Origin of the sequence: Flavobacterium cheniae, from assembly GCF_004363695.1 — a bacterium.
Classification (GTDB): domain Bacteria; phylum Bacteroidota; class Bacteroidia; order Flavobacteriales; family Flavobacteriaceae; genus Flavobacterium; species Flavobacterium cheniae.
Window position 1 is genome coordinate 1 of sequence record NZ_SNZC01000006.1, and the last position, 57671, is coordinate 57671.

Genomic DNA, 57671 nt, shown 5'->3' on the forward strand with positions numbered 1-57671 from the left:
CGTGTCATTCTTTTTTTGTCCGCCTCTCATTCGATTAGCGGGTGCAAAAGTACAACTCTTTTTTAATCTGGCAAGCTTTTTTGAAAAAATTTTTTGTTTATTTTTTCCTGACCACTTACCCAATATTTTTAAGAACTTATACTTCCCAATTCTTTCGTTTCGGGTCGGCAAAGATACTACCTTTACTTTTTATTATCCAAATCTTTTTTCAACTTTTTTTAAAGTTTTTTTGATTTGTTTAATTCTCAGTTTGTGTGTGAACTTCTGCTCTAATGCGGGTGCAAAAGTAGGAATCTTTTTTGTTCTCACAAGCCTTTTATAATCTTTTTTTGTTCTTTTTTTTGATACTTTTCTTAACTCTCTGATAACAAGGATTTAATATTAAAAGTTTTTTTTAGAGGTTTGTCGCAAGGAACACAATGGTGGCGCAATGGTCGCGAAGGGGATTGTTAAACATATAAGTCATATAAGCATTTTGATACTTATATATAATGGTGAAAAGTTCATAAAAGGAAGATATATTCCCCTTTACCTCTCTTTCTTCTAAGTGTTTGTTTAACATATAAGCCATATAAGTGGTTTGCTACTTATATATAGTGTGGTGAAAGTTCATAAAAGCAGTTAGCATGTTATGGGCTTAACTACGTTAAGCGGTAGCCTGCTGCGCAGGAGATTTAGCTTCGCTGAACTGACGTTTCTATTCTGCGGAATGACAAGTTCAAAATCAAGGGCAAATTCAAAGGCAAATCATTGCTCGCTTTGCGAGCCAGTGGAATAGTTATCTGGAATGCAAAACGTCTTGGCTAGCCCCGATGGGAGTGGAAATCCTTTTTCTTTTTTGTTGCCTTCGAGTACCTCAGGCAACAAAAAAGAAAAAGATTGTAGCGGACAGCGGGACTGAGAGTCTTTATGGAATGCCAAACGTCTGCTTCAAATCTTTTTTAACATTATACCTTATATATATTGTATGGATTTTATTAAAGGTTTATATTTGCAGCTTATAAATTTTAAAAAATGATAAAAGTTACTTTACCCGACGGGTCGGTTAAGGAGATGGCTCAAGGAGTTACTCCAATGGATGTTGCGAAAAGCATTAGTGAAGGTTTGGCTAGAAATGTAATTTCTGCTTCCTATAATGGTACCACTATTGAAACGACGACGACCTTAACGACGGACGGTACACTTATATTATATACTTGGAATGACAAAGAGGGTAAGAAAGCTTTTTGGCATTCGACTTCGCACGTGATGGCGCAAACATTGGAAGAAATGTTTCCTGGTATCAAATTAACACTTGGCCCTGCGATTGACAATGGTTTCTATTACGATGTGGATTTTGGTGATAAAAGAATTACAGATGCCGACTTCAAAAAGATTGAAGACCGTGTATTAGAAATTTCGAGAGAGAAACATGAATTTAAAATGCGTCCGGTTTCAAAAGCGGAAGCATTGGAAGTTTATAAAAATAATGAGTATAAAACAGAGTTGATTTCGAACTTAGAAGACGGAACGATTACTTTTTGCGATCATTCGAACTTCTTTGATTTGTGTCGTGGTGGTCATATTCCGAATACGGGAATTATCAAAGCGATGAAAATTTTATCGGTTGCGGGTGCTTACTGGAGAGGTGATGAGAAAAACAAACAGTTAACTCGTGTTTACGGAATTTCGTTCCCTAAACAAAAAGACTTAACGGATTACCTTGAATTATTAGAAGAAGCAAAACGTCGCGACCATAGAAAATTAGGAAAAGAATTGGATTTATTCCATTTTTCTCCTAAAGTAGGTCAAGGTTTACCGTTATGGTTGCCAAAAGGAGCAGCTTTGCGCGATAGATTAGAGCAATTCTTGAAAAAAGCACAGAAAAAAGCTGGTTACGAGCAAGTAGTTACGCCTCATATTGGAATGAAAGACTTGTATGTGACTTCTGGACACTATGCTAAATATGGTGCAGATAGTTTTCAACCGATTCACACACCAGCTGAAGGTGAAGAGTTCTTGTTAAAACCAATGAACTGTCCACACCACTGTGAAATTTACAATGCAAGACCTTGGTCGTACAAAGATTTACCAAAGCGTTATGCTGAATTTGGAACGGTTTATCGTTATGAGCAATCGGGTGAATTACATGGATTGACTCGTGTTAGAGGATTTACTCAAGATGATGCGCATATTTTCTGTACACCAGACCAATTAGATGCTGAGTTCAAAAATGTAATCGACTTGGTATTGTACGTTTTTGGTTCGTTAGGATTTGAAAACTTTACAGCTCAGGTATCGGTTCGTGATTTAGATAATCCGGATAAATATATAGGTAGCGTTGAAAACTGGGAAAAAGCAGAAAATGCAATTATCAGTGCAGCGAAAGATAAAGGATTGAATTATGTGATTGAAGCTGGTGAAGCAGCTTTCTATGGTCCGAAATTGGATTTCATGGTAAAGGATGCCTTAGGCAGAAGTTGGCAATTAGGAACTATTCAGGTAGATTACAATTTACCTGAGCGTTTTGAATTGTCTTATAAAGGTGCGGATGACAAGTTACATCGCCCTGTTATGATTCACCGAGCGCCTTTTGGTTCGATGGAACGTTTTATTGCTATTTTATTGGAACACACAGCAGGAAATTTCCCAATTTGGTTGATGCCTGAACAAGCTATAATCTTGTCTTTGAGTGAGAAATATGAAAATTATGCGAAAAAAGTTTTAGATTTGCTAGAAAATCACGAAATTCGCGCCCTAATTGACAACCGAAATGAAACAATCGGGAAGAAAATTAGAGAAGCGGAGATGAACAAATATCCGTTTATGCTGATTGTTGGCGAGGAAGAAGAGAAAAACGGAACGATTTCTGTGAGACAACGCGGACAAGAAGGAAAAGGAAATATATCGGTTACTATTGAGCAATTTGCTGCAATGATAAACGAAGAAATAAACAAAACATTAAAACAATTTTAAGTTTAACTAAAATCTTAAAGCCATAGCAATTAGAAACAACAGAGGTTTTCAACCTCGCGAAGAGAAAAAAGCAGCACACCGCATCAACAATTTGATTCGTGTTCCTGAAGTACGTTTAGTAGGCGAAAATATTGAGCCTGGAGTTTACAAAATAGCGGAAGCCCTTCGCTTAGCTGAAGAGCAGGAAGTTGATTTGGTAGAGATTTCTCCAAATGCTGAACCACCGGTTTGTAAGTTGATGGATTATGGTAAATTTTTGTACCAACAAAAGAAGAGAGATAAAGAACTTAAAGCTAAGTCAACTCAAATCGTTGTAAAGGAGATTCGTTTTGGACCTCAAACAGATGAGCATGATTATGAATTTAAGAAAAAGAATGCCCTTAAGTTTTTACAAGATGGTGCTAAATTAAAAGCATTTGTATTCTTTAAAGGACGTTCGATTATCTACAAAGAGCAAGGACAAATTTTGTTATTACGTTTGGCTCAAGAATTGGAAGAGTTTGGAAAAGTAGAAGCTATGCCAGTTTTAGAAGGAAAACGTATGATTATGTACATTGCTCCGAAGAAAAAAGGAAAATAAGAGATTGCCCAGCAAACTCTTTTGAAAAATAATAAGTAAGATAGATTATAAATACAGGAAGAAAATGCCTAAAATGAAAACGAAATCTAGTGCTAAGAAACGATTCAAAGTTACTGGTTCTGGAAAGATCAAAAGAAAACACGCTTTTAAAAGTCACATTTTGACTAAAAAATCTAAAAAGCGTAAATTAGCTTTAACTCACTCTGCTTTGGTTCACAAAACAGACGAGAGAAGCATTAAACAACAATTAAATTTAATTTAATAAGTTGTTGGTTAAAACAATTTAGTAACCCTGGAGTGGGCTGAACAAAGTACGAAGTATGAAAATACAAAGTACGAAGTTTATAAGTGTTGAGAAACCGCCTTACTGCAAAAAACATTTAAAATTATGCCAAGAGCAACAAATTCAGTAGCTACAAAAGCTAGAAAAAAAAGAGTATTAAAACAAGCCAAAGGTTTCTTTGGAAGACGTAAAAACGTTTGGACTGTAGCTAAAAACGCGGTAGAAAAAGCAATGTGCTATGCTTACCGTGATAGAAAACAAAACAAAAGAAATTTCCGTGCTTTATGGATTACGCGTATCAATGCTGGTGCACGTTTACATGGTATGAGTTATTCTCAATTTATGGGGAAAGCAAAAGCTAACAATATCGAATTGAACCGTAAAGTTCTTGCTGATTTAGCTATGAATCACCCAGCTGCTTTCACAGCTATCGTTAACAAAATTAAATAATTACGTCTAACTCAGTTTATCTTACTTATATATTAAACCCCGATTTTATCGGGGTTTTTTATTTTTAAAAATACGTCAGATGCCTTATTCTTAAACACAAACAGATAAATTAATTTTGATAAACTAACTTTTACAATTATGAAAACATTTATCAAAATTCTATTTGTTCTAATCTTGGCAAATACACAACATTCATTTTCACAATCATTTCCTATTAATATTGCTGACAATGTTTCAGAATGGGGCGCACCAATAAATTGCGAGTTCAATGGCTACAAAATGACGGTTAGAGTAAAATTAAACAAACACATGGGAACTACTTGTTTCTATGATGTAGAATTCACTAACAACTCAGGCAAGAATTTTAATGGCTTCGCAGGAATTAACCGACCAGATGACAATACTGTTTACAGACACAATGCGGTACAATTAAAATTAAAACCAGGAGAATCGGTAACCTATTTGAATGTGGAAAAGAGAGAATGCAAATTAAGCCTTTCTAAAAAAAGAGACCAAGTAAAAATTTGCAGGGATTGCAATCCTTATATAGCATTTATACTTGATTAATAAATAAGAAACCCCGATTTTCATCGGGGTTTCTTATTTGGTATCATCTAGTTTATTCAAATAGAAATTCTATATCAAGAAAATAATCATCTGAATTATTAGGATTGAAATATAAATATAATTCATTTTTTAAAGCAAGTTTCATTCTCAAAATCTGAGGATCCATATCTATTATTATTTCTTGTTCAAAACAATGTCCACGATGAAGTTTTTTTAAATAAATGTGATTATTGTTTACATCTACATATTCATTTCTTGAATTTGTTCCAGAACCAACTTCAATTTCTTGATTCCAAGACCGAGTTTTAATTTCAAGCTCATCATACATTACAACTACTTTTTCACCATTTTTTATCAAATTATCTCTCACAGATTTACTCTTTGAATCAATTTTATTTGATTGAAACTTAATCCAAAAATTTAGAATTACAATTAAACAAATGAACAACATGGAGATAATAAATCCCCAAGAAACACCTATTAAGTGAATTAAATTTGATGTCATTTTTGCTATTTATAATAAAATACTGTCTTTTATTTGGTATCCTTTTAATTGTGGGCACGGAATTACATTCCGTGCTAGCAGGTAATCCGTTGTTAACAACCGTATTTATTTTTTTAAAATTTCTATTAGTGTAATTCCATATTGATTCACATAATATTCATTTCCTCCACCGATTCTCAAATCTCCTGTTCGTGTTTGTGATAACAATCCTGAATTAAATAATTGATTTTGAATTTCATAATCAACTTTTTGACCTGAATTAAGTTGAATTAACTTATCAATATCTGGTAAAAATACTTTTTCTATTGATTGAGAAAGTCTTAGGAATGTTTCGTAATCAATTTCTCCATTTAAAAAGAAACTGAATATTTTTCCTATTATTTTTGGTTTTTCTAAGTCATCAATCTTATTGATTATTAAGAGAATAGCCTCGCCAACATTTTTCTGATACTTTTCTGAGTTTTCAATCTTAAGTAATAATTTTTCTCGTTGCGATTGGTGAACGTCTTTTATATTAACAAGAAATGAAAGGATTTTTTTTAGAAAAAGATAATCATTTATTGCAAAACCAATTTTACCAACTCCAACAATTGAATTTACAATTGGTATATCTTTTAATATCCCATCTTTAAGAACAGAATCCGTGAAGACTTCAGCATAATCAATTGTCAACTCCGATAAGTTGGATGTTTTAATCGTTTCAGTGATTGATTTTTCAATCTCGCTCATTTGTTTGCTGTTTGAAAATATGGTTGTTAACTTGTATATAACACCAAATATATACAATTTTTAATAATAATTATTAGCCATTAATAACCTTCCTAAATATTATCCCTCAAAATTCAATACCTTTACACTTTAAAAATAATACTTTGAATACAACCAAAACCATCACCGGCTTTCATCCAAAAAACAAGCACCACGGCAATTACGATTTTAAAACTTTAATACAATCCAATCCAGATTTGGCACCATTTGTTGCGATAAATGAATATGGAACAGAAACGATTGATTTTGCGAATCCTGATGCGGTGAAAATGTTGAATAAAGCGTTGCTGTTGCATTATTATGGTTTGAAAAATTGGGATATTCCAAAAGGTTTTCTTTGTCCGCCTATTCCAGGACGAGCAGAGTATATTCACCAAGTTGCCGATATTCTAGAAGATACGTACGGAACGATTCAAACCAAGCATAAAATTCGCATTTTAGATGTTGGTATTGGAGCGAATTGCATTTATCCAATTATTGGTGTATCTGAATATGATTGGCGTTTTGTGGGTAGCGAAATTGACAAACAAGCTTTTGAAGCAGCTCAGGAAAATATCAACTCCAATCAGAAATTAAAAGAAAACGTTACGCTGCGATTACAAACATCCAAACGTAATATCTTTAAAAACATCATTCTTCCAGAAGATAAATTTGATATGACGATTTGTAATCCGCCATTTCATAGTTCAAAGGAAGAAGCAAATAAAGGCACGATTCGAAAAAATAAAAACTTAGGCATTGAAGATTCTAAAAAACCAACCTTAAACTTTGGTGGCGTAAATAACGAATTATGGTGCGAAGGTGGCGAACTAACGTTCATCAGCAATATGATTTATGAAAGCGTGCATTTTAAATTGCAGTGCAAATGGTTTTCTTCTTTAGTTTCTAAAAAAGATAACTTGAAACCCTTGCTTTCGCATCTTAAAAAAGTAAAAGCTACCTACCAAATTACAGAAATGAAACACGGAAACAAAGTGAGTAGAATTTTGTTTTGGACGTTTAAGGAGGAGAAGAAAGAGTAAAGAAGAAAGAGTAAAGAAATAGAAAACCCGAAAGTACTGCTTTCGGGTTTTGTGTTTATATATGATAAAGAAATATTTCTATTCAAAAACTTCCTCATTTTCTCCATCAAAACTAGCAAAAACCATACTTGGATGCGAATCTTGATGAAAGATGTTTCCTTGTTTATCGATTCCGATGGCACCTGCGAAACCATCGTATGGTTTTAATTCAGCAAAGGTTTTTTCGAATGCTTTTTCTATTGAAAATCCGTCGGTAACGCGGGTTACAATTTTAGCTGCTGTGGCGTTACTTACGATGTCCTCACCTACTCCTGTTAAACTAACTCCACAAAATTCGTTGGCATAATTACCAGCTACGGTTGCCGAATCTGATATTCTTCCTGGAATTTCAAATCCTTTTCCACCGGTTGAAGTGGCAACAGCTATTTTTCCGTTATTGTCTAAAGCTACACAACCTACGGTTCCCGTTCCTAATGAGGCTAATTTCGCTTCATATTCGGCTCTTCTTTGTGTAATTTCGGTTGAAAATGGTTCAAATCCGTGTTTTCTGGCAAAATTTGTGGCACCGCTTCCGCCTAAGATTCGGTCATCAACTTGCATTAAAACTTGTGCGACTTGGATTGGGTTTTTTACTTCTTCGATATTGATAACACCGCTCATTTTCTGCGATTCGCCATCCATTAAAGAAGCACTCATTCTGATTTTTCCATCGGATTGAATTTGGGAACCAATTCCTGCATTGAACAATTCATCGTCTTCCAATTGCGAAACCGCATACACCACCGTTTCTAAAGCCGAATGATTTTGCAAATACGCATACGAATCTTTCACAATACGTAAAAGCGCTTGTTGTTTGGCTATTTTTGTTTCTATATTGGTTGATGATTCTGAGAAAAATCCGCCGTGAATTATAATTTTTGACATAATAGTAAATTAAAAAGGAACACAGATTAAAGAAATTTTTAAATTAATATCATTTCCATAATCTGTGTTCCAAAAATATTTTAAAATTTAAACATATTGCGAAGAATGAATACTCATTTTGTGTGTATTCAAATCGAACTTATCGTATTGACTCATTACGTGTGTCACCAAGTGATTGATTGATATTGGCTGACCTAATTCCACCTGAGTTAAATTGGTGTCTTTTACTTCTCTCCCATCCACTAAAATTACTAATCCAGAACCGATGGCTTCCATTTGGCGACCATGAGTAATTAATAATCCCGTGTCTTCTCCTAAGCCTATCCCTAATACTTTTGGGTTTCCTACCACCGCTTGAAACAAACGACCGATTCTTCCTCTTTGTACAAAATGCGTATCAATAACTACATCATCAATTAATCCTAAACCAGAGGTAATTTTTACTTCACCTTTCAGCAAAGCTTCCGAACTACTTCCTTGGTAAATCATATTATTTGAAGCTGCAGCAGCTCCAGCAGAAGTTCCTGCGTATATGAATTCAGAATTTCTATATTTGTCAATTAACATGTCGTCAAAAGGCGTTCCTCCTAAAATAGAAGTCAAACGCAATTGATCGCCACCTGTAAACATTACCACATCAGCAGCTTTTAACCTTTCTAGGATTTCAGGATCGTTGGCTTGTTCTCTTTTCTCAATGTACAAAACATCTACATTGTGAGCGCCTAAATAACTGAAGGCTTTTACGTATTCTGGGCCAATTTCTCTCGGAATTTTTGAAGCAGTCGTAATAACTTCTATGCGAGATTCCTCTTTATTTTTTGATTCTTTAATGATTCTTTTTAAGATTCCTGTTTCGAAAAAATTCAAATTCTTTGAAGCATCTTTATCCAAATTGGTTTCTGTAAAACTTCCTTTATCTACAGCACCACCAATGATTATTAATTTTCCTTGTATTTCCATGCCGTAAAAATAACTATTTCTTAATACTACACAAATCAAATTGAGATAAAGAAATGAAACTTTTTACTGATTTTTGAAGAAAACTAAAAGATTACCCGTAATTTCTTACCAAATCAAAAACGAAGTACAACAAAAGCTAAAATTTGATAATTTTATTCAAAAAGTATCGCACTATAATATTATTTTTCTATTTTTAACAAAATCATTATCCATTTAAAATACAACTTTCAATTTTTATGAAAATATTAAAAATACAAGCCCTTAGAGGTCCGAACATTTGGAGCGTTCAAAGAAAAAAATTAATTCAAATGCGATTAGATTTGGAAGAAATGGAACAATTTCCTACCAATAAAATCGAAGGATTTAGAGAGCGAATTGAAGCCATGTTCCCAACTATGATTGAACATCGTTGTTCTGAAGGTTGTAGAGGTGGTTTCTTTTCACGTGTTGAAAGAGGCACATGGATGGGACATGTAATTGAACATATTGCCTTAGAAATCCAAACCTTAGCCGGAATGGAAACAGGTTTTGGAAGAACCAGAGAAACTAAAACACCAGGTGTTTACAATGTGGTTTTTAGTTATACCGAAGAAAACGTAGGTTTATTTGCAGCTGAAAGTGCAGTTGCTATTGCTGAATCATTAATTGCAGGAACTGAATATGATGTGGAAGCGGATATTCAAAAAATGCGTGAAATTAGGGAACGTGTTCGCCTTGGTCCTTCAACTGGAAGTATTGTAGAAGAAGCCGTTGCAAGAGATATTCCTTGGATTCGTTTAGGAACTAATTCACTAGTACAATTAGGTTACGGTGTAAATCAAATGCGTTTTCAGGCTACTATTACTTGTAAAACGAGTAACATTGCTGTAGATATTGCTTGTAATAAGGAAGAAACTAAGCGAATGTTAGAGTTGGCTTCGATTCCTGTGGCAAGTGGTGGTATTTGTGTTGATGAAGAAGATTTAGAAAATGTAATTAAGAAAATTGGTTACCCAATTGTAATCAAACCTTTAGATGGAAATCACGGAAAAGGCGCTTCCATTAATGTAAAAAAATGGGAAGATGCCGTTGCCGGATTAGCTTACGCGAAAAATTATAGCCGAAGAGTTATCGTAGAAAAATTCATTACCGGTTTTGATTTCCGTGTGTTGATTATTGATAATAAATTGGTAGCTGCTGCTAAAAGAGAACCAGCTCACGTAAAAGGAGATGGAACACATACGATTCAACAATTAATTGAAGAAACCAATAAAGATCCAAGACGTGGTTACGGACATGAAAATGTGCTTACCCAAATAGACGTTGATAGAGATACAACCGATTTATTAGAAAAATTAGGCTATACATTAGAAACCGTTCCTAGAAAAGACGAAGTGGTTTATTTAAAATCAACTGCAAACTTGAGTACTGGTGGAACTTCAGTCGATGTAACCGATATGATGCACCCAGAAAATATTTTCCTTTGTGAGCGAATTTCGCGTGTTATTGGACTAGATGTTTGCGGTGTAGACATTATGGCTGAAAACTTAACCGAACCATTAAAAATAAATGGTGGTTGCATTTTAGAAGTAAATGCAGCACCAGGATTTAGAATGCACTTAGCACCATCGGAAGGATTACCAAGAAACGTGGCTGCACCAGTAATTGATATGTTGTATCCACCAGGAAAACCAAGTCGTATTCCAATTATTGCAGTAACTGGAACCAATGGAAAAACAACTACTACCCGATTAATTGCTCATATTGTAAAAAATAACGGTTTTAAAGTTGGTTTTACTACTTCTGACGGAATTTATGTGCAAAATCACATGATGGAAAAAGGAGATACCACTGGACCTATTTCGGCAGAATATATTTTGAAAGACCCAACGGTGGAGTTTGCTGTTTTAGAAACGGCTCGCGGTGGAATTTTAAGAGCCGGTTTAGGTTTTAGTCGTTGTGATATTGGTATAATCACTAACATTCAAGAAGATCATCTAGGATTGAATGATATTGATACTCTAGACGATTTGGCAAGAGTAAAAGCTACTGTAGTTAAAAGTATCAAGAAAGATGGCTGGGCTATTTTAAATGCTGAAGACGAATATTGCATGAAAATTGCAAAAGATTTAAGTTGCAATATTGCTTATTTTAGTATGGATGAAAATTCGGCTGTTGCAAAACAATTAGCTAAAGAAGGCAAAATTGTTGCGGTTTATGAAAACGGTTTCATCACCATCAAAAAAGGCGAATGGAAAATTAGAGTAGAAAGAGCTACTCATGTTCCGTTGACGTTAGGTGGAAAAGCAAAATTCATGATTGCAAATGTTTTAGCAGCTACTTTAGCTGCATATTTACAAGGATTCAAAACTGAAGACATTAGCTTATCATTACAAACATTTATTCCAAGTGCAGCTCAAACGCCAGGAAGAATGAATATTTTCGAGTTCAAGAAATTCAAAGTATTGATTGATTTTGCTCACAATCCTGCTGGTTATCGCGGTGTGGAAGAATATTTATCTTCTGTAGAAGCTACTAAAAAAATCGGAATTATTGCTGGTGTTGGCGACCGAAGAGACGAAGATATTAAAGAATGTGCTACTATTGCCGCTCGAATGTTTGATCATATTATCATTCGTCAAGAAAAACACTTGCGAGGAAGAACAGAAGAAGAAATAAATAATCTTATTATGGAAGGAATTGCCGCAAGTGGCAAAACCGTTACACATGAAATCATTACAAAAGAAGTTGAAGCTTTAAAACACGCTATTAGTAGTGCTGAAGACGGAAGTTTTATAACCGCTTTAAGTGATGTTATTACAAATGCTATTGAAGTTGTTCAAGACTATTTAGACAAAGAAAACGAAGAAGCTTAGTAAAAGTTAATTCTTAAATATAAATCCCAAATTCCGCAAAGGTCTTTGGGATTTTTTATACTTTTATGTCAATAAAAACTACAACATGCAAAACTTACAAAACTTAATTAGCCAGTTAGAATCTAAAATTTCACAATTTGAAACTACAAATCTTGCGGTTTCTGGCGGAAGTGTAGGTTGGCATATAGAACATAGTTTGAAAACGATTGACCAAATTGTTACAGCTTGTAAAAATTCGAATCCTTCAGATTATCAATGGCATTTCAATTTTAAACGCTTTTTAATTTTAACAGTTGCTAAAAAAATTCCGAGAGGAAAAGCAAAAGCTCCAAAAATTGTTAGACCTGAAGGTGAAATTAATGGTGATACTCTAGCTGTAAGTGTGACAAAAGTGAGAGAAAATTTGATTGGATGGAAAGCTTTGGATAAGAATGCGAATTTCCCACATCCGTTTTTTGGAATTTTAAATAAGAAAGAGACGGAAAGATTCTTAATATTACACACGAAACATCATTTGATCATTATCAAAGATATTTTGAAATCATGAATTTATAATGCATAGGATGTTTAGTATCAGAACAATCAATACTAACCAAATTACTATTTTATAGTTATACATTTTCATCTTTTTCAACTAGCTGATTTTTAGATATATAAAATTAATTCTTAATCCTATAGTTTTAAAAATATTGGTACGAAATGCAATATTTTGTATACGAATAACAAAAAAGCTACTATAAAGTAGCTTTTTTATTAAAATTTAATTCTTTAGGAATTATTAATTTCTATTACAGATTACGTTTTCAACTTCTTTTTCCTTGCCGCTGGAAACAACACATTATTCAAAATCAAGCGATAACCCGGCGAATTGGGATGTAAATCTAAAACTGTGGGAGCATCGCCTACTCTATGTTGATAATCTTCTGGGTCGTGACCTCCGTAAAACGTGAACATTCCTTTACCTTTAGTTCCGTGAATGTAACGTGCTTCACCGTTGATTTTACATTCGCCCATGATTAATACATTCGATTTAACTTTAATTGCATCAAAGGCTGTAGTTTGCCCCATGAAACCTTTTACTAATTGTGTGTGATTTTGACACAACATTGTAGGAATTGGATCCCATTTTGCCGAATATTCCATCAAAGTAAAATAGTCTTTATCCATAGAAAAAGCACCTTTTCCGTGTTCTTCAGTAGTATCAATATCCGAAAACTCATATACCATTGGATTACGTTCTAACTTATAATCTTTAAAAGCAAAAGTACTAGTGTAATCAATTCGAGTTTGATAATTAGCTTCCGAATCATCTCCATCAAACATAGGTTCGCAAATATCAACACCTTCTGCGGAAAGCGCAATATCAAAGCTATCAGTAGCCGAACACATCGCAAACATGAATCCACCACCAATTACAAAATCTCTGATTTTTTTAGCTACCGCTAATTTCTCTTCCGAAACTTTATTGTAACCTAACTTTTTAGCCAAAGCTTCTGCTTCTGCTTTTTGTTGGATGTACCACGGCGTACTTCTGTAATTTCCAAAAAACTTTCCGTATTGACCTGTAAAATCTTCGTGATGTAAATGCAACCAATCGTATAACAATAGTTGGTCAGACAAAACTTCTTCATCATAAACTTCGGTAAACGGAATTTCGGCATACGTTAAGACCATGGTTACAGCATCGTCCCAAGGTTGTTTGCCTTTTGGAGTATACACCGCAATTTTAGGAGCTTTTTCTAATACAACCGTTTCCATATTTTGAGATGGAGAACTAATATCTTCCAAAATGGCATTAGTTGCCGCATCAGATAATACTTCAAAAGTTACGCCTCGAATTTGACATTCTTTTCTGATTTCGGGAGCATCAGGCAGTAGAAAAGAACCGCCTCTGTAATTTAATAACCAACTTACTTTGTAACTTTTATCTAAAGCCCAATAGGTAATTCCGTATGCTTTTAAATGATTTTGTTGTCCTTCGGCTTCCATTGGTAATAATACAAAGGACGCTCTACTTGAAAAAGAGCAAAGAAAAAAGAATATAATATATAAGCTAATCGCTTTAGATTTCATGGTTTGCTATTATAATTGGACTAATTTATAACATTTCTAACAAAAATCATTTATTGAAATGTTAAAGTCGCACCCCCGTAAAAATACCTGGTTACCCCCGTAAAAATACCTGGTTTGAAAATCAGGTATTTTTACTCTTACACAGGAATATTTTTTGCTTTAGTTTTGACTTATATCAAAATAATAAAAAAGATGAACACAAACAGTAGTAATTTATCGTTAATAAACTCGAAAGAAATGAAATTGTTAAAAAGAATCGGATATATTGTACTTGTAGTAACTATCCTAGTATATTTTATTTTAGTTTTTCAGTTCTGTAGAAATTATTAATTTCCGCTAATTTATTAAACGATTTAAGACTCAATATCATTATTAGAGTCTTCCAAATTTATGATTTTATTTTGTATGGCAAATATGACTAATCCTGCCATATTTTTTGAGTTTGTTTTTAGTAACAAATTGTTCCTATGACCATCTACGGTTCTCGTACTCAAACTTAACATTTCTCCAATTTCTGCCGAACTGTATTGCTTACAGATTAATTCTAATACTTCTTTTTCTCTTTCTGTTAAAAAATCTTCATCTAAAACAGTTCTTGAAGTTGTATTTGAAATCATGTTTTGATGAATTACTTCCATCACAATTTCGTTGTAATAAAATCCTTTTTGAGCTACTTCGTTAACGGTTTTAATCATATCAACGGGAGACGCATTTTTTACTAAATAAGATGCCGCTCCCACATTAATCATATTTGCGATAAACGATTTAGTATTGTAACTTGTTAAAGCTATGATTCTAATAGCTGGGAAATCTTTGTGAATTAATTTAGTTGCTTCCACTCCGTTTAATAATGGCATTTTTAAATCCATCATTATAATATCGGGAAGTTCTGTAGAAGTTTTTAAATGTTCCACTAATTCACTTCCGTTTGAAGCTTCGAAAATAATTTCAATATTAGGTTCGCGTTGAAGTAAGAAATAGATTCCTTTTCGGAATAATTCTTCATCATCAGCTAATATTATTTTAATCTTTTGTTCCATTAATTGAAATTAAATACCATTTTTACACCTTCATTTGGTTTTGAAGTAAAACTAAAATTGCCTCCTAAAAAGTTAATTCTACTTTCTATATTCATCATTCCCAAACCTTTTTGATTTTCCTCTCTCGAACTATCAAAACCTAATCCGTTATCGATATAAGTACAGGTTTTTCTGCCTTCGAAAGTAGTAAATTGTATTGAAACTTCTGTGGCTTTTCCGTGTCGAAGCGAATTATTTAACAATTCTTGAAGGATACGAAATATATGTAAATGTTTTTCAATAGGATAGCTTTCAAAATCAATACTGTTTTCATACAAAACTTTAACAGTTTTGGTACTATTAAACTCTTCTACAAGTTCTTCAATTCCGGCATGAAGCCCAAACTTTTCTAAAACTGGTGGTAATAAATCGTGTGCAATGCGTCGGGAATTCTCTAATGCTTTTTGAGTTAACTCAATGATATTGTTGGTGATTTCTAGTTGCTCGGTTTCGTTTAGATTTGGAGTTTTTAATAAATGACTATTCAGTGAAACTACATTAAGTTTCGAACTAATATCATCATGCAAATCTTGAGCAATGCGTTTGCGTTCTTCTTCTTGGGTTATTAAAACCGAATTCAACAACTCTTTTTGGTGTTCAATTTCTAAGTTCTTCTTATCGACTTCTATTTGAACGATTTTCTTTCTTGAAAAATAGAAAAACATAATCAGTACCAAAAACATGGATATGAAAGCAAGCAATATAAAAAATACCACTTGGATTATTTCGTTATTTTCTAAATTAATTGCGTTCATCTTTGTTAAAATAAATTAATTTCCATTGATAAAAGAAAAATGCAAATTTTATGTATTGAAGTGTAATGTTTATATTAATCATCAAATCATTTATATAATCCTCAATTTCAAAAACAACAAGTAATCTATAGAATAAGAAAATAAAAGTACTTGTAAATAAATAAAATAACAAGCCTAAATTACTATAATAAAAATCAGATTTTTCTCCAAGATTATTATATAGATGCATACTTGAATAAATAATCAAAGGCATTGTAGTTAAATATGTTTCAAAAAGATTATATTCAAAAAACAAACTTGGATTAATAAGATATCTCGATAATAAAAATAATGGAAGTACAATTAATCCTACATAAACCGTAAATAATTGTGCTCTTGTTTTTAATAATAAGGAAAAGAAATAACTCAAAATTACAAATTGAAACAATTCATAAAAATGATGCATAAAAACATTATAAATTCTAAACCATCTGTACAATTTTGAACTAATAAAATCAATTACTAGAACACCAATTATATATATTGTAAAAATCCTATAGACTTTCCCGTTTCTGAAAAAGCCTATAAGATAAAGTAAGCATAATATTGCTGATGTTATATGTAAGTAACCTGAAGGTTTCAAATTTTAAGGTGTATTCAATGGACTAGATGGATCACAAGATGGCGGACATGGCTGAGTTGTATCATAAATTAAGTGATTATCATCTATTAAATCTTTACCATCTGCGTCTACTCCTACAAACATTAATTTTTGTGTTCCTTTTGTGTCGACACCCATATAAGCTCTAACATCAACAACACCATCTATTGCTAGTAATTCTCTTAGTGCTCCACCAGGGACTAAATGACCTTTTGCTAAATCTTTTGGAGGATTAGTTCTCCATGATGTTGCCCATTCTTTGGCTTCATCGAGAGTAATTGTAAAATCTGACATATTTTGAGGTTTTTTTATAATTGAATTATAAATGTAGTAAAAAAATTAATAAAAAAAACAGGCAAATTGCCTGTTTTTAACATTTTATCTATTTTTTTTAAAATGGAACATCCGAATCATCGTCAAACGAATTCATGGTGCTACCAAATGCTTCGTTAGGTGTTGGTAAATTTGGCGTAATAAAAGGATTGGTTTCATCCAAATTCATTTTAGAAGGCAATTCATCAAATGGCGAACTAAAATCGTCTAAGTTTTCGAACTTTCCTAAGTTTCCTACGAACTTTAATCGGATTTCATCTAAACCACCATTTCTGTGTTTTGCTACGATAAATTCGGCCTGACCTTGTGTTGGCGTGCGTTCTTCATCATCCCATTCATCAATTTTATAATATTCTGGACGATAAATAAATGATACGATATCCGCATCTTGCTCAATCGCACCCGATTCACGAAGGTCGGAAAGCAAAGGTCTTTTACTAGAACCACGAGTTTCAACCGCACGCGATAACTGAGAAAGCGCAATAACCGGAACGTTTAATTCTTTTGCTAATGCTTTTAAGTTTCGGGAAATAGTTGAAATTTCTTGCTCACGATTTCCGCCGCCTTTTCCGTTTCCACCGGCTGTCATTAACTGCAAATAATCCACAACAATCATTTTAATTCCATATTGTGATGAAAGTCGTCTCGCTTTCGCACGTAAATCAAAAATGGACAATGAAGGTGTATCATCAATATATAAAGGTGCTTTTTCTAAGTTTTTTACTTTGATAGAAAGTTGCTCCCATTCGTGTTTTTCTAATTTTCCTGTACGAAGTTTTTCAGAAGACAAACCCGTTTCAGATGAAATCAAACGTGTTATCAACTGTACTGATGACATCTCCAAAGAGAATAAAGCCACTGGATGATTATAATCAACTGCCATGTTTCGTGCCATCGAAAGTACAAACGCGGTTTTACCCATACCCGGACGAGCCGCAATAATAATTAAATCAGATGGTTGCCATCCTGAGGTTAATTTATCTAAGTTATGGAATCCTGTTGCAATTCCACTCAAACCTTCTTTTCCAGCGATTTCTTCAATACGTTTTTTAGCCTGAATTACTAAACTTTGAGCTGTTTCAGAACTACGTTTAATATTCCCTTGGGTAACTTCGTATAATTTTGATTCGGCTTTATCTAATAAATCGAAAACATCGGTAGCATCATCATAGGATTCTTCAATGATTTCGCTTGAAATTTTTATCAAACTTCTTTGGATGAATTTCTGCAAAATAATACGTGAGTGAAACTCAATATGAGCAGAAGAAGATATCTTTTGGGTTAGCTGAATCAAGTAAAAATCACCACCCGCTAATTCTAATTTACCGTTTTTCTTCAATTGTGCCGAAACGGTTAATAAGTCAACCGGTTGGGTTTCGTTGAATAACTGAACAATAGCCTCAAAAATGTGCTTGTGAGCTTCTTTATAAAAGGCATCTGGTTGCAAAATATCAATTACCTCATCTACCCCTTTTTTATCAATCATCATGGCACCAAGTACCGCTTCTTCAAGGTCTAACGCTTGAGGAGGTAGTTTTCCTTTTTCCAAATTGATAATCGTAGTTTTATCTACTTTTATCGGGTTCATATTTCTGACATTTTCCATATTGCGAAGGTAACCAAATTTTATAAAATATACTTTTGAGTTCTTAATACACAACTGTTAATAACTCCAATTTATTGTTGATAAGCCAAAAAAAATCCGAAACTTGAGGCTTCGGATTTTAATTTATAATTGAAAATAAGTGGTTATTCTTTGAATTCACCCATTTTGCTGTATTTATCCATTCGTTGTGCCACCAAATCTTTTGTTGATAAATCTTTTAACTCATTAAAAGCTTTAGTTACATACTCGGCTACCGTTTTAAATGTAGTTTCTTTGTCATAATGAGCACCACCAAGCGGTTCTGGTATAATATCATCAATTAACTTTTGTTTTTTCATATCAAACGAAGTTAATTTCAATGCTTCAGCTGCTTGTTCTTTGTATTCCCAACTTCTCCATAAGATAGACGAACAAGATTCTGGAGAAATTACAGAATACCAAGTGTTTTCCAACATGTATACTCTATCTCCTACTCCAATTCCTAATGCTCCTCCTGAAGCTCCTTCTCCAATAATGATTGAAATAATAGGCGTTTTCAAACGAGCCATTTCGAAAATATTTCTTGCAATAGCTTCTCCTTGCCCTCTTTCTTCTGCTTCTAAACCTGGATAAGCACCTGGAGTGTCGATTAATGTTAAAACTGGAAGGTTGAATTTCTCAGCCATTTTCATTAAACGTAATGCTTTACGATATCCTTCTGGATTGGCCATCCCGAAGTTTCTATATTGGCGCATTTTAGTATTAATACCTTTTTGCTGCCCAATAATCATATACGATTGTCCGTTGATTTGACCTAATCCACCAATCATCGCTTTATCGTCTTTGAAATTTCTGTCTCCAAAAAGTTCTAAAAACGTTCCATTAGTAATATTGGTAATATGTTCTAATGTATAAGGACGATTTGGATGACGCGATAATTGCACACGTTGCCAAGCCGTAAGATTTTTGTATATTTTTTTCTTAGTTTCTTCTAATTTCTTCTCAATTTGCTTGCAAGTGTTAGACACATCAACATCGGATTCTTGACCAATGATTTGACATTTATCTAATTGGTCTTCAAGCTCTTTAATTGGTAATTCAAAATCTAAATATTCCATAATCGGTTTATTTGGGTTTGTGTTTGTTGTGACAAAGATAAAATTTTCAATTAACTTTGGTAAACTTATCGTTAATTAGTTGTAACTTTTTTATAACTTTTTACAATTCCGTTAGCAATGACAGTGGCTAAAATTATCAAAGCACCTACATAAAACAGAGGCGACATTTCTTCTCCATCTTTGAAAATCAGTAAGGCTAAAATGATTCCATAAATAGGCTCTAAGTTAATGGTTAACATTACGGTAAACGGACTTAAAAATTTCATCACTTTTACCGATGCTGAGAACGCATACGCTGTACAAATAGACGATAACAAGAATAACCAAATTAAATCATTTACAGAAAGTGAAAAGAAAGCAGGTGTAAAACTTCCTGCAAAAAACAAATAAATACTTAAAAAGAACACACCACTTGATAGTTCATACAGAGAAATAACATTTGGATCGTATTCTTTGGCATATTTTCCGTTGATAACCGAAAAAAGTGCCGATAAAAACGCAGATGTTACGGCAAGATAAATTCCTGTCTTAAATTTAGTCTCTACATTAAAAATGATTCCTAATCCTACAACAACAATAATTCCAAAAAGCAATTCGTACCAAATGACTCTTCGCTTATAAAAAATAGGTTCTAAAATAGAAGCGAAAAAAGCGCCAGTTGACAAACAAGCTAAGGTTATCGAAACATTTGAAACTTTAATGGCTTGATAAAACGTGAGCCAATGTGCAGCAATAATAATTCCGGAAACAATAAATCCAATCAAAACATTGAAAGGCACTTTAATTTTTTCTTTATTAAAAAGCACTACAAAAGTCATAATCACCGAAGCAAAAAGCATGCGATACCAAACCAAATCTAAGGCTTCTAATGAAATTAGTTTTCCGAGAATGGCGGTAAATCCCCAAATAAATACAATTACATGAAGATGTAAATAGCTTTTTAAATTATCGTTTTGCATTTCGAAGTAAATAAGCGGCTAAAATTCCGAATACAAAATTAGGCAACCACACTGCAATAAATGGCGGAATACTTGATTTTTCTGCTAAAGTTCCGAATACTTTATCAAAAAAGATGAAGACAAATGCAATTACAATGCCAATAGCTAAATTGATTCCCATTCCTCCTCTTCGTTTCATAGAAGAAACTGCAACTGCAATAATAGTTAAGATAAATGCCGAAATTGGTAAACTAAATTTCTTGTAAAAAACTACTAAATACGTATTTATATTTCCGTTTCCTCTGGCTCTCTCTTTGTTTATGAACTTATTTAATTCTCCAATAGTCATTGTCTCTGCAACATAAATAACTGGAGTTAAATCATCTGGTTCAAAATTGTAAGCAACTTCATTTTTTTCAATTGACATAATTTGGTCGTTAGTTTGACCTATTGTTCTTTTATTGTATTCATACAACGCATATGTTTTAGTTTCTTCGTTGTAATGAATTCTTTTTGCATTAACTTTTTCAATTAATACATTATCTTGAAACTTTTCATAAGTAAAATTAAAACCTGTTTGAGATAAATAATTATAGTTACTTACATAAATATTTTCTTCAATATTTCCTTCTTTTTTAATTTGTCTAAAAATATCAGATGTTTCTCTGGTTTGAGAGTTACCTTTTAAGTTTTGATATCTAAAATCGTTGAATCCTTTACTAGCTTTTGGCACTAAAAAGAATCCCATTAACAAAGCGAAAATGGACACAATTACGGCACCATAAATAAATGGTCTAAGGAATCTTGAAAAAGAAATTCCAGAACTCAAAATCGCAATAATTTCAGTATTGTTTGCTAATTTTGATGTAAACCAAATAATAGATAAGAATAAAAATATTGGAAATAATAGATTGGCAAAATACACGGTAAAATCTCCATAATAGACTAAAATATCTGTTAATGGAATTTTCTTTTCGATCATTTTGTTTACTTTTTCCGAAACGTCAATTGTAATTCCAATCGGAATAAACATAATCAACATCACAGAAAAAGTGACCAAATAGCGTTTTAAAATGTATTTATCTATTATTTTCATATTTCAAGAGAAAAGAGATTAGAAAAAAGAGAATAGACCATTTTACTTTATCTATATCTCATTTTGTATTCTTTGTTCTATATTCTTTGTTCTATATTCTCAAATTATAATCGTTGACTCATTTGAATCACCATTTTATCTTTCCATTCTCTGAATGTTCCGGCAATAATTTGTCTTCTTGCTTCGCGCACTAACCACATATAAAAACCTAAATTATGTATGGTTGCAATTTGTTTTCCTAAGAATTCATCTGCTGCAAATAAGTGTCTAAGATATGCTTTTGAATATTCAGTATCAACCCAAGTGTGTCCCATTTCGTCAATTGGCGAAAAATCAGCTTCCCACTTTTTGTTTTTCATATTCATCGTTCCGTGTGCCGTGAATAACATTCCATTTCTAGCGTTACGTGTTGGCATTACACAATCAAACATATCAATTCCTAACGCAATATTCTCTAAAATATTGATTGGTGTTCCCACACCCATTAAATATCTTGGTTTATCTTCTGGAAGAATTGCTGTAACAATTTCGGTCATTGCATACATTTCTTCTGCTGGTTCTCCTACTGAAAGTCCCCCAATAGCATTTCCTTGTGCGCCAGCATTTGCAATATATTCTGCCGATTGTTCTCTTAAATCTTTATACGTACTTCCTTGAACAATTGGAAAAAACGTTTGTTCGTAACCGTATTTAAAAGGTAATTTTTCTAAATGATTGATACATCTATCCAACCAACGGTGCGTCATGTGCATCGAACGTTTTGCATAGCGATAATCGCATGGATAAGGTGTACATTCATCGAAAGCCATAATGATATCAGCACCAATAGTACGTTGAATTTCCATCACATTTTCTGGTGAAAAGAAATGATACGAACCATCAATATGCGATTTGAATTTTACACCTTCTTCTTTAATTTTTCTGTTTGATGAAAGTGAATATACTTGATATCCACCCGAATCGGTTAAGATATTTCTATCCCAATTCATGAATTTATGCAAACCTCCAGCGGCTTCTAAAATTTTAGTTTGAGGTCTTAAATATAAATGATAAGTGTTTCCTAAAATAATATCTGGATTAATATCGTCTCTTAGCTCGCGTTGGTGTACTCCTTTTACAGAAGCCACGGTTCCTACGGGCATAAAAATCGGGGTTTCGATAACACCGTGATCGGTTGTTATTTTTCCAGCTCTGGCTTTACTTTTTGGGTCTTTGGTAATTAAATCAAACTTCATATTGTGCTTTTACGAACGGCAAAGATAATTTATTTTAGAATTTAGAAATTGGAATTTAGAATTATTTATGATAAGACAATACATTGGCACGCGGATGAAACAGATTCGCTGATGCGAAACGCGGATTACAACTGATTTTTAATTTGAAAAAACTTTATGGCTTTGCGAGCAAAAAACTAAATTTTCAAAAACTAAATCCGTAATTTTCAGCGTTGCGTTGCATCAGCGTCATCCGCGTTCCATTACTTTTACCCATAACAAATCAATTCTTAATAACTTCTAACAAAATGATTTGTACCACCAAAAAAATAAAATTACTTTTGCATCCAATTAACACATATATATCTTTTATAATGTCTAACACGCAACAACTACAAGATTTTACAACACAAGTTCGAAGAGATATTCTTCGTATGGTTCATGCCGTAAATTCAGGTCACCCAGGAGGTTCTTTGGGATGTGCTGAGTTTTTGGTTACCCTTTACCAAGACGTTATGAAACGTAACGAAGGTTTTGATATGAACGGAATTGGTGAAGATTTATTCTTCTTATCAAACGGACATATTTCTCCAGTTTTTTATAGTGTTTTAGCTAGAAGCGGATACTTTCCAGTAGCGGAATTAGCAACATTCAGAAAATTAAATTCAAGATTACAAGGTCACCCAACAACTCATGAAGGTTTACCTGGAATTAGAATGGCTTCGGGTTCATTAGGACAAGGAATGTCAGTTGCAATTGGAGCGGCTCAAGCTAAAAAATTGAACAACGATAACCATTTGGTTTTTGCTCTTTTAGGTGATGGTGAATTACAAGAAGGACAAAACTGGGAAGCTATTATGTATGCTTCGGCAAAAAAAGTGGACAATTTAATTGCAACTATCGACTTAAACGGAAAACAAATTGACGGAACTACAGACGAAGTTTTGGCAATGGGAAGCGTAAAAGCGAAGTTTGAAGCATTTGATTGGATTGTATTAGAAATCAAAGAAGGAAACAACATTGACGCTATCAAAGCTGGTTTGGCTGAAGCAAAATCAAAATCAGGTAACGGAAAACCAGTTTGTATTTTATTACATACTGAAATGGGTAACGGAGTAGATTTTATGATGCACACGCACGCTTGGCACGGAAAAGCGCCAAATGATGAGCAATTAGCAAAAGCGTTAGAACAAAATGTTGAAACTTTAGGAGACTACTAAAATTATGAAAAAATATACCAACACAGGCAGTAAAGATACCCGTTCGGGATTTGGAGCTGGAATGACTGAATTAGGTCAAAAAAACGAAAACGTAGTAGCACTTTGTGCGGATTTAATTGGATCATTAAAATTTGATGATTTCAAGAAAAATCACCCAGAGCGTTTTTTCCAAATTGGAATTGCAGAAGCAAATATGATTGGAATTGCAGCTGGATTAACTATCGGTGGAAAAATTCCATTTACAGGAACTTTCGCTAACTTTTCAACAGGAAGAGTGTATGACCAAATTCGTCAATCCGTAGCGTATTCAGATAAAAATGTAAAAATTTGTGCCTCTCACGCAGGTTTAACGCTTGGAGAAGACGGAGCAACACACCAAATCTTAGAAGATATCGGTTTGATGAAAATGTTACCTGGAATGACAGTTATCAATACTTGTGATTACAACCAAACCAAAGCAGCTACTTTAGCATTAGCTGATCATCATGGTCCTGCTTATTTACGTTTTGGTCGTCCAGTAGTGCCTAACTTTATGCCAGCTGACGAACCTTTTGTAATTGGAAAAGCCATTATGTTAAACGAAGGAACTGATGTTACGATTATTGCCACTGGACATTTAGTTTGGGAAGCATTAGTAGCAGCAGAAGCTTTAGAAGCAAAAGGAATTTCTGCAGAAGTAATTAACATTCACACGATTAAACCGTTAGACGAAGAAGCGATTTTAAAATCAGTGAAGAAAACAGGTTGTGTAGTTACAGCGGAAGAGCATAACATTATTGGTGGTTTAGGAGAAAGCGTTTCTAGAACGTTAGTACAAAACCATTTAGTACCACAAGAATTTGTAGCAGTAAACGACAGCTTTGGAGAAAGTGGAACACCAGACCAATTAATGGAAAAATACAAATTAAACAATCAAGCGATTGTGGAAGCTGTAGAAAGAGTTATCAAAAGAAAGTAATTTTCTTTTAATTTATATAGAAATCCTCAAGAAATTGGGGATTTTTTTTGTTAGAGGAATTTGTAAATATTTTTTTATATTTGAAAGATACAACTCAATAGCGTCAATCTAACCAAATTTGGGTGTATATGCGAAAGTTTGTTTCGAATATAAACGAGTTAGGCTTAAGTTTACTGAGCGTTAGTATCCAAGAAAAATAAGTTGTAGTTTTGCAATAATAAATCTATAGTGAATTCTTGAAAGTAGAACAAAACATAAAAAGACTTAAATATCTTCTATCATTGTTTAATATGACGATAGATGAGCTTCTTGTGTTAATAAGTTATGGTTTAAAAAATCCAATTTCAAAAGAAGAAATACTTTCAGAGAATATAAAAGTAAGCCATTTAAAACGTATTGATAAGGTTTTTAATAAAGGACTTCACTTCTATTTAGACCCAAAATCACCAGAAATTTCAAAAGACGCAAGTATTTTCTTTAGAAAATCAAAATTTGATGCAGAATTAAATATTGGCGCAAAAAAAATTGTAAATCAGTTTGAAGAATTTAAAATTTCTCTTTCAGCTATTTCTAAATTAGCTGAAATAAATACTGATAGAACATTACCTATTTTTAAAACCACTGATAATCCTCATATAGTTGCTTTTGAAATTCGAGAAATTTTATATCCTGAATTCCAAGAGAAACAAAGAGACTTTCTAAAATCAATGATTTCTAAATTTGCTGAAAAAAATATTTTAGTTTTTGAATTTATAGAAACTTGGAATAAGAAAGAAAAGGCAAACATTGATGGTTTTTATCTAAATCCAAACGTAATTGTTCTTAAGAGACAACAAAACTCTTTTAGACGAGAAATATTTACTTTAGCTCACGAGTTAGGTCATTATCTTTTAAATATTGAGGAAGTTGATAATTTGGAATTAGCTGATTTAGCAAATCATAATTTGTCAAAAATAGAAAAATGGTGTAATGATTTTGCTTTCTTTTTTATTGCAGGAGAATATGGAAATGTAATTCAAAATTTTGATAAGGCAAATAGTTCAAATGATTATTATTTTGATATCATTGAAAATATTTCAAAAAACACTCATTTAAGTCAAATTGCGATTTTTACAAGACTTTTACTAAATAATCAAATTTCACCTAAAGATTATAATATTGTAAAAGCAGATTTTGACGAACAATTTAGGTTAAAGCAAGAAGAATTTGAGAAACAAAAAGAATTAGATAAACAAAATGGCATACAAAGAGGTGGTGCCGTTCCTAAACCTATAAATTCACCTTTATTAATTTCCACTATTCAGACAGCGTTTTATGAAGGGATAATTAATGAATTTGATGTATGTAAAACATTAAATATAACTGCTGACAAATTAGACAAATATATTCAATGAAAGTAATAATTGACACTAACTCACTATTATCGTTGGTTCGTTATTACTTACCATTTGATAAAAATAAAATCTTATATAACTTCATCAAAGAAAAAATTCAAACTGGAGAAATTATATTAATAGATAAAGTATATATGCAATGTTCATATATTTCTAAAGGCATTATAATATCAGAATTAGATTTTTTAAATGACAAAGATTATAAGAAATCAGCAAAAATCCCATATAATACAGAATTAACAATTCCTCCTAATACGAAAAAATTTTTTCATCTATTGAATTCGGTTTTTGTAAATTCAGTTATCATGAAAGCAAAAAAAATAACGGAAGTAGAATTTGAAACTTTAAAAAATTCACATCTTAACGATGCTGATATGAAACTTGTTTTACTCTCTTTAAATTTAATTGCCCAAGGTGAAAATGTCTTTTTGGTAACTGAAGAAACCTCTGAAAGTAACGACAACAAACTCTTTGTCAAAATCCCTGCAATGTGTCGTGAATTGAGTATTAATTGCATTAATTTGCCTGCGTTAATAAAACTGTATCAAGACGACTTTGATTTACATTTTAAGTAATAAAACCTAAGCATAACAAGCGTTTGGCAAGATTGCGAATTTTGTGGTAAATTCACGTTTATTTTCCACAAGAAATTTTATCTTTAATAGAAAATAAGCTGTTACGAAGTCTTTTACATTGTAATAATTCAAAATTACTCGTATTAATTAATGACAAGCTAAATTGAACAACATATTTTATTTCAAAGGTTTTTTTATTTTAAAAAAAAATATATTATCATTGTATTCGACTTAACCATTATTAAACCAAGCTCCATAAATATGAAAAAAATCCTTTTATTATTAGTATTGACTACGTTCACTATGAATGCCCAAGAAAAATTCGATTTCCCATTGAATGAAAACGGGCAGATTATCTTCTCTGAAGTTGTATCTGCAGAAGGAAAAACCAAAGATGACTTGTTTAACAACTCCAAAATGTTCTTTGTAAATATCTATAAAGAAACACAGGATAAGATTAAGCAGGATAAGGAAGCTTCGTCGGTTACTGACACCCAGTATTCTTTCATGACGATTAAGGCAAACGGAAGCGAGACAAAAGTAAAATTATTTTATACTATTACTATTATGTCAAAAGACGGCAAATACAAATACGAAATAAAAAATATCTTTGTTAAGTCGAGTGCTGAAACAACTGTAGAAAAAATGTTTGATAAATTGGCTTCCGAAAAAGCAGTGGAAAATCCAAAATTAATGGAAACTCTTAAAGCCTATTATACCGGAATCAATTCTACAATTGAAACCATCAAAAGCGACATTAAAAAGGAAATGGCTAAATCTAGCGCAGCAAAAAGCGACTGGTAATTGATTACATGATACACTAAAAAAACGCTGTCAAAAAAATTGACAGCGTTTTTTATTTTACTTAAATAAGTTTTACTTCAACCTTCTAAAAAACTCCAACAAAATTCCATTATTCTCTTTTTCTGGAGTGAAAATTTCTAGAATACTTGGTTTTTCGTTTTGGTTTAGGAATGCAGCATATTCTTGTTGTAATGTTGTTTCATCACTCGCTTCAAAATAATCAAAGCCGTACATTTTAGCTAAATGTGAGGCATTTAATTGGTGCGAAGTTTCAAAATAGGTGTTAAACGTTTCGGTTTCTTGATGTCCTGGTAGGATTCTAAAAATACCGCCACCGCTATTATTCAACAAAATAATCTTGAAGTTTTTTGGGATGTAATTGTTCCACAAGGCGTTACTGTCGTATAAAAAACTGATATCGCCAGTAATCAACATAGTAGGCAAATCAGACGCTAAAGCAGCTCCAATTGCCGTAGAAGTACTACCATCGATACCACTTGTACCACGATTACAAAAAACTTGCACGGTATTATCTAAATCAAACAACTGTAAATAACGTATCGCCGAACTATTGCTTACTTGCAATTGACTATTTTTTGGAACATTCTGACAAATAAAATCAAACACTTTAAAGTCTGAAAATGGTATTTTTGCAGTGTATTCTTGGTGTTTCGCTACTCTATCTTTCCAAATTGTTGCAATACTTGATTGATATAAACTTTCAATCGTTTTTTCAGTCAATAACTGACTTAAAAATGTATTGATTTTAGTTTCAAAATGATTAGTAAGTGCTCCAAAAGTATCGTAGGCTCTTAAATCGTCCACATGCCAATGATGAGCTGGTTTGTATTTTCGTAAAAACGCTTTAATACGTTTCGAAACGACCATTCCTCCAAAAGTTAAAAGAATTTCAGGCTGAAATGCTTTGAAATCTTCATCCGTGAAAGGTGTAATCAAAGTATCAATCTGATCTATAAATGTTGGGTGATGTAAGTTCGATGTTTTTTCGGTTAATACTACAACACTTGGGTCATTCGCTAAAACATCTAAATAGGTTTGCTCTACCGAATTTGGAAACAACTCTCCTACTAAAACCAATTTCTTAGTTGCTTTGTTCCAAGTTTCAATAGTTGAATTTACTAAAGAGAAAGTTTTGCTTTCAGTATTAAAATCGACAATTTCAGGTTGCACTTGTAATTCGAAAACCGTTTCATATAAAGGTTCTTCAAAAGGTGCATTAATATGAACTGGCCCTTTTTGGTTAACCGCAACATGTAACGCCATTTGAATGTTATTGTCGTTTTCTGTCGATACATTTTCTTGCAAATTAGCATTGTACAAACTGTGATTCGCAAATACATTTTCCTGACGAATGGTTTGTCCGTCGCCAATATCAATCTTATTTTGTGGTCTATCGGCTGAGATAACAACCAATGGAATTTGGCTATAAAAAGCCTCCGCTATCGCAGGGTAATAATTCAACAAGGCTGAACCTGATGTACATACAACGACAACTGGTTCTTGCAATTGTTTTGCAATTCCCAAAGCAAAAAAAGCAGCACAACGTTCGTCAGCAATACTGTAACATTTGAAAAAGGGATTATTGGTAAATCCTATAGTCAAAGGAGCATTGCGCGAACCTGGAGAAATTACGATATGTTGGACTCCTTTTTGTTGGCAAATTTCGATAATGCTTTGCGCTAAAGGAATTTTTGGATACATCATTTTTAAAAAATAACTGGACTACAAAGTTACGAAGTTGAAAAGGTTTTTAGTACTTTTACTACGTAATTTCTTTACAAAATGGATATAAAAATTAGAGACTACCAAATAGCAGATTGTCCTGCAATTTTAGACATCATCAACGATGCAATTTTGCATTCGACCGCTTTATACGATTACAACGTGCGAACATTAGCAACTCAAGAAGCTATTTTTGAAGACAAACTTCAGAAAGGTTTTCCTGTTATCGTTGCCGAAATGAATAATCAAGTCATAGGCTTCGGTTATTACAGTGAATTTCGTTTCAGAGAAGCGTATAAATTCACGGTAGAACATTCGGTTTATGCGAATAAGAATTCTATTGGAAAAGGCATTGGGAAATTATTGCTTACTGAATTAATCGAAAGAGCCAAACAACAAAACCTGCATACTATGATTGGTGTAATCGATTCAGAAAACACTAACAGCATCGATTTTCATAAGAAATTTGGTTTCGAAGAAGTTGGCTTTATAAAAGAATCAGGTTATAAATTTGACCGATGGTTGCATTCTGTTTTTGTTCAGAAAATGTTATGATTTTAAACACATAGACACATAGAAAATATTTTAAAAAAGGTTTATTTAAGCATTTCATTTACACATAGCTTTGTCTATGTAATCTATGCAAAGTGAAACGTCCGAAGCTTCGGACTAAAAAACAAACAATAAATACCTAAGTGACTATGTGTTTCAAAAAACTATTTCCCTTCAATCCAATTGGTAATTTCTGCATCAGTAGGAAGTACTCTAGGAGAAACTACTTTTGCTAATTCACCGTTTTCATTGATTAGGTATTTTTGGAAGTTCCATTGTACTTCGCTGTCTTCTAATCCGTTTTTGGCTTTTTGAGTTAAGAATTGGTACACTGGATGCATATCGCCACCTTTAACAGAAATTTTAGCCATCATTGGAAACGAAACCCCATAGTTTTTTTGACAAAAAGTAGCAATTTCTGAATTACTTCCAGGCTCTTGTGCTCCAAAGTTATTCGCAGGAAAACCTACGATTACGAAATTTTTGTCTTTATACTTTTCGTAAATCGCTTGTAATTGTTCATATTGCGGTGTTAAACCACATTCTGAAGCGGTATTGACTACTAAGATTTTCTTCCCTTTTAAGGTTGAAAAATCAAAAGTATCGCCACTCAAATCTTCTACTTTAAACTGATAAATCGTTTCTTTTGCCATAGGTGTTGTAGTTGCTGCTGCAGTAGCTGTTTGCTTTTTTTGTGCCTGATTTTGACAACTATAAAACAAAGCTACTACTGAAAACAAGGTTACTAATTTCTTCATCTCTTTTTTTATTTCAAATTTAGGGTTTTAAAATGCAATTTTTGATAAACATTTCTTAAAAAAAATGGTCGCTAATTAGCGACCAAATTCTTATTTTTTATAATACTTCTTGTACGGAAAGTAAGCTATTGCTGCAATTACCAAGACAATTGCTAAAATAATGAAGTAATAGGTTACGTTTTGTTTTTCACCCGAAGCGTAACTGTGCAAACCGCTTAAGTGGAAATTTACTCCAAAATACGTCATTAAAATCGAAGCAAAAGCTAAAACACTCATTACGTTATAAATCCATCTTCCTCTTAAAGCAGGAACAAAACGTGCGTGAATTACAAACGCATATACCATAATACTGATTAACGCCCAAGTTTCTTTTGGATCCCAACCCCAATAACGTCCCCAACTTTCATTTGCCCATTGCCCGCCAAGGAAGTTTCCTATGGTTAACATGACCAAACCTACGGTTAACGCCATTTCGTTGATGTATGTGATTTCGTCTATACTTAATTTCATTCTTTCTTTGTTCTTTTCGTTGGTGAAAATCATTAAGAATAATGAGACTAAACCTAAAACCATCGCTAAAGTAAATGGTCCGTAACTCGCTACGATTACTGCAACGTGAATCATTAACCAATACGAATTTAAAACAGGTTGTAAGTTTCCAATTGTTGGATCCATCCAATTCCAATGTGCAATCATCAAAATCATTGCAGTTACAAAAGCTGTTGAAGCTACTGTTAGTTTCGAATCTTTTCCGAAAGCTAATCCAAAGAACATCGTTGCCCAAGCTACATAAATCATACTTTCATACGCATCACTCCAAGGCGCGTGACCTGAAATGTACCATCTTACAATTAATCCTGCTAAATGCAATATGAAAAACAAACCGATTAATCCATGAAAAACATTGATAATGGTTCGGATTGCTTTTGAATCTTTGAAAATTTGAACAATACAGAAAGCTAACATTAAAACCCCAGCCAACATATACATATAATATAATCGTTTGAAAATATCGTATTTGTTGTATGTGATTTCAGAACTGATTTTACTTTCAGAAAGCATTACAGCTGCACCGTATTTCTTTTGGTATTCGTTTAATCCTTTTAAAAGACTATTTGGTAATTCGTAATTATTACTTTTCGAAGCTTTTTCTAAAGCATTTAAGTAAAACGGCATTACGTTTTTTATCGAATCTAAAGCGGTTCCTGTTGGTTGGTTGACTTCTAAAAACGAAACCCATTTATTCGATTTGTCTCCTGGAACTGGGAACACTTTTAAAATTTGTCCACTTAAAGCTGAATATAAAAGGTTTACTTTCTTATCTGCTTCTATAAAATCTTTTTGAAATTGATTTGGAACTGGTTCTTTATAAGCGGTTTCTAAAAATTTAGCTAATTTATAATTTCCAGTTTCATCAAAAAATGAAATAAGTGGCGCATATTTAGCTTCTTTTTCAACACCAATTAATTTACGAATACTATCATTTCCTCTTTTCAAATAAATGATTGGCAAACCATACCAATATTGAGGAAACTGTGTCATCGATAAAAACGCTTGATCCGAATTCATCCCTTCATACGTATCGCTTTTTGATACTTTACGAAGTAATTCTGATGAAAACGTATTGATAGGCTTCATTCGCCCGTTATCTTGAATTACTACTTTTCCAAATTCGCTCGCGTGCTCTTTCGAAATTTCGTGTTCCTTTAATAATTTTAGAATTTCTTCTTTACTTGGTTGGTGATTGTGCTCTTGAGCAAAAGTTAATGTCGAAAATAAAATCAAAAACACGCTCAATAAACTTGCTTTCTTTTTCTTTACTTTTTCTAACTTTTCTTTCAAACTTGCAAAACGAGTATTTTTATTGAATAAGATTGCCATCATTCCGAAGTATAATAAGAAATAACCAATATACGTAATCCAAGTTCCCCAGAAATCGTGACTTACCGATAAATTTGTTCCTTTTTCATCTGGATCAAATCCGGCTTGGAAAAATCTAAACCCTCTGTAATCTAAGATATTATTCATAAAAACACTGTCTTTAAATGTTTTCTTTTGTTCGGTATCAATAACTTCAATCTTACTTTTGAAAGCTGAATAACTATTTTCTGTTCCTGGATATTTATCTGCAATAAAATCGTCTAATTTGATTGTAAATGGAGTGTTATAAACTTTACTTCCGAAGAATAACGTAAACTCTAAATCACCAATTTTTACACTTTGTGGTACTCCTTGTTTTCCTCTTGCTCCTACTAATGTTAGAACTTCTTCTTTCCCTTGTGTTTTGATTTTAACTTTCAACGCATCATCGGTTTGTTTGTCTTTAAAATCATTATTCGATTTGAAAGTCAATTCGCCTTTAATCGCTGGTTCTGGAAATACAAACTGAGCACCGCCAATATTATATAACGAACGTAACATTAAAGGTTGCACAGAATCTTTAACCACTTTACCTTGTAATTTATCAGCCATTCGCATAAAATCACCTTCAAAAGGTGTTTGAATAGTGTAAGCTTCCGCAATTTTTGTAATATTGATGGCGCCTTCTGTATATTTATTAAAAGCAAAAAGTACGTTGTGTAAATTTTGAACTTCGCCTTCTTTTAAATAGTGTTCGTGACGTGTTCCTCCACTCGACTCTACCATTTTAATCATCAACTGTCCGCTTTCTGAAGCTACAACAGTTTCCGTTGCGTTCATAACAAACTCTTGGTGTTCTACTTCGAATGGAATACCACTGAATTCACCACCCATTGAAAAATCATTGCTAGCAAAAGTGTTCAAAAAAGCATCGTCCTTAATTTCAGGAGCTAAAATCAAATCTTTTTCAAAAGTCTTACGACGCATTTGACCTTCATGATTTCCATCTACTAGAACAGTTAAATAGGGTTTATCGGAATAAATGATATTAGCAGATTCTCCTTCTCTAATAGGCATCATTCCTTCGTAACTAATATAACGAGTTATAAAAGCTCCAACAATAATTAGTATAAAAGAAAGGTGTAATAATAAGGTAGCCCAATTTTCCTTTTTATGTAACTGATAACGTTTGATGTTTCCAATAAAATTGATTACAAAAAACACCATAATTACTTCAAACCAAACGGCATTGTAAACAATAACTCTTGCTGTGTCAGTATTATAAGCATCTTCAATAAAAGTTCCGGCTGCCATGGCTACAGCAAAAGCAATGAATAAAAAAGCCATTAAGCGTGTGGAAGATAACAGGGATAGTATTTTTTTCTCCATGAGTTGGGAATACGTTTTTTATAAATTGGCACAAATGTACTCAAAAACAAAAACTTTTCCGCGAAGTTTAACAAAGGTTTGAGGATTTTCTATTCGAATGATTTTAATACAACATTTTTACTTCTTTCACATCGAAAAAGGTTACCGAATCATCTTCCAATAAAACTTCTAATTTACCTTCTTTTGTAACCTTTTGAATTTTTCCTACAAATCGATTTCCTAATGCCGATTCGAAAGTTGAAACTACCTCTTTCTTAAACAAAATAGCATGATAAGTGTTCCAAAAATAATCTTCTTTAAGATTTTCTAGTTGATTTAAATTGAATTCTAATCGGTTTACGATGGAAATTAAAAGTGTTTCTCTATCAAATAATTGGTTTTCCAATAAAAACAAAGAAGATGCTTGTGGCAAATTTTCAAATTGAGATTGGTTCACATTCAAACCAATTCCGATAATCGATTGCACTTCGTTTTGATTTTTGAACGTATTTTCGATTAAAATGCCTGCTATTTTCTTATTCTCTGCCAAGATGTCATTTGGCCATTTAATGGCAAAATTTAAATTACTAACTGTTTTTAGTCCTTCAACTACACTCAAAGCCACAATTATATTCAAGGTAAAAAGACTTGAAATTTCTTCTATTTTTTGATTATATAAAACACTAAAAGCTAGATTCTTACCTGCTTCAGAAGTCCAACCCGAACCTCTTTGTCCTTTTCCTTGTGTTTGTGATTCGGTGCTAACAACGGTGAAATTTTCGCAAGTTTCTTGTGCCGAAAGCGCTTTCAAAAAACTATTGGTAGAATCTATGGCATCGAGTTTGATTATCTTCATAATACAATAACAAAATTTAATCTTATGTTAAGGTTCAAAAATAATCACAAAAAATGATACCTTTGCATAAATACAAAAATAATAAATGGCGAAGAAGCAGATTAATAATGATGATTTATTAGCAAACATCATCAAAGGGATTGAAGAAGTAAAAGGAGAAAATATTGATATTCTTGATTTAAGAGAAATTGACAACACGGTTTGTGACTACTTTGTAATTTGTAATGGAAATTCAAATACTCAAGTAAATGCAATTGTAGGTTCAGTACAAAAAATCGTTTCAAAAGAATTAAAAGATAAACCATGGCACGTTGAAGGTGCTGAAAATGGAGAATGGGTTTTAATGGACTACGTTAATATTGTAGTGCATGTTTTCCAAAAACACATTCGTGAATACTACCGAATTGAGAGTTTATGGGGTGATGCAAAAATCACAACCATTGAAACTAAATACTAAAATTTCTTATGGCACAAAATAGTAATTCTAACTTTAAGTTTAGTCCATGGATGAGTATTGGACTGGTTATTGTCATTTTCTTAACCATTAATTTATTTTCTACTGGTTTTGATTTAAGCAATCCTGCGCCAACTACATTATCAAAATTTTATCAATATTTAGATAAAAATCAGGTAGAAAAAGTAGTATTTACCAATACTAAAGCAACAGTTTACTTAAAGAAAGCTGCTTTAACAGATAAAGCACATGACAAAGTAAAAAATGATGTTTTAGGAAAACTAAATACGAAAGGACCTCACTATTTTACAGAAATTGGTGATTTAAAAACCTTTCAAGAAAACTTACAAAAAGCGTCAAGCGAAGGTAAACTTACAGATTACGAAAAAGAGCCTGAAAGCATGTGGGGAGAAATCATCTCTATGCTTTTACCTATCTTACTTTTAGTTGGACTTTGGGTCTTTATGATGCGAAGAATGTCAGGTGGTTCTGGTGGCGGAGGTGGACAAATCTTCAGCATTGGTAAATCGAAAGCTAAACTATTTGATGAAAAGAACGATACTCGTGTAACTTTTGAAAACGTTGCCGGATTAGAAGGTGCTAAAGAAGAAATTCAAGAAATTGTAGAATTCTTAAAAACTCCTGAAAAATATACTTCAATTGGTGGTAAAATCCCAAAAGGAGCTTTATTAGTTGGACCTCCTGGAACTGGAAAAACATTATTAGCTAAAGCCGTTGCAGGTGAAGCTAAAGTACCTTTCTTCTCTTTATCAGGTTCTGATTTTGTGGAAATGTTTGTTGGTGTTGGAGCTTCTCGTGTTAGAGATTTATTCAAACAAGCCAAAGAGAAATCACCATCTATCATTTTCATTGACGAAATTGACGCTGTGGGTAGAGCTCGTGGGAAAAACAACATGACAGGCGCTAATGACGAAAGAGAAAATACATTAAATCAGTTATTGACTGAAATGGATGGTTTTGGAACCAATTCAAATGTAATTGTATTAGCTGCTACTAACCGTGCTGATGTTTTAGACAAAGCATTATTACGTGCTGGTCGTTTTGACAGACAAATTTATGTAGACTTACCAGACATTAGAGAACGTAAGGAAATTTTTGAAGTACACTTAAAACCTTTGAAAAAATCAGAGGAATTAGATACTGAATTTTTAGCAAAACAAACACCAGGATTCTCTGGAGCTGACATTGCTAATGTTTGTAACGAAGCCGCTTTAATTGCAGCTCGTAAAGACAAAAAAGCGGTAGACAAACAAGATTTCTTAGACGCTGTTGATAGAATCATCGGTGGTTTAGAAAAGAAAAACAAAATTGTCACACCAGCTGAAAAACGCGCAATCGCCATTCACGAAGCTGGACATGCAACAGTAAGTTGGATGTTAGAACATGCAGCACCTCTTGTAAAAGTTACGATTGTTCCTCGTGGACAAAGTTTAGGAGCGGCTTGGTATTTACCAGAAGAAAGATTGATTGTAAGACCAGACCAAATGTTAGACGAAATGTGTGCTACTATGGGTGGAAGAGCGGCCGAGAAAGTAATTTTCAATGAAATTTCAACAGGTGCTTTGAGTGATTTAGAGAAAGTAACGCGTCAGGCAAGAGCAATGGTTACGATTTACGGATTGAACGATAAGCTAGGAAACATCACATATTACGATTCAACTGGGCAATCGGATTACAATTTTTCTAAACCTTATTCTGAAGAAACTGCAAAAGTTATCGATACTGAAATTTATAAATTAATTGAAGAGCAATATCAAAGAGCAATTCACATTTTAGAAACAAACAAAGAAAAGCTAACTCAATTAGCTGATATTCTGATAGAAAAAGAAGTAATTTTCAAAGATGATTTGGAAACTATTTTCGGAAAAAGACCTTTTGACAAAGAAGAAGAAATTCCTGCTGCGGAATAAGGACTTATCAACAAAATAATATTAATAAAAAACTTAGTTCCTTAGGAAAAGAACTAAGTTTTTTTTTATCTTTGATTTTCACACAATAAAAAACGACTAAAGATACATGAGTCTTTTTAGAAAATTTTTTGGCACTTCGGGAGACGAAGACGAAAGCGACAAGAAACAAGAAGTTAAAAGTCCTTATTCGCCTGACACTACATTGCCTATAGACGAACAATTTACTTTCAATTTTAAAGAAAATGGAGGTAAATTTATTTATTGTGAAAATTTAGATGAAATTGCAGAGAATTTTGAAAATATTTTAGCAGAAAACGATTGGTTCGAAAGTAACGCACAATGTTATGACAACCGATTACTTTATCTTCTTGACGACAATAAACTAACCTACAATAATACTACACCACCAGTGTTTTTTCTTTCTTCTTGCGAAAATTTAATTGCAGACGAAGGTTCTATTTTATTCTCATCTAATCAGTTTAAGCACTTCAAACCAAATGAATTGCCTACAAACATGATTATTTTCGCTACCACAAGTCAAATTGTAAATAGCAAAAGCGATGGCTTAAGGCGAATTAAAAACACACACGAAAAAAATTACCCTTCTAATATTACCACCATAAAATATTTTGAAGAAGTAAAAGAACAGGATTTTCTTCACTATGGAAGTTGCCATAAAAATCTTTACCTACTTCTTTTAGAGGATTTATAATGAATGAAACGCTAAAAAGAGCATTATCTGGAGCCGTTTATGTTGTATTACTATTAGGCTGTATATCTTATTCTAGAGAGGGTTTAGCGATTCTTTTTGGCGCTTTTTTGATTATTGGAGTTTATGAATTTTGCAAAATGTGTGGATTGAACTTCTATGTTAGCATTCCTGTTGCCGCTGCTTCCTATTATTTCTTATGGAATAAAAACTCTGATTTAAATTTAAATACAGCATTAACTGCTATAGCCGTTATAATTTCGGTTAAATTATTACTATATCTTTTCAATACCAAGAAAACCAATTTTCAACTTTACACGCGCTACTTTTTACTCTTTGGATACGTAATTCTTCCTTTTATCTTGGCGAATTATATTGCAATGGGTGTGAAAGGATACAATCCAAAAATTTTAATTTCAATTATTGTTTTAATTTGGACCAACGATACTTTTGCGTATTTAGTTGGAAAAAACATAGGCAAAAACAAGCTTTTTCCAAGTGTTTCTCCTAAAAAAACCATTGAAGGTTTTGCTGGTGGGTTAGTATTTACCATCATTGGAGGTGCTTTATTGGCTAATTATTACATCATGGCTTCAACCCTTTACATTTGGATTGTGATTGCAGCTATCGTGAGTGTTTTCAGTACGTTAGGCGATTTAATAGAGTCAAAATTAAAACGTGTAGCCGGCATAAAAGATACCGGAAATATAATGCCTGGTCACGGAGGTATTCTAGATCGACTAGATAGTATTATATTTGTAATTCCATTTATTAATTTATTTTATTTAATTTTATACTATGTTTCATAAAGAAGGTTCAAAAATCATTTTAATTACCCTGCTTTTAGTTGTGGGTATTATTTTCTTAACCGATGAATTTGTTGCTATAAATTGGTTACGAACTATTTTATACTTATTCGCATTAGTAATTTTAGTTTTGGTTTTACAATTCTTTAGAAACCCAACACGAGTTGCCGATAATAGCGACAATCACATTCTTGCTCCAGTAGACGGAAAAGTAGTAGTTATAGAAGAAGTTTACGAACCTGAATATTTCAAAGACAAACGTTTGATGGTTTCTATCTTCATGTCACCAATAAATGTGCACGTTACACGTTATTGTGTAAACGGAATCGTAAAGTACAGTAAATATCACCCAGGAAAATACTTAGTAGCTTGGCATCCAAAAGCTAGCGAAGAAAACGAAAGAACTACTGTTGTTATCAACAATAGAGTGTATGGTGAAATCTTATACCGTCAAATTGCAGGTGCTTTAGCAAGACGTATTGTAAATTACGCTCAAGAAGGCATGCGTGTGGTTCAAGGTAAAGATGCAGGTTTTATTAAATTTGGTTCAAGAGTAGATATTTATTTACCATTGGGAACTGAAGTTAATGTAAAATTAGGTGATAAAGCTATCGGAAACAAAACCGTTATTAGTAAAAAAGCATAAAGAATGAGCGAAAAGGATATCAATACTTTATTTGACGAAGCATTTGCTAACGCACAATTGATTCCGCAAGAATCGGTGCCACAGGATATGCAATTAATATTGTATGGTTTGTACAAACAAGCTACATCCGAAACCACAAACCCTTTATTATTTCAAAATCCTCAGGATATTAGAAATGCTTTCAAATTAAATGCTTGGATGCAAGTAAAACATCTGAAACCAGATGATGCCAAAGCAGAATACATCAATATCATCAATAAATTACTGAAAGAACGTAACTTATAATCTGCATTACAAATGAAAAAGTCATTATTGATTTTGGCTTGTATATCATTTATGATGACGAGCTGTAAAAAGGAAAACGAATTAGAAGAAGTTAAAATTCCAGATCCAGAAGTAGAAACTAAAATTTCAGCATTAGGAAATCCAGCCGATGTTAAAGTTACTGAAGGTGGTATTTTTCAAATGCGTGGACTTAAATACACTTACGACGATTTACAACCTCATATTGATGGTCGAACGATGGAAATTCATTATTCGAAACATCATTTAGGTTACGCTAACAAACTAAACAAAGCCGTAATTGGTACCGATTTAGAATTAAAAACCGTAGAAGACATCTTAAAAAACTTAGATGTAAACAATAAAGAAATCCGAAATAACGCTGGTGGCTACTACAACCACAATTTATTTTTTGAGATTTTAAACCCAAAAGGCGGTGGTACTCCTACTGGCGCTCTTGCCGAAGCCATTACTGCCGAATTAGGTTCGTTTGACAACTTACAAAAACAACTTACAGAAGCCGCAGCAGGACAATTTGGAAGCGGATGGGCATGGTTAGTAGTTACCCGTGAAGGAAAATTAGCCGTTACTAGCACCGCCAACCAAGACAACCCTTTGATGCCAAATGCAGAATTAAGAGGAACTCCTATTTTAGCCATTGACGTTTGGGAACACGCCTACTACTTAAATTACCAAAACAAACGCAACGAATATTTAACCGCTATTTTCAACGTCATCGATTGGAATATAGTAAATGCTAAATATGAAACGGCTGTGAGTAAGATATAGTTCGTTGGTTTTTAAATTATTTTTTGAAGAAATAAAACTGATACTTGTCAGACATATACACCTAAAATTGGGTAGCTATGTATGATTTAGTCAGACATATATACAAGTTGTAGCACATTTAAACAAAATGCAGAAATCCATAACAATCATATTTCTTCTTATTTTTAATCTGACCTTTGGACAAGATAAAGTTGACCCAACAGAATCGCTTATTTCAGAACTTAAAACGGAACTGAACGAAAAAAGTATTGCGAACTTTTTTGTGGTAAAACGGATTACATATGGAACTGCATATATTCCCGATTTGAACGACCCAAATTTTTGTAATCCAAATGGAACTTACTTTACAATGTATGCGTTTTGGAAAGATGGAAAAGATGATTATGTGAAAAAATTTGATAATTGTGGAGGATTTAATTCATTAAAATTATCCGATTCAAAAATCTCTGAATTCTATCTAAAAAATTCAGAAAGTTTAAAATCAGACGAAGTAAAATCTTATCAAATAAAACCCGACAGTATTGCAAATGGAAAAATCTATAAAAGTATTTCTCATCGAAATCATCAACCTCAAAGATATTTTTGGTTCTATATAAATTCAGAGGAATTTAGAAATCATTTTGATAAATATGATTTGACAACGGAAAAAGATATTCCAAACTTAAATTATAAATCAAATAATGAGCTTTCTATAGTAAAACTTAATGCAATTTGTGAAGAAATAATTAACGATTTAAACAATAAATCTTTATTTAACCGACAAAAATAAAACGTGCTACAACAGCGGTTTGCTTCAATGGCTACTTCAGGATTTTCCTGCGGAAAATCCGCTGCTGAATGGAATGTTTTGTTATATTTATGGTGGCTTGGTTTTGGTTCAACGCCACTGAAATCAAGCCGCAGAACGTTAAAAAAGCTGTTTATGGCTATTCGCCATTTTTAAAGTATAAAGAAAAAAATCCCAATCTTTCGATTGGGATTTTTTGTATTACTTTGTTAAGTACATTTTTCTTCTAGCGTACAAATCGTAGAATTGATCGTCTTTTAAATCGTCTATGAATAAGATGCTTTCTCCGGTTGATTTCATTTCTGGTCCTAATGCTTTATTTACATTTGGAAATTTACTGAAAGAGAAAACGGGTTGCTTAATAGCATATCCTTTTAATTGTGGATTGAAAGTAAAATCAGTTACTTTATTGTGACCTAACATTACCTTAGTTGCATAATTTACATACGGTTCGCCATACGCTTTTGCAATAAATGGAACGGTACGAGATGCTCTTGGATTCGCTTCAATAATATAAACTGTATCGTCTTTTATCGCAAACTGAATATTGATTAAACCTACAGTTTGTAAAGCTCTTGCGATTTTTTCGGTGTGGTCTTTGATTTGTTGCATTACAAATTCGCCCAAGTTAAACGGAGGCAAAGTCGCATTACTATCTCCTGAGTGAACACCACAAGGCTCAATGTGTTCCATAATTCCTATGATGTACACATTTCCATCGGCATCGCAAATGGCATCCGCTTCTGCTTCGATTGCGCCATCTAAATAATGGTCTAACAATAATTTATTTCCTGGAATCGATTTTAATAAATCAATTACGTGTTCTTCTAATTCTTGTTTGTTAATTACGATTTTCATTCCTTGTCCACCCAATACATAAGAAGGACGAACTAATAATGGGAAGTCTAACGTATCTGCTAATACCGAAGCTTCTTCCGCACTTTCCGCAATTCCAAACTTAGGGAATGGAATGTTTAATTTGGTTAATAAATCAGAGAAACGTCCTCTATCTTCCGCTAAATCCAAAGCATCGAATGAAGTTCCTAAAATTTTGATACCGTATTTTGCTAATTTTTCAGCTAATTTCAAAGCCGTTTGACCACCTAACTGAACGATTACACCTTCTGGTTTTTCGTGTTGGATGATATCATAAATATGTTCCCAAAAAACAGGTTCGAAATACAATTTATCAGCTGTATCAAAATCGGTAGAAACCGTTTCTGGATTACAGTTAATCATGATAGTCTCATAACCACATTCTTTCGCTGCTAAAACTCCATGAACACAAGAATAATCGAACTCAATTCCTTGTCCAATTCTATTTGGTCCCGAACCTAAAACGACTACTTTTTTCTTATCGGTAACAATACTTTCGTTATGAACGTATTTGGTTCCGTCTGCTTTTTCAATTTCTGCTTCGAAAGTCGAGTAGAAATAAGGCGTTACCGCTTTAAATTCTGCTGCACACGTATCTACTAATTTGTAAACACGTTTGATGTTTTGTTCGTCACGCAATTTATGTACTTGACTTTCCAAACATCCCATCATGTGGGCAATTTGGCGGTCTCCGTAGCCTTTTTGCTTTGCTTCTAAAAGCAATTCTCTTGGTAACGTATCTACTTTATAATTCGAAATTTCTCTTTCTAAATGGAATAATTCTTCATATTGTTTTAAAAACCACATGTCGATTTTCGTAATCTCGTGAATTCTGCTCAATGGAATTCCCATTGCGATGGCGTCATAGATTACGAAAACTCTGTCCCAACTCGCGAAAGTTAATTTTTCGATGATTTGTTCGTAGTTTTTATAACCTTTTCCGTCTGCTCCTAACCCATTACGTTTGATTTCTAACGACTGAGTAGCCTTGTGAAGCGCTTCTTGGAACGAACGTCCAATTCCCATCACTTCACCTACCGATTTCATTTGAAGTCCTAACGTACGGTCTGAACCTTCAAATTTATCGAAGTTCCATCTTGGTATTTTAACGATTACATAATCTAACGTTGGTTCAAATAAAGCCGAAGTTGATTTTGTAATTTGATTTTGTAATTCATCTAAGTTATATCCTAAAGCTAATTTCGATGCGATTTTTGCAATTGGATAACCCGTAGCTTTTGAAGCTAATGCAGAAGAACGAGATACACGAGGATTGATTTCAATTGCTACGATATCTTCTTTATCATCTGGTGAAACTGCGAATTGTACGTTACAACCTCCAGCAAAATTTCCGATAGAGCGCATCATTAAAATCGCCATATCACGCATTTTTTGGAATGTTGTGTCCGATAAAGTCATCGCTGGCGCCACTGTAATCGAATCTCCAGTATGAATTCCCATTGGGTCCATATTTTCAATCGTACAGATGATTACTACGTTGTCGTTACTATCGCGTAATAATTCTAATTCGTATTCTTTCCACCCCATTAAAGCCTTGTCAATCAACACTTCGTGAATTGGTGATGCTTCTAAACCGTAAGTTAATGCACCATCAAAATCTTCTTTTTTGTAAACAATTGCTGCTCCAGTTCCTCCTAAAGTAAACGAAGGACGGATTACTAATGGAAAACCAAACTCCTGAGCAATTTCTTTTCCTTGTAAGAAAGAGTTAGCCGTTTTAGCCGGAGCTTGCGGAATTCCGATTTTATTTAATAAGTTTTTGAATTGTTCTCTATCTTCAGTAATGTTGATGGCATTGATATCTACACCAATTAATCTTACGTTGAAATCTTTCCAAATTCCTTTTTCATCGGCTTCAATACAAAGATTTAAAGCGGTTTGTCCTCCCATTGTTGGTAAAACAGCATCAATTTGAGGATGTGCTTTTAGGATTTCAATAATCGATTTTGTGGTAAGCGGTTTTAAGTAAACATGATCGGCCATTGATGGGTCGGTCATAATCGTTGCAGGGTTTGAGTTAATTAAGATAACTTCAATTCCTTCCTCACGAAGTGAACGAGCCGATTGAGAACCTGCGTAATCAAATTCGCAAGCTTGACCAATTACGATAGGTCCTGATCCAATAATTAATACCGATTTGATTGTAGTGTCTTTAGGCATTGTGTTGTTGTTTTGTTGTTGTGGGTTGTAGTTATATTGCGATTATAAAATTACTAATTTTCAAAGGTTTACATCTAAATGAACACCAAAACTTATCAAATTTTATAAACAAGTTTAAAAAAAAGCCGCTACTAATAAAAGTAACGGCTGATATATTGTTTTAAGCTAAAACATTATTTTTTGTGTCTTGGTTCGCAAGAAACAGTTAACTTATGTCTTCCTTTAGCTCTTCTACGAGCAAGCACTTTTCTTCCATTAGCAGAAGCCATTCTATCCATGAAACCGTGCTTATTTCTTCTTTTTCTTTTTGATGGTTGAAACGTTCTCTTACTCATTGTAGTATCTTTTAAAATCTATAAATAAAAATCTTTTTTAAAACTCATAGGTTTCCTATCCTGAAAACCGAGTGCAAATATACAAAGACTTTTTTCATTCGCAAGTACTTTTTTAAAAATATTTTTAATTCATTTTATTATCTTTGCACTCAACAAATATACACTATAATGTTTCATAAAAATATCAAATTAGTTCTTGCCGCTTTAATTATAGCATTTGGAATTTATCAATTTACAGAAAGTAATATCGGAAATGGTATCTTTTTGTTATTATTCTCTACTATTTTTATTTTCTTATACTTTAAAAACGAGTTTATTTTATTGGCTTTTTTAAAGTTAAGAAAACAAGATTTTCCTGGAGCACAAAAATGGTTATCATACATTAAAAACCCAGAAGCTGCTTTAGTACAAAAACAACAAGGTTATTTTAATTACTTACATGGTTTAATGGTTTCGCAAACTAATTTAATTGAAGCTGAAAAATATTTCAAAAAAGCAATTGCTCTTGGTTTATCTATGGATCAAGATTTAGCATTAGCTAAACTACAATTAGCGGGTATTGCAATGACAAGAAGAAGAAAAATGGAAGCTACCGCTTTATTAAACGAAGCAAAGAAACTTGACAAACAAAACATGTTGAAAGATCAAATTAAAATGATGAAAGATCAAATGAAAAAAATGTAATTCATTCATTTTCAATACAAAAAAAGCACCTTTCGAGGTGCTTTTTTTGTTATTTTAACGAGTTATCTTTTCGTTTAACGAGTTTTTTAGTTTTGAGTATTTCATTTTCATAGCTTCGCTGAGTAAAAAAATAAAAATTCCCCTAGAATTGAATACCCACTATAATTTTTATAGGAAGATTTATAAAAAAAAGATGGAAAAGGGGAAATTCCTACTTTAAAAAAATCGACTAAATAAACATGAAAAGATTAAAAATTATAGTGGCTTTTCAAAAGAAAAAAACACAAGCAAATTAAACTTTGTTAGAGTATTTAATTGATTTAAGCACTAATTCAACCATACAGAAAAACACCGTTTTGAGTCTCTCATAATTCTACTCTACCACTAACTCAAAATTTATTTTCTGTGTGGTTTTTATTTGCCCAGTAACATTTTACCAGCAATTAATAAAAGAATAAAACCAAATACTTTCTTCAACATTTTTTGGTCTAAATTAACCGCCATTTTACTTCCAAAATACCCTCCAACAACGAAAAACACCGCAATTATTCCAACATAGCACCAATCGATATAACCTTCTTTATGATAGGTATACACCGCAATTGCCGTAACTGGAACCACTAAAACTGCTAAACTAGTTCCTTGTGCTTGATGCTGATTAAATCCTAAAAGCAACACCAACAAAGGCACCATAATTACACCACCGCCTACTCCAACCAATCCGCTTAGAATTCCAGCTAAAACACCAATTAATACTAAAGATAGAACTACTTGAATATCCATTTGGCGCTTATTGTTTGTTATATCCTGAAGTTGGGATTTCGATTTCATATTTTTTACCTGTTGTAATCGTTAATTTTTTATCTCGTAACCAAGGATTGTGGATTTTTAAAATCTTATAATTTACACCTTGTGTTTTAGCAAATTTTGCTAAATCAGTAATGGAAGAGTCAATCACAATCTTTTTTGTTGGAATATTGTAATAAAGCGCTTCGTTTGGAATATTAAATCCATACTTTTCTGATTTTGACATAATTTCTTTCAAAGCTAAAATTCGGAAAACATAACGTGAAGTTTCTTCAGTTAATAATAAATCGTAGTAATCCGCTACTTGCTGTTCTTCCATTTTTTTACTGATTCCGTTCATTCCACCATTATATGAAGCCGCTGCTAACGTCCAAGAACCGAATTTCTCCTTTGCTACTAATAAATATTTACAAGCCGCTTCAGTTGATTTTTCTAAATGATAACGTTCATCGACCTCATCACTTACTTCCATTCCTTTTTCTTTAGCTGTTGCAGGCATAAATTGCCAAACACCTCTTGCTCCTGCAGGTGAAACTGCATTTACCAAACTACTTTCAATAACCGCCAAATATTTAAAATCATCTGGAACTCCATATTTTTTTAAGATAGGTTCTATGATAGGAAAAACTTTATTCGCACGTTTAATTACCAAAGTCGTATTGGTATGATAATTCATATTGGTAATCATTTCTTTATCCAAGCGCTCCTGAACATCGGCCATGAAAGTAGGCACTTCTTCTCCTGCAAAATCCATTTTTAGATTATAACCTACTGGAGAATATTTTGTTCCATCAGAAACTACTCCATAAATAAAAAAACTTCCTAAAGCGGCTATTAATGCTACAATCGCTACTTTCTTTGTCAATACCTTTTTCATTATTCTTTTATTTTAATATTAATTTAGGTAGATTTTCATTCAACCACTTGAATTTATTTACAATCATAATATGTGTTCCGCCTTTTAAAACAATGCAATTCTGAATGTTTTTAATTGGAAAAACTTCATCAGCATCTCCATGAATGTGAATTACTGATTCGTTTATTTCTTTTTGTTTCCAACACAAAATGGTTTCAATTGCCCAATCCAAATAGTTTTTATCTCGTACCGATAAATATCGTTCGTACAACTTCAATCGTTTCGCTACAATATTATCTCCAAATGCATATTTAACCAATTTTTCAATATCTGCCAAAAGTTGGGTCGGAATTAACTTATACGCTTTAGTCGCTTTCGCAACTTTAAAACGCGATGGAAATTCGGTATTCGATTTTACACTCGAAATGATAATTACTTTACGCACTTTCATTTGCTTAGCCATTTCCTGAACCAAAACTCCTCCAAAAGAAACACCAACTAAAACCGGATTTTCATCTTGAATTTTTTCAGTCATTCGAAGCGCGTAACTTTCGATACTTTCCTTATCATTGGGCAAAAACCATTCCAAAAAATGCATTTCAAATTGGTCTTCTGGTAATTTTATGTTTTCGAAAATTGTAGGACTTGCTGCCAAACCTGGCATGAAATAAACTGGAATCTTACTCATTACCATTATATTAAAAAAGTTTCGTAAATTTGCACTCTAATTGAAGTTATCATGGAAATCAAAGATAATGAACTTTTAAGACAATTTGAAATTATTACGGAAACTGGTTTGGTTGCAATTGAGTACTCTGTACAAGAACGCAAACTGTTTTTAACCAAATTTTGCAATAACAATAATGAAGATGAAGAGTTGCATCATGAATTTATTAAAACCGTACTAGAACTTGCTGAAGAACGAAAACTAAAAGTGGTGCCAACGCACGCAAAGTTCATAAGTTTCTTTAGAAAAAACAGAAAATATCGAGAGCTTTTGCCTCCAGGGTTAATGATTTAATCCTAAAAAAAATCCCAAGTCTATTAAACTTGGGATTTTTTTTATGCTTCAACGTTTATGAATTCCATTCTTACACTTCCGTCTTCATCTATCTTGGTTAGATTAATTTCGTGTAATGTATTCACTAATTCTGGATTCCAAGGTGTTTTTACTTTTACATAATTTTCGGTAAAACCATGAATATAGCCTTCTTTATTTTCGCTTTCAAATAAAACTGTTCTGTTGGTTCCAATTTGACTTTCATAAAATGCTCTTCTTTTCTTAACCGAAAGTCCGCGTAACATTTTACTTCTTTTCGAACGCACATTAGCTGGCACTACTCCATCCATGTCAACCGCTTCTGTATTATCTCTTTCCGAATAGGTAAAAACGTGTAAATACGAAATATCTAAATCATTCAAAAAATGATAGGTTTCTAAGAAATGCTCGTCAGTTTCACCTGGAAATCCTACTATAACATCCACTCCAATACAAGCATGAGGCATTACTTCGCGAATTTTTGCAACACGTTCTGTATACAATTCACGCATATAACGACGTTTCATTTTCTTCAAAATATCGTTAGAACCCGATTGTAAAGGAATATGAAAATGAGGAACGAATGTTCGACTTTGTGACACAAATTCAATCGTTTCATTTTTTAATAAATTAGGTTCGATAGAAGAAATTCGCAAACGCTCGATACCTTCAACTTCATCTAAAGCTTTTACTAAATCTAAGAAAGTATGTTCGTGTTTTTTATTTCCGAATTCCCCTTTTCCGTAATCACCAATATTTACTCCAGTAAGAACAATCTCTTTTATTCCTTGTTGTGAAATTTCAGAAGCATTTTTTAGTACATTTTCCAATGCATCACTTCGAGAAATTCCTCTTGCTAATGGAATCGTACAATAAGTACATTTATAATCGCAACCATCTTGTACTTTTAAGAAAGCACGAGTTCTGTCGCCAATTGAATAACTTCCAACGTAAAAATCGGCTTCTTCGATTTCGCATGAATGTACTTCACCCATGTCGTTTTTCGACAAATCATTAATATAATCGGTGATTTTGAATTTTTCTGTCGCTCCTAAAACCAAATCCACTCCATCAACTGCGGCTAATTCTTCTGGTTTTAATTGGGCATAACAACCAACTGCTGCAACAAATGCTTTATCATTCAGCTTCATTGCTTTTTTAACAATTTGCTTAAATTGTTTATCAGCATTATCGGTAACCGAACATGTATTGATTACATAAATATCGGCAATTTCCTCGAAATCAACACGTTCAAAACCTTCATTTTGAAAATCACGTGCAATAGTAGACGTTTCTGAGAAGTTTAATTTGCATCCTAAAGTGTAGAACGCGACTTTTTTCTTGTTTTCCATAAGTAAAACTCAATTAATGAAATCGTTGTCAAAAAATTGAGAGTGCAAAGATAGTTAAATTTGAAAATTATTTCATTTGAAAATTTGAAAATGTAATTAGAGTCAAAGTAATATTCAAATCCATACATCTTCAAATTTTCAAATTAGATTACTCTTTTCTATACTTCTTCGTTTCCTCAAAAACATGTTCTAAAATTTTAGCGTCTTCTTCGGTGAATTCTACATGACGGCGACTCATTACAATTTTAGCGGTTTCGAAAGCTTTTTTAGTGATGTAAGTGGTGAATCCAGAAGCACCACCCCATGAGAAACTTGGTACAAAATTTCTTGGAAATCCTGAACCAAAAATATTCGTTGAAACGCCAACAACTGTTCCTGTATTAAACATCGTATTGATACCACATTTACTGTGATCGCCCATCATTAATCCGCAAAATTGTAAGCCTGTGCGTGCAAAACCTTCCGTTTCATAACTCCACAAACGCACTTCTTCATAGTTGTTTTTTAAGTTGGAATTATTTGAATCAGCGCCAATGTTACACCATTCTCCTAAAACGGAATTTCCTAAAAACCCATCATGTCCTTTATTAGAATAACCAAATAAAACCGAGTTATTTACTTCTCCACCAATGCGACAATGTGGACCAACAGTTGTTGCTCCGTAAACTTTTGTTGCTAATTTCACTTGTGCTTCTTCGCACAAAGCAAATGGTCCACGAATAACCGAACCTTCCATGATTTCCGCATTTTTTCCTATGTAAATTGGACCTGTTGAAGCGTTTAACGTTACAAATTCCAACTTCGCTCCTTCTTCAATGAAAATGTTTTCAGGTGCAATTACGTTAACGCTTTTTGGAATCGGTTGAGAAAATCTATCTTCTGTAAGTAATTCGAAATCTTCACGAATAGCCGCATCATTCTTTGCGAAAATATCCCAAGTATTCTCTACTCGTAAAACGTCTCCTTCGTACTCTATTAATTCATATTCATCAAAATCGATATCTTCTTGTGTATCATTTGTATGAAAAGCAATGATTTCTTCTCCAAAAAGAATCGCTTCTTTAGGATTCAAATTTTGAACCATATCAATTAAAATCGGATTGGGTAAAAAAGAAGCGTTAATCATAACATTCTGTTCCATTTCTACCATTGGATATTTCTTCATCAAATATTCTTCGGTAAGCGTTGTGGTGGTATAACCTAGATATTTTTCCCACTTTTCTCGAATTGTTAAAATTCCGATACGAATATCAGCCACTGGACGAGTAAAAGTAAAAGGAAGTAACGCATTGCGAACGGTTCCGTCAAAAAGTATATAGTTCATTATGTTGAATTGTTAAAGTGATGAATTGTTTAAAACAATACTCAAAAGTAGGAAGATTTAGGCAATAAAAAAAGCCTCACCTAAGTGAAGCTTTTCTCTATTTTGAAAAAGCGAAAAATTATTTAGCTTTTTTAGCGTATTTGCTGTTGAATTTATCAATACGACCTGCAGTATCAATAAGTTTAGATTTACCTGTGTAAAAAGGGTGAGACGTTCTAGAAATCTCCATTTTGAAAACTGGATACTCAACACCTTCGTGAGTAATAGTTTCTTTAGTTTCTACTGTAGATTTAGTGATAAAAACATCTTCATTTGACATGTCTTTAAAAGCAACTAATCTGTAATTTTCTGGGTGAATACCTTTTTTCATTTTGTAAATCTTTTTATTAAGCGATTATAACTTGTTTCGCGGCTCTACATTAAAAGAGGTGTAAACATTTTATAACCTTTTGGTTTATAAACTTTTTATTTCAGAGTGCAAAATTACATTTATTTTTTAATCTAACAATCTTTATGTAACTTTTTTTTATTTTTTATCACTCATATAGAACGATTAGAATTCTTATATTTGTAAATTAATTAAACCAAAACAAACTATGAACGAAATTATTAAAAAGAACGGAATTAACTTTGGTGTTATCACTGGAGTGTTAAGTGTATTGATTACAACATCAATTTACATTGTCGATTTAGCTTTAATGACAAAATGGTGGTTGGGCATTTCTATTTTAGTTGTCTACATTATTATTGGTTGTGTTTTATTAGTTAAAACTAAAAAAGATTTAGGCGGTTTTATGAGCTTTAAAGAAGGTTTTACTGTCTATTTCGTCTCAGCACTTATTGGTATTGCAATTTCTGTTATTTATAATATTTTATTGTTCAACGTTATTGATCCTGAAGCAGCTATCCGATTAAAAGAACTTACACTTGAATCAACTGTTCAAATGTTAGAAAAATTTGGAACACCAACTTCTGCCATTAAAGAAACAGTAGACAAAATGAAAGATTATAATCAATTTTCAACTATTGAACAATTAAAAGGAAGCATCTGGAGCATTGTTGGTTCGGCTGTTTTTGGTGCTATTTTAGCTGCTATCTTCAAAAAAGACAAACCTGTATTCTAAATAAATGAATTTATCTATAGTTATCCCATTATTAAACGAACAAGAATCGTTACCCGAGTTACACAATTGGATTGTGAAAGTGATGCAAACGCACAACTATTCATACGAAATCCTATTTATCGATGATGGTAGTACCGATGCTTCTTGGAATGTTATTTCAAAATTATCTCACGAAAATCCGAATGTAAAAGGTATCCGTTTTCTTAGAAATTATGGAAAATCGCAAGCTTTACACGCTGGTTTTGCTAAAGCACAAGGTGATGTAGTTATTACCATGGATGCCGATTTACAAGATAGTCCAGATGAAATTCCTGAATTATTCCGTTTAATTACAGAAGATAATTATGATTTGATTTCAGGATGGAAGAAAAAACGTTACGATTCAGTTGTAGCGAAAAACATTCCATCTAAATTATTCAATTGGGCTGCTCGAAAAACGTCTGGAGTTCATTTAAACGATTTCAATTGCGGATTAAAAGCTTACAAAAATATTGTCATCAAAAACATAGAAGTTTCAGGTGAAATGCACCGTTATATTCCAGTTTTAGCAAAAAATGCAGGATTTGGAAAAATCGGTGAAAAAGTCGTAATTCATCAAGCTAGAAAATACGGAAGTTCTAAATTTGGAATGAGTCGTTTTATCAATGGTTTCTTGGATTTAATTACGATTTGGTTTTTATCAACCTTCGGGAAAAGACCAATGCACCTTTTTGGATTATTAGGTTCAATCATGTTTGTGATTGGATTTTTATTCGCATTCTATTTAGGAATCGACAAATTATTCATCAACACTTCTGGAAGATTAATCACCGAAAGACCGCAATTTTATTTGTCGTTAACCGCAATGTTGATTGGAACACAATTATTCTTAGCCGGATTTTTAGGTGAAATTATCCTAAGAACCAAAAACAACGAAGAACGTTATAAGATTTCAGAAGTATTATAATATATGAGAAAACAATAGTTCTCTCAAAACATACAGATTATGCATATCGAACAAAGTATTTTAAATAAAGTAAACGAGTGGTTAACCCCAACATTTGACGAAGCAACTCAAGCAGCTATCGAAGAAATGATGACTTCGGCTCCAAAAGAGTTAGAAGAAAGTTTCTACAAAAACTTAGAGTTTGGAACCGGTGGAATGCGCGGTGTTATGGGTGTTGGAACCAATCGTATCAACAAATATACATTAGGTAAAAACACACAAGGTTTATCTGATTATTTACATAAATCGTTTCCAAATGAGCAATTAAAAGTAGCTATTGCTTATGATTGTCGTCATAACAGTAATACATTGGCTAAAGTAGTAGCTGATGTGTTTTCGGCTAACGGAATTAAAGTGTATTTGTTTTCGGATATGCGCCCAACTCCTGAATTATCATTTGCAGTTCGTTATTTGAATTGTCATGTAGGAATTGTGCTGACTGCTTCTCACAATCCACCAGAATACAACGGATACAAAGTATATTGGCAAGATGGCGGCCAATTAGTTCCACCACAAGATGCTGAAATTATAAAAGTAATCGAAGATTTAAAATACAGCGAAATTAAGTTCGAAGCCAACAACGATTTAATTGAATATATTGATACTGAAGTTGACGAAGCTTTCGCAAAATCAACCGTTGAAAACGCAAGTTTTAACACACCAACTGAAGCTAAAGCGAATTTAAAAATCGTTTATACTTCGTTGCACGGAACTTCGATAAAAGCCATTCCAAATGTTTTAGCACAGGCAGGTTATACTGATGTAAATATTGTTCCAGAACAAGCTGAACCTAATGGCGATTTCCCAACCGTAGTTTCTCCAAATCCAGAAGAACCTGAAGCGTTGTCAATGGCAATTGCTTTAGCTGAGAAAATAGGTGCTGATATGGTTGTGGGAACTGATCCAGATTCTGATCGTTTAGGTGTTGCCGTTCGTGATTTAGATGGAAAAATCAAATTATTGAATGGAAACCAAACCATGGTTATCATGACCGCTTTCTTGTTAGAACAATGGAAACGCGCTGATAAATTCCAAGGAAACGAATTCATTGGTTCGACCATTGTTTCTACTCCAATGATGCTGGAATTAGCAGCAGCATATGATGTAGAATGCAAAGTAGGATTAACAGGTTTCAAATGGATTGCGAAATTCATTAAAGATTTTCCGAATCAGAAATTTGTTGGTGGTGGCGAAGAAAGTTTCGGTTTTATGGTTGGTGATGCCGTTCGTGATAAAGATGCGGTTGCTGCTATTTTATTAGTTAGTGAAATTGCAGCGCAAGCAAAAGCTTCAGGAAGTTCATTATATCAAGAACTTTTGAATTTATACATTGATTTTGGATTTTATAAAGAATCTTTAATTTCGATTACCAAAAAAGGAATTGAAGGCGCAAATGAAATCAAACAAATGATGATTGATTTACGCGAAAATCCGCTAAAAGAAATAAACGGTCAACGCGTAATTTGCATCGAAGACTATCAAGCTTCTAAAGGAAAAGATTTTATGAATAATGAAGAATTTGAAATCCATATTCCAAAATCAAACGTATTAATTTACTATTTAGAAGATGGAAGTAAAATTTGCGCAAGACCAAGTGGAACAGAACCTAAAATTAAATTCTATTTCAGCGTAAATGGAGTTTTAGATACGATTGAAAACGCTGAATCATTAGAAAAAGAATTAGATAACAAAATTGCAGGAATTATTTCGGCAATGAAATTAAACTAAATGGACGAAAATTTAAAAAAACTTATTCCTTTTGCTAAAAAGTACAAGTATGACGTTGTTGGTAATATTTCGTTCAATATTTTGTATGCTTTATTTGGGACGTTAGGAATGGTCTTTATCATGCCAGTTCTTTCTGTTTTATTTGACGAAAAAAAAACAGGTAAAGTTGAACTGCCAAAATACGATGGAATAATTAATGCAATAAGCAATTGGCAAGAATATATTGCCTATTATGTAAATCAATATTCTATTGAATATGGTATACAATATGGACTAATGCTTACGGTAGCTTTAGTATTAATAACCTTTTTACTTAAAAACCTATCTAATTATTTAGCATTACAACACTTAACTAAAGTTAAAACAGGAGTTCTACGTGATTTACGTGAAAAAATGTTTAATAAAATTGTTTCATTACCTGTTTCCTATTATTCTGAAAAAAGAAAAGGTGATGTAATGGCGCGAATGCTTGGTGATGTAAACGAAGTTCAAAATTCATTTTTTATGGTTTTAGAACTTATCGTTAAAGAACCTCTGACTATTTTGTTTTCGTTAATTGCTATGATTTCAATTAGTTGGAAATTAACAGTTTTCGTATTTGTTTTTATTCCCATTTCTGGATTCGTTATTTCAAAAATTGGTAAAAGCTTAAAATCAAAATCAAGTAGAGCCCAACAAGAAAACGGCTATTTAATTTCGATAGTAGAAGAAAGTTTAGGTGGTTTAAAAGTAGTCAAAAGCTACAATGCCGAAAACTATTTTGCTAAAACTTTCAACGATTCCATCAATCGTTTATACCAATTAACAATCTTAATTGGAAAGAAAAATAATTTAGCCTCTCCGATGAGTGAATTTATGGGAATTTTAGTTATTGGCGTATTATTAGTTTATGGAGGAAACCTAGTTTTAGTTGAAGGATCTTTAAAAGGATCTAATTTTATTACCTATATAGGCTTAGCTTATAACATTTTAACTCCAGCTAAAGCAATTTCAAAAGCTTCTTATTCTGTAAAAAACGGTTTAGCCGCTGCAGAACGCGTATTCGAAATTTTAGAAGTTGAAAATACAATTACCAACAAACCAAATGCAATTGTAAAAGAATCTTTCAACGAAAAAATCAGTATTGAAAACATCAATTTTAGATATGCTGAAGAAAATGTGTTGAAAAACTTCTCTTTGGAAATTCCGAAAGGAAAAACAGTAGCTTTGGTTGGGCAATCAGGTTCTGGAAAAAGTACGATTGCGAATTTATTGACACGTTTTTATGATGTACAAGAAGGAACCGTAAAAATCGATGGAATCGACATCAAGGATATGACGTTAGAATCGCTTCGAGATTTAATGGGATTGGTTACACAAGATTCGATTTTATTTAACGATTCGATTAAAAACAATATTCGTTTAGGAAAACAAGATGCAACAGATGAGGAAATTATTGCGGCTTTAAAAGTCGCTAATGCCTACGAATTCGTTTCTGCTTTACCTAACGGAATTGAAACCAATATTGGTGATGCTGGTGGAAAACTTTCGGGCGGACAAAAACAACGTTTATCGATTGCGAGAGCCGTTTTGAAAAATCCACCGATTATGATTCTAGATGAAGCAACTTCAGCTTTAGATACCGAAAGTGAAAAGTTTGTTCAAGTGGCATTAGAAAATATGATGCAAAATAGAACTTCGATAGTAATTGCGCACCGTTTATCTACCATTCAAAAAGCGGATAAAATTGTGGTAATGCACAAAGGTGAAATCGTGGAACAAGGAACACATGACGAATTATTAGCTTTAAACGGAACGTATTCGAAGTTAGTGATGATGCAGAGTTTCGAGTAAAAGTTAGAAGTTGGGAGATGGAAGTTAGGAGTTTAGAAATGTGAATAAAACTAATTGCTGATTTAAACAGATTTTTAAATTTTAAACATATAAGTCATATAAGTTTTTAAAGTTGAGTATCTTTATGAATTAAGTTCATTTAAGTCTTACACAAACTTGCCATTCCGACAGGAATCTCTTTCATTATTGAATTTTGAACTTGAACTTGAATTTTGAACTTGAATAATAATGTACATAAACAGCTCAAATATTACGTTACCCGATGACAATGATACCATTGTTTGGAAATATTTGGACTTGTCTAAATTTTTAGACATGTTGTTGTCGCGTCAGTTATTTATGTCGCGTTCTGATAAGTTTGAAGACCAATATGAAGGCACATTTTCGGAACCTACTTTTGAGGAAATCAAGAAAATTGCTGCTAACAATCCGAAGTTTTTAGACAATTACAAATCGCATCGTGAAAAAGTAGTGGTTAGCAGTTGGCACATTAACGAATACGAATCGTTTGCGATGTGGCAAATTTTCACCCAAAACACGGAAGGTTTGGCTATTCAAACTACTATTGGCAGATTAAAAGAAGCCTTACTTCCTGAGAAAAAAACGGAGCAATACATTGGAGCCGTAAATTATATCGATTACAAAAAGGAGTTTATTCCGTTTGATGATACGTTTTTTCCATTTTTGTTTAAACGAAAAAGTTTTCAGTACGAAAGAGAAATTCGCATTATTTCTGACGTTACCAATAACGGAATGAAAATCGACAACGGATTAAAAGTAGATGTAAACCTAAACCAACTAATTGAAAAAATCTACATTCACCCAAAAAGTGAAAACTGGTATAAAAATTTGGTAATTGAATTGGTTTCTAAATTAGGATTTGATTTTGAAATTGAAAAATCGGATTTAGAGAGTGATATTTTGATTTAGAGTTGGAACGCGGATAAAACTGATTCGCCAAGCGAAACGCGGATTGAAACTGATTTTTCCTTCATTTTTGATTTTGATGTCGTCCCTACGGGACTTTTTCTCACTTATCTACTACTACTACTACTACTACTACTACTACTACTACTACTACTACTACTACTACTACTACTACTACTACTACTACTACTACTACCAATATATCGTTCCTACGGAACTAACACATTGTTTTTTTAATAAATATTACTATAATTTGAATAAATGCCGTTAGGCATAAAATATTGGTAATACCCGAATACCAAATAGCATCTAAAATCCCGTAGGGATGACATATTGAAATTATGATTTTGTTTTACTCAAAAATAATTTTGAGAATAGAATTACAACAATAAAAAAAATAAAAAATAAAATCGTTAAATAAAGAAAAT

The 57671-nt window shown here is 32.8% G+C and carries 56 protein-coding genes; 30 read left to right on the forward strand and 26 right to left on the reverse strand.

What is annotated here, in order from left to right; translation table 11 throughout:
- The 6 genes from C8D80_RS12815 to C8D80_RS11955 form a co-directional block, all read left to right on the forward strand.
- A partial coding sequence (locus tag C8D80_RS12815) for a hypothetical protein (RefSeq protein ID WP_211341872.1) occupies positions 1–322 on the forward strand: 322 nt, incomplete at its 5' end.
- A 692-nt stretch (positions 323–1014) separates the two neighbouring features.
- Entirely contained in the window at positions 1015–2955 is a 1941-nt protein-coding gene (thrS, locus tag C8D80_RS11935; RefSeq protein WP_133610705.1) for a threonine--tRNA ligase, read from the forward strand.
- Positions 2956–2983: 28 nt separating this feature from the next.
- Positions 2984–3535, forward strand: coding sequence for a translation initiation factor IF-3 (gene infC / locus C8D80_RS11940; RefSeq protein WP_199757207.1), 552 nt, complete (start codon positions 2984–2986; stop codon positions 3533–3535).
- A gap of 64 nt (positions 3536–3599) precedes the next feature.
- Positions 3600–3797 carry a 50S ribosomal protein L35 gene (gene rpmI, locus C8D80_RS11945; protein WP_133610709.1) on the forward strand — a complete coding sequence of 66 codons (198 nt, stop codon included), beginning with the start codon at positions 3600–3602 and terminating at the stop codon, positions 3795–3797.
- 126 nt (positions 3798–3923) lie between these two features.
- Positions 3924–4268 carry a 50S ribosomal protein L20 gene (rplT, locus tag C8D80_RS11950; protein WP_133610711.1) on the forward strand — a complete coding sequence of 115 codons (345 nt, stop codon included), beginning with the start codon at positions 3924–3926 and terminating at the stop codon, positions 4266–4268.
- A gap of 138 nt (positions 4269–4406) precedes the next feature.
- Positions 4407–4835, forward strand: a complete 429-nt coding sequence (locus C8D80_RS11955) for a hypothetical protein (RefSeq protein ID WP_133610713.1) — start codon at positions 4407–4409, stop codon at positions 4833–4835.
- A gap of 52 nt (positions 4836–4887) precedes the next feature.
- On the opposite strand, the gene C8D80_RS11960 is transcribed toward C8D80_RS11955, so the two are convergent.
- Together C8D80_RS11960 and C8D80_RS11965 are read right to left on the reverse strand one after the other, a co-directional pair.
- Complete coding sequence (locus tag C8D80_RS11960; protein WP_133610715.1) at positions 4888–5340, reverse strand: hypothetical protein; 453 nt, start codon at positions 5338–5340, stop codon at positions 4888–4890.
- A 105-nt stretch (positions 5341–5445) separates the two neighbouring features.
- Positions 5446–6069 carry a hypothetical protein gene (locus C8D80_RS11965; protein ID WP_133610717.1) on the reverse strand — a complete coding sequence of 208 codons (624 nt, stop codon included), beginning with the start codon at positions 6067–6069 and terminating at the stop codon, positions 5446–5448.
- Between the two features lie 143 nt (positions 6070–6212).
- Between C8D80_RS11965 and rlmF the strand changes: the two genes are divergently transcribed.
- The gene (gene rlmF / locus C8D80_RS11970; protein WP_133610719.1) at positions 6213–7130 is read left to right on the forward strand and encodes a 23S rRNA (adenine(1618)-N(6))-methyltransferase RlmF; all 918 of its coding nucleotides are present in this window, start codon (positions 6213–6215) and stop codon (positions 7128–7130) included.
- Between the two features lie 78 nt (positions 7131–7208).
- Here rlmF and C8D80_RS11975 read toward each other — a convergent pair whose 3' ends face one another.
- Complete coding sequence (locus tag C8D80_RS11975) at positions 7209–8054, reverse strand: isoaspartyl peptidase/L-asparaginase (protein ID WP_133610721.1); 846 nt, start codon at positions 8052–8054, stop codon at positions 7209–7211.
- Positions 8055–8141: 87 nt separating this feature from the next.
- The gene (locus C8D80_RS11980; RefSeq protein WP_133610723.1) at positions 8142–9014 is read right to left on the reverse strand and encodes a cyanophycinase; all 873 of its coding nucleotides are present in this window, start codon (positions 9012–9014) and stop codon (positions 8142–8144) included.
- Between the two features lie 236 nt (positions 9015–9250).
- Between C8D80_RS11980 and cphA the strand changes: the two genes are divergently transcribed.
- Both cphA and C8D80_RS11990 read left to right on the forward strand, forming a co-directional pair.
- Positions 9251–11869: a cyanophycin synthetase gene (cphA, locus tag C8D80_RS11985; protein WP_133610725.1), complete on the forward strand. Its 2619-nt coding sequence runs from the start codon at positions 9251–9253 to the stop codon at positions 11867–11869.
- Between the two features lie 85 nt (positions 11870–11954).
- Positions 11955–12416, forward strand: coding sequence for a hypothetical protein (locus C8D80_RS11990; protein WP_133610727.1), 462 nt, complete (start codon positions 11955–11957; stop codon positions 12414–12416).
- A 248-nt stretch (positions 12417–12664) separates the two neighbouring features.
- Here the strand turns inward: C8D80_RS11990 and C8D80_RS11995 are convergent, their stop codons facing one another.
- The 10 genes from C8D80_RS11995 to tgt form a co-directional block, all read right to left on the reverse strand.
- Positions 12665–13942: an asparagine synthetase B gene (locus tag C8D80_RS11995; RefSeq protein WP_133610729.1), complete on the reverse strand. Its 1278-nt coding sequence runs from the start codon at positions 13940–13942 to the stop codon at positions 12665–12667.
- A 353-nt stretch (positions 13943–14295) separates the two neighbouring features.
- Positions 14296–14982 carry a response regulator transcription factor gene (locus C8D80_RS12000; RefSeq protein ID WP_133610731.1) on the reverse strand — a complete coding sequence of 229 codons (687 nt, stop codon included), beginning with the start codon at positions 14980–14982 and terminating at the stop codon, positions 14296–14298.
- Positions 14982–15776 carry a sensor histidine kinase gene (locus C8D80_RS12005; RefSeq protein ID WP_133610733.1) on the reverse strand — a complete coding sequence of 265 codons (795 nt, stop codon included), beginning with the start codon at positions 15774–15776 and terminating at the stop codon, positions 14982–14984. The genes C8D80_RS12000 and C8D80_RS12005 overlap by 1 nt, the downstream gene beginning before the upstream one ends.
- A complete protein-coding gene (locus tag C8D80_RS12010) occupies positions 15763–16221 on the reverse strand; it encodes a hypothetical protein (protein WP_133610735.1) in 459 nt (152 codons plus the stop codon). Before C8D80_RS12010 ends, C8D80_RS12005 begins: the two co-directional genes overlap by 14 nt.
- A 180-nt stretch (positions 16222–16401) precedes the next feature.
- A complete protein-coding gene (locus tag C8D80_RS12015; protein WP_133610737.1) occupies positions 16402–16710 on the reverse strand; it encodes a hypothetical protein in 309 nt (102 codons plus the stop codon).
- A gap of 97 nt (positions 16711–16807) precedes the next feature.
- Positions 16808–18355 (reverse strand): replicative DNA helicase, encoded by a 1548-nt coding sequence (gene dnaB, locus C8D80_RS12020; protein WP_133610739.1) that lies wholly within the window; start codon positions 18353–18355, stop codon positions 16808–16810.
- 143 nt (positions 18356–18498) lie between these two features.
- Positions 18499–19452: an acetyl-CoA carboxylase carboxyltransferase subunit alpha gene (locus tag C8D80_RS12025; RefSeq protein ID WP_133610741.1), complete on the reverse strand. Its 954-nt coding sequence runs from the start codon at positions 19450–19452 to the stop codon at positions 18499–18501.
- Between the two features lie 71 nt (positions 19453–19523).
- Positions 19524–20411 carry a DMT family transporter gene (locus C8D80_RS12030; protein WP_133610743.1) on the reverse strand — a complete coding sequence of 296 codons (888 nt, stop codon included), beginning with the start codon at positions 20409–20411 and terminating at the stop codon, positions 19524–19526.
- Positions 20398–21486 (reverse strand): LptF/LptG family permease, encoded by a 1089-nt coding sequence (locus C8D80_RS12035; RefSeq protein ID WP_133610745.1) that lies wholly within the window; start codon positions 21484–21486, stop codon positions 20398–20400. Before C8D80_RS12035 ends, C8D80_RS12030 begins: the two co-directional genes overlap by 14 nt.
- A gap of 104 nt (positions 21487–21590) precedes the next feature.
- Entirely contained in the window at positions 21591–22721 is a 1131-nt protein-coding gene (gene tgt / locus C8D80_RS12040) for a tRNA guanosine(34) transglycosylase Tgt (RefSeq protein WP_133610747.1), read from the reverse strand.
- A 353-nt stretch (positions 22722–23074) separates the two neighbouring features.
- Here tgt and C8D80_RS12045 point away from each other — a divergent pair, with 353 nt between their 5' ends.
- The 5 genes from C8D80_RS12045 to C8D80_RS12065 all read left to right on the forward strand — a co-directional run bounded on the left by C8D80_RS12045 (position 23075) and on the right by C8D80_RS12065 (position 27651).
- Positions 23075–23920 carry a transketolase gene (locus tag C8D80_RS12045; protein WP_133610749.1) on the forward strand — a complete coding sequence of 282 codons (846 nt, stop codon included), beginning with the start codon at positions 23075–23077 and terminating at the stop codon, positions 23918–23920.
- A 4-nt stretch (positions 23921–23924) separates the two neighbouring features.
- Positions 23925–24878 carry a transketolase family protein gene (locus C8D80_RS12050; protein ID WP_133610751.1) on the forward strand — a complete coding sequence of 318 codons (954 nt, stop codon included), beginning with the start codon at positions 23925–23927 and terminating at the stop codon, positions 24876–24878.
- Between the two features lie 236 nt (positions 24879–25114).
- A complete protein-coding gene (locus C8D80_RS12055; protein ID WP_242004840.1) occupies positions 25115–26272 on the forward strand; it encodes an ImmA/IrrE family metallo-endopeptidase in 1158 nt (385 codons plus the stop codon).
- Entirely contained in the window at positions 26269–26847 is a 579-nt protein-coding gene (locus C8D80_RS12060; protein ID WP_133610753.1) for a DUF4411 family protein, read from the forward strand. The genes C8D80_RS12055 and C8D80_RS12060 overlap by 4 nt, the downstream gene beginning before the upstream one ends.
- Positions 26848–27108: 261 nt before the next feature.
- Positions 27109–27651 (forward strand): DUF4468 domain-containing protein, encoded by a 543-nt coding sequence (locus C8D80_RS12065; protein WP_133610755.1) that lies wholly within the window; start codon positions 27109–27111, stop codon positions 27649–27651.
- 72 nt (positions 27652–27723) lie between these two features.
- Here the strand turns inward: C8D80_RS12065 and menD are convergent, their stop codons facing one another.
- Positions 27724–29376: a 2-succinyl-5-enolpyruvyl-6-hydroxy-3-cyclohexene-1-carboxylic-acid synthase gene (gene menD / locus C8D80_RS12070; RefSeq protein WP_133610757.1), complete on the reverse strand. Its 1653-nt coding sequence runs from the start codon at positions 29374–29376 to the stop codon at positions 27724–27726.
- A 78-nt stretch (positions 29377–29454) separates the two neighbouring features.
- Between menD and C8D80_RS12075 the strand changes: the two genes are divergently transcribed.
- Positions 29455–29949, forward strand: coding sequence for a GNAT family N-acetyltransferase (locus C8D80_RS12075; RefSeq protein ID WP_133610759.1), 495 nt, complete (start codon positions 29455–29457; stop codon positions 29947–29949).
- Positions 29950–30110: 161 nt separating this feature from the next.
- Here C8D80_RS12075 and C8D80_RS12080 read toward each other — a convergent pair whose 3' ends face one another.
- The 3 genes from C8D80_RS12080 to C8D80_RS12090 form a co-directional block, all read right to left on the reverse strand.
- The gene (locus tag C8D80_RS12080) at positions 30111–30704 is read right to left on the reverse strand and encodes a glutathione peroxidase (protein ID WP_133610761.1); all 594 of its coding nucleotides are present in this window, start codon (positions 30702–30704) and stop codon (positions 30111–30113) included.
- A gap of 90 nt (positions 30705–30794) precedes the next feature.
- Entirely contained in the window at positions 30795–33953 is a 3159-nt protein-coding gene (gene ccsA / locus C8D80_RS12085) for a cytochrome c biogenesis protein CcsA (RefSeq protein WP_133610763.1), read from the reverse strand.
- Positions 33954–34056: 103 nt separating this feature from the next.
- Positions 34057–34788 carry a biotin--[acetyl-CoA-carboxylase] ligase gene (locus C8D80_RS12090; RefSeq protein ID WP_133610765.1) on the reverse strand — a complete coding sequence of 244 codons (732 nt, stop codon included), beginning with the start codon at positions 34786–34788 and terminating at the stop codon, positions 34057–34059.
- Between the two features lie 85 nt (positions 34789–34873).
- Here C8D80_RS12090 and rsfS point away from each other — a divergent pair, with 85 nt between their 5' ends.
- From rsfS to C8D80_RS12130, 8 genes are all read left to right on the forward strand, one after another.
- Positions 34874–35245 (forward strand): ribosome silencing factor, encoded by a 372-nt coding sequence (gene rsfS / locus C8D80_RS12095; RefSeq protein WP_133610768.1) that lies wholly within the window; start codon positions 34874–34876, stop codon positions 35243–35245.
- Between the two features lie 8 nt (positions 35246–35253).
- Positions 35254–37173, forward strand: a complete 1920-nt coding sequence (ftsH, locus tag C8D80_RS12100; RefSeq protein WP_133610770.1) for an ATP-dependent zinc metalloprotease FtsH — start codon at positions 35254–35256, stop codon at positions 37171–37173.
- Positions 37174–37279: 106 nt separating this feature from the next.
- The gene (locus C8D80_RS12105; RefSeq protein WP_133610772.1) at positions 37280–37885 is read left to right on the forward strand and encodes an LUD domain-containing protein; all 606 of its coding nucleotides are present in this window, start codon (positions 37280–37282) and stop codon (positions 37883–37885) included.
- Positions 37885–38691 carry a phosphatidate cytidylyltransferase gene (locus C8D80_RS12110; protein WP_133610774.1) on the forward strand — a complete coding sequence of 269 codons (807 nt, stop codon included), beginning with the start codon at positions 37885–37887 and terminating at the stop codon, positions 38689–38691. Before C8D80_RS12105 ends, C8D80_RS12110 begins: the two co-directional genes overlap by 1 nt.
- On the forward strand, positions 38681–39334 hold the full coding sequence (locus tag C8D80_RS12115) for a phosphatidylserine decarboxylase family protein (RefSeq protein ID WP_133610776.1): 654 nt from the start codon (positions 38681–38683) through the stop codon (positions 39332–39334). Before C8D80_RS12110 ends, C8D80_RS12115 begins: the two co-directional genes overlap by 11 nt.
- 3 nt (positions 39335–39337) lie before the next feature.
- Positions 39338–39619: an acyl-CoA-binding protein gene (locus C8D80_RS12120; RefSeq protein ID WP_133610778.1), complete on the forward strand. Its 282-nt coding sequence runs from the start codon at positions 39338–39340 to the stop codon at positions 39617–39619.
- Positions 39620–39631: 12 nt separating this feature from the next.
- Positions 39632–40405, forward strand: a complete 774-nt coding sequence (locus C8D80_RS12125) for a superoxide dismutase (RefSeq protein ID WP_317125882.1) — start codon at positions 39632–39634, stop codon at positions 40403–40405.
- A 127-nt stretch (positions 40406–40532) separates the two neighbouring features.
- Positions 40533–41174, forward strand: coding sequence for a hypothetical protein (locus tag C8D80_RS12130; RefSeq protein ID WP_133610780.1), 642 nt, complete (start codon positions 40533–40535; stop codon positions 41172–41174).
- A gap of 219 nt (positions 41175–41393) precedes the next feature.
- Here C8D80_RS12130 and carB read toward each other — a convergent pair whose 3' ends face one another.
- The gene (gene carB / locus C8D80_RS12135) at positions 41394–44249 is read right to left on the reverse strand and encodes a carbamoyl-phosphate synthase large subunit (protein ID WP_133610782.1); all 2856 of its coding nucleotides are present in this window, start codon (positions 44247–44249) and stop codon (positions 41394–41396) included.
- Between the two features lie 173 nt (positions 44250–44422).
- Positions 44423–44584: a 50S ribosomal protein L34 gene (rpmH, locus tag C8D80_RS12140; protein ID WP_007136275.1), complete on the reverse strand. Its 162-nt coding sequence runs from the start codon at positions 44582–44584 to the stop codon at positions 44423–44425.
- A gap of 168 nt (positions 44585–44752) precedes the next feature.
- Here rpmH and C8D80_RS12145 point away from each other — a divergent pair, with 168 nt between their 5' ends.
- Complete coding sequence (locus tag C8D80_RS12145; RefSeq protein WP_133610784.1) at positions 44753–45268, forward strand: DUF2892 domain-containing protein; 516 nt, start codon at positions 44753–44755, stop codon at positions 45266–45268.
- A 414-nt stretch (positions 45269–45682) separates the two neighbouring features.
- Here C8D80_RS12145 and C8D80_RS12150 read toward each other — a convergent pair whose 3' ends face one another.
- Genes C8D80_RS12150 through C8D80_RS12160 form a run of 3 tightly spaced genes read right to left on the reverse strand, consistent with a single transcriptional unit; the run spans position 45683 to position 47619 of the window.
- Positions 45683–46051: a sulfite exporter TauE/SafE family protein gene (locus C8D80_RS12150; protein ID WP_133610905.1), complete on the reverse strand. Its 369-nt coding sequence runs from the start codon at positions 46049–46051 to the stop codon at positions 45683–45685.
- A 7-nt stretch (positions 46052–46058) separates the two neighbouring features.
- Positions 46059–46952: a transglycosylase SLT domain-containing protein gene (locus C8D80_RS12155; protein WP_133610786.1), complete on the reverse strand. Its 894-nt coding sequence runs from the start codon at positions 46950–46952 to the stop codon at positions 46059–46061.
- A gap of 7 nt (positions 46953–46959) precedes the next feature.
- Positions 46960–47619, reverse strand: a complete 660-nt coding sequence (locus tag C8D80_RS12160) for an alpha/beta fold hydrolase (protein ID WP_162845077.1) — start codon at positions 47617–47619, stop codon at positions 46960–46962.
- 51 nt (positions 47620–47670) lie between these two features.
- On the opposite strand from C8D80_RS12160, the gene C8D80_RS12165 reads away from it, so the two are divergent.
- Entirely contained in the window at positions 47671–47952 is a 282-nt protein-coding gene (locus tag C8D80_RS12165; protein WP_133610790.1) for a GNAT family N-acetyltransferase, read from the forward strand.
- A gap of 41 nt (positions 47953–47993) precedes the next feature.
- Here C8D80_RS12165 and mtaB read toward each other — a convergent pair whose 3' ends face one another.
- The 3 genes from mtaB to C8D80_RS12180 all read right to left on the reverse strand — a co-directional run bounded on the left by mtaB (position 47994) and on the right by C8D80_RS12180 (position 51016).
- Positions 47994–49322 carry a tRNA (N(6)-L-threonylcarbamoyladenosine(37)-C(2))-methylthiotransferase MtaB gene (gene mtaB, locus C8D80_RS12170; protein ID WP_133610792.1) on the reverse strand — a complete coding sequence of 443 codons (1329 nt, stop codon included), beginning with the start codon at positions 49320–49322 and terminating at the stop codon, positions 47994–47996.
- A gap of 148 nt (positions 49323–49470) precedes the next feature.
- Complete coding sequence (locus C8D80_RS12175; RefSeq protein WP_133610794.1) at positions 49471–50646, reverse strand: GlmU family protein; 1176 nt, start codon at positions 50644–50646, stop codon at positions 49471–49473.
- A 118-nt stretch (positions 50647–50764) separates the two neighbouring features.
- Positions 50765–51016, reverse strand: a complete 252-nt coding sequence (locus C8D80_RS12180) for a type B 50S ribosomal protein L31 (protein WP_026724762.1) — start codon at positions 51014–51016, stop codon at positions 50765–50767.
- Positions 51017–51242: 226 nt separating this feature from the next.
- On the opposite strand from C8D80_RS12180, the gene C8D80_RS12185 reads away from it, so the two are divergent.
- From C8D80_RS12185 to C8D80_RS12205, 5 genes are all read left to right on the forward strand, one after another.
- Positions 51243–51770, forward strand: coding sequence for a DUF4199 domain-containing protein (locus tag C8D80_RS12185; protein WP_133610796.1), 528 nt, complete (start codon positions 51243–51245; stop codon positions 51768–51770).
- A gap of 4 nt (positions 51771–51774) precedes the next feature.
- Positions 51775–52716 carry a glycosyltransferase family 2 protein gene (locus C8D80_RS12190; RefSeq protein WP_133610798.1) on the forward strand — a complete coding sequence of 314 codons (942 nt, stop codon included), beginning with the start codon at positions 51775–51777 and terminating at the stop codon, positions 52714–52716.
- A gap of 39 nt (positions 52717–52755) precedes the next feature.
- Positions 52756–54483, forward strand: a complete 1728-nt coding sequence (locus tag C8D80_RS12195; protein ID WP_133610800.1) for a phospho-sugar mutase — start codon at positions 52756–52758, stop codon at positions 54481–54483.
- Positions 54484–56316, forward strand: a complete 1833-nt coding sequence (locus C8D80_RS12200) for an ABC transporter ATP-binding protein (protein ID WP_133610802.1) — start codon at positions 54484–54486, stop codon at positions 56314–56316. It begins immediately after the preceding gene.
- 228 nt (positions 56317–56544) lie between these two features.
- Entirely contained in the window at positions 56545–57246 is a 702-nt protein-coding gene (locus C8D80_RS12205) for a hypothetical protein (protein WP_133610804.1), read from the forward strand.
- Positions 57247–57671: the final 425 nt, after the last annotated feature.

What these genes read in the sequence shown, in the direction of transcription:
- C8D80_RS12000 (WP_133610731.1), bottom strand. Translation starts at nt 14,982, where the DNA reads ATGGAACAAAAGATTAAAATAATATTAGCTGATGATGAAGAATTATTC.
- ftsH (WP_133610770.1), top strand. Translation starts at nt 35,254, where the DNA reads ATGGCACAAAATAGTAATTCTAACTTTAAGTTTAGTCCATGGATGAGT.
- C8D80_RS12195 (WP_133610800.1), top strand. Translation starts at nt 52,756, where the DNA reads ATGCATATCGAACAAAGTATTTTAAATAAAGTAAACGAGTGGTTAACC.
- C8D80_RS11990 (WP_133610727.1), top strand. Translation starts at nt 11,955, where the DNA reads ATGCAAAACTTACAAAACTTAATTAGCCAGTTAGAATCTAAAATTTCA.
- C8D80_RS12200 (WP_133610802.1), top strand. Translation starts at nt 54,484, where the DNA reads ATGGACGAAAATTTAAAAAAACTTATTCCTTTTGCTAAAAAGTACAAG.
- C8D80_RS12035 (WP_133610745.1), bottom strand. Translation starts at nt 21,486, where the DNA reads ATGAAAATAATAGATAAATACATTTTAAAACGCTATTTGGTCACTTTT.
- thrS (WP_133610705.1), top strand. Translation starts at nt 1,015, where the DNA reads ATGATAAAAGTTACTTTACCCGACGGGTCGGTTAAGGAGATGGCTCAA.
- ccsA (WP_133610763.1), bottom strand. Translation starts at nt 33,953, where the DNA reads ATGGAGAAAAAAATACTATCCCTGTTATCTTCCACACGCTTAATGGCT.
- rplT (WP_133610711.1), top strand. Translation starts at nt 3,924, where the DNA reads ATGCCAAGAGCAACAAATTCAGTAGCTACAAAAGCTAGAAAAAAAAGA.
- cphA (WP_133610725.1), top strand. Translation starts at nt 9,251, where the DNA reads ATGAAAATATTAAAAATACAAGCCCTTAGAGGTCCGAACATTTGGAGC.
- C8D80_RS12190 (WP_133610798.1), top strand. Translation starts at nt 51,775, where the DNA reads ATGAATTTATCTATAGTTATCCCATTATTAAACGAACAAGAATCGTTA.
- C8D80_RS12175 (WP_133610794.1), bottom strand. Translation starts at nt 50,646, where the DNA reads ATGAACTATATACTTTTTGACGGAACCGTTCGCAATGCGTTACTTCCT.
- C8D80_RS11980 (WP_133610723.1), bottom strand. Translation starts at nt 9,014, where the DNA reads ATGGAAATACAAGGAAAATTAATAATCATTGGTGGTGCTGTAGATAAA.
- C8D80_RS12015 (WP_133610737.1), bottom strand. Translation starts at nt 16,710, where the DNA reads ATGTCAGATTTTACAATTACTCTCGATGAAGCCAAAGAATGGGCAACA.
- C8D80_RS11975 (WP_133610721.1), bottom strand. Translation starts at nt 8,054, where the DNA reads ATGTCAAAAATTATAATTCACGGCGGATTTTTCTCAGAATCATCAACC.
- C8D80_RS11995 (WP_133610729.1), bottom strand. Translation starts at nt 13,942, where the DNA reads ATGAAATCTAAAGCGATTAGCTTATATATTATATTCTTTTTTCTTTGC.
- C8D80_RS11955 (WP_133610713.1), top strand. Translation starts at nt 4,407, where the DNA reads ATGAAAACATTTATCAAAATTCTATTTGTTCTAATCTTGGCAAATACA.
- rpmI (WP_133610709.1), top strand. Translation starts at nt 3,600, where the DNA reads ATGCCTAAAATGAAAACGAAATCTAGTGCTAAGAAACGATTCAAAGTT.
- tgt (WP_133610747.1), bottom strand. Translation starts at nt 22,721, where the DNA reads ATGAAGTTTGATTTAATTACCAAAGACCCAAAAAGTAAAGCCAGAGCT.
- C8D80_RS12075 (WP_133610759.1), top strand. Translation starts at nt 29,455, where the DNA reads ATGGATATAAAAATTAGAGACTACCAAATAGCAGATTGTCCTGCAATT.
- C8D80_RS12060 (WP_133610753.1), top strand. Translation starts at nt 26,269, where the DNA reads ATGAAAGTAATAATTGACACTAACTCACTATTATCGTTGGTTCGTTAT.
- C8D80_RS12155 (WP_133610786.1), bottom strand. Translation starts at nt 46,952, where the DNA reads ATGAAAAAGGTATTGACAAAGAAAGTAGCGATTGTAGCATTAATAGCC.
- C8D80_RS12165 (WP_133610790.1), top strand. Translation starts at nt 47,671, where the DNA reads ATGGAAATCAAAGATAATGAACTTTTAAGACAATTTGAAATTATTACG.
- C8D80_RS11965 (WP_133610717.1), bottom strand. Translation starts at nt 6,069, where the DNA reads ATGAGCGAGATTGAAAAATCAATCACTGAAACGATTAAAACATCCAAC.
- C8D80_RS11960 (WP_133610715.1), bottom strand. Translation starts at nt 5,340, where the DNA reads ATGACATCAAATTTAATTCACTTAATAGGTGTTTCTTGGGGATTTATT.
- C8D80_RS12050 (WP_133610751.1), top strand. Translation starts at nt 23,925, where the DNA reads ATGAAAAAATATACCAACACAGGCAGTAAAGATACCCGTTCGGGATTT.
- mtaB (WP_133610792.1), bottom strand. Translation starts at nt 49,322, where the DNA reads ATGGAAAACAAGAAAAAAGTCGCGTTCTACACTTTAGGATGCAAATTA.
- C8D80_RS12130 (WP_133610780.1), top strand. Translation starts at nt 40,533, where the DNA reads ATGCAGAAATCCATAACAATCATATTTCTTCTTATTTTTAATCTGACC.
- C8D80_RS12005 (WP_133610733.1), bottom strand. Translation starts at nt 15,776, where the DNA reads ATGAACGCAATTAATTTAGAAAATAACGAAATAATCCAAGTGGTATTT.
- dnaB (WP_133610739.1), bottom strand. Translation starts at nt 18,355, where the DNA reads ATGGAAAATGTCAGAAATATGAACCCGATAAAAGTAGATAAAACTACG.
- C8D80_RS12090 (WP_133610765.1), bottom strand. Translation starts at nt 34,788, where the DNA reads ATGAAGATAATCAAACTCGATGCCATAGATTCTACCAATAGTTTTTTG.
- C8D80_RS12045 (WP_133610749.1), top strand. Translation starts at nt 23,075, where the DNA reads ATGTCTAACACGCAACAACTACAAGATTTTACAACACAAGTTCGAAGA.
- C8D80_RS12010 (WP_133610735.1), bottom strand. Translation starts at nt 16,221, where the DNA reads ATGCATCATTTTTATGAATTGTTTCAATTTGTAATTTTGAGTTATTTC.
- C8D80_RS12025 (WP_133610741.1), bottom strand. Translation starts at nt 19,452, where the DNA reads ATGGAATATTTAGATTTTGAATTACCAATTAAAGAGCTTGAAGACCAA.
- carB (WP_133610782.1), bottom strand. Translation starts at nt 44,249, where the DNA reads ATGCCTAAAGACACTACAATCAAATCGGTATTAATTATTGGATCAGGA.
- C8D80_RS12185 (WP_133610796.1), top strand. Translation starts at nt 51,243, where the DNA reads ATGAACGAAATTATTAAAAAGAACGGAATTAACTTTGGTGTTATCACT.
- C8D80_RS12180 (WP_026724762.1), bottom strand. Translation starts at nt 51,016, where the DNA reads ATGAAAAAAGGTATTCACCCAGAAAATTACAGATTAGTTGCTTTTAAA.
- C8D80_RS12030 (WP_133610743.1), bottom strand. Translation starts at nt 20,411, where the DNA reads ATGCAAAACGATAATTTAAAAAGCTATTTACATCTTCATGTAATTGTA.
- C8D80_RS12065 (WP_133610755.1), top strand. Translation starts at nt 27,109, where the DNA reads ATGAAAAAAATCCTTTTATTATTAGTATTGACTACGTTCACTATGAAT.
- C8D80_RS12145 (WP_133610784.1), top strand. Translation starts at nt 44,753, where the DNA reads ATGTTTCATAAAAATATCAAATTAGTTCTTGCCGCTTTAATTATAGCA.
- C8D80_RS12160 (WP_162845077.1), bottom strand. Translation starts at nt 47,619, where the DNA reads ATGAGTAAGATTCCAGTTTATTTCATGCCAGGTTTGGCAGCAAGTCCT.
- C8D80_RS12125 (WP_317125882.1), top strand. Translation starts at nt 39,632, where the DNA reads ATGAAAAAGTCATTATTGATTTTGGCTTGTATATCATTTATGATGACG.
- C8D80_RS12105 (WP_133610772.1), top strand. Translation starts at nt 37,280, where the DNA reads ATGAGTCTTTTTAGAAAATTTTTTGGCACTTCGGGAGACGAAGACGAA.
- rpmH (WP_007136275.1), bottom strand. Translation starts at nt 44,584, where the DNA reads ATGAGTAAGAGAACGTTTCAACCATCAAAAAGAAAAAGAAGAAATAAG.
- C8D80_RS12080 (WP_133610761.1), bottom strand. Translation starts at nt 30,704, where the DNA reads ATGAAGAAATTAGTAACCTTGTTTTCAGTAGTAGCTTTGTTTTATAGT.
- rsfS (WP_133610768.1), top strand. Translation starts at nt 34,874, where the DNA reads ATGGCGAAGAAGCAGATTAATAATGATGATTTATTAGCAAACATCATC.
- C8D80_RS12120 (WP_133610778.1), top strand. Translation starts at nt 39,338, where the DNA reads ATGAGCGAAAAGGATATCAATACTTTATTTGACGAAGCATTTGCTAAC.
- menD (WP_133610757.1), bottom strand. Translation starts at nt 29,376, where the DNA reads ATGATGTATCCAAAAATTCCTTTAGCGCAAAGCATTATCGAAATTTGC.
- C8D80_RS12110 (WP_133610774.1), top strand. Translation starts at nt 37,885, where the DNA reads ATGAATGAAACGCTAAAAAGAGCATTATCTGGAGCCGTTTATGTTGTA.
- C8D80_RS12205 (WP_133610804.1), top strand. Translation starts at nt 56,545, where the DNA reads ATGTACATAAACAGCTCAAATATTACGTTACCCGATGACAATGATACC.
- C8D80_RS12150 (WP_133610905.1), bottom strand. Translation starts at nt 46,051, where the DNA reads ATGGATATTCAAGTAGTTCTATCTTTAGTATTAATTGGTGTTTTAGCT.
- C8D80_RS12115 (WP_133610776.1), top strand. Translation starts at nt 38,681, where the DNA reads ATGTTTCATAAAGAAGGTTCAAAAATCATTTTAATTACCCTGCTTTTA.